This window comes from Bacillus cereus group sp. BfR-BA-01309 (assembly GCF_022664315.1).
In the GTDB taxonomy this organism is placed as follows: Bacteria; Bacillota; Bacilli; order Bacillales; family Bacillaceae_G; genus Bacillus_A; species Bacillus_A mobilis.
Genome location: NZ_JAKUHE010000017.1, coordinates 1 through 57,671 on the forward strand (window position 1 = coordinate 1; position 57,671 = coordinate 57,671).

A 57,671-nucleotide genomic window follows, 5' to 3' on the forward strand; every position below is an offset into this window, starting at 1 on the left:
TCAAACTCTCCAATAAAGTTAGTTTGTCTAGCATCTAAAAATAAAAATTGACGTTTCACGTTGTTTGTTTCGTTCAGTTTTCAAAGAACTAAAAGCGGGTGAAGAGAATCGAACTCTCGACCAGAGCTTGGAAGGCTCTTGTTTTACCACTAAACTACACCCGCGTGGTCGGGAAGACAGGATTTGAACCTGCGACCCCCTGGTCCCAAACCAGGTGCTCTACCAAGCTGAGCCACTTCCCGTTATGGCGCGCCCGAGAGGAGTCGAACCCCTAACCTCTTGATCCGTAGTCAAACGCTCTATCCAATTGAGCTACGGGCGCTTATTCATGATGTTTTTTCGTCGTTGTATTTTGGCGACTCAATTATCTTATCATACTACATTTTCAAATGCAAGTACTTTTTTAAAAAAGATTTTTGATGCGGCCGAGAGGACTTGAACCTCCACGGGGTTTCCCCCACTAGGCCCTCAACCTAGCGCGTCTGCCGTTCCGCCACGACCGCGCGGAAAAAACAAAAGTGAGCCATGAAGGATTCGAACCTTCGACCCTCTGATTAAAAGTCAGATGCTCTACCAACTGAGCTAATGGCTCGTAAATGGCTGGGCTAGCTGGATTCGAACCAGCGCATGACGGAGTCAAAGTCCGTTGCCTTACCGCTTGGCTATAGCCCATCGAAATGTTTATCTTCTTTTCAAAGACAAAAGTTATTGTAACATAATGTCCAATAAAAAACAACTGCCAAATAGCAGAAGTTAAAATGGCGGTCCCGACCGGGGTCGAACCGGCGATCTCCTGCGTGACAGGCAGGCATGTTAACCACTACACCACGGGACCATTTGGTTGCGGGGACAGGATTTGAACCTGCGACCTTCGGGTTATGAGCCCGACGAGCTACCGTGCTGCTCCACCCCGCGATAATACTACTTATATAATTTATATGGTGGAGGATGACGGGATCGAACCGCCGACCCCCTGCTTGTAAGGCAGGTGCTCTCCCAGCTGAGCTAATCCTCCGAAGTGGTGACCCGTACGGGATTCGAACCCGTGTTACCGCCGTGAAAGGGCGGTGTCTTAACCACTTGACCAACGGGCCAGTATATATGGCAGAGAAGAAGGGATTCGAACCCTCGCACCGCGTTAGCGATCTACTCCCTTAGCAGGGGAGCCCCTTGAGCCACTTGGGTACTTCTCTGTATGGCTCCGCAGGTAGGACTCGAACCTACGACCGATCGGTTAACAGCCGATAGCTCTACCACTGAGCTACTGCGGAATAATAAAGACAATTTGTATCTTATAAAATTTCTCATCGTAAGTCAAGATGTTTTTTCACAGCATCTTGTACACACGTGACATGTTTATAATATACTGGATTGCGTTTTCACTGTCAAGATGTTTTCTTTATCAGCTTCAGTTTCCCTTTACACTTTCCGCAGACATATCTTTTTGTATTTATTTGACGTCTTCTTACATATTGAAGCAAACAGCCCATACATTCATACGTATAAACCTTTTTTCCCTTCTCTTCATTAATTATTCGTTTACAGAAGCGTGGCGCACCAACTTCTTTTAACAATTCACGAAAATCTCTATCCCGGTGCTTATAGCCCCTTCCTGTAATATGTAAGTGATAATGACAAAGCTCATGTTTAATGATTCCGACTAACTCTTCTTTCCCATACATTTCGTAATATCGATAATTCAGTTCAATATTGTATGTATTCAATAGATAACGTCCACCAGTTGTACGCAACCTACTATTAAACATAGCTTTATGTGAAAATGGCATTCCGAAGTATTGTAGTGATACTTCTTCCACCAGACGCTGTATTTCTTGCTCATCCACTCTCATTCCTCCTAAACTAAAAAATATTTTTACACTTTTCTCCTCCCTTATACATATATTAAATAGTACATATACCCATCCTCATTCAAGAAGCGTGGTTTCTAAAAACATAGCATAAATAGAAATCCACTCACCAACCTCTCATCAATAGTACCTTAGATTTTTGAGAGTAGGATTAAACAAGGAGGGATTCCTATGCCTACGTGGCTAAAAAAACAAATGCAACGCGCATATTTCGAAAAAAACCGGTATCAAATTAAATTACTAAATGAATGCTGGTTTTATTATAGCAAAATACATCAAAGCTCATAATCCACTACACATTTTATCCCATAAAAAAAAGAGCAGTTTCATCTGCTCTCTTCTCTTACTATTCCATCGGCAACATAGATAGTGCAACGCGACCTTTTTTCGTATCAATATCATCTACCCATACTTTGACGATTTGTCCGACAGATACAATATCTAACGGATGCTTCACATACTGTTTGCTTAGTTTAGAAATATGTACTAAACCATCTTGTTTTACACCCACATCAACAAAAGCACCAAAATCAACAACGTTACGAACTGTTCCTTCCAGTTCCATACCACGCTTTAAATCTTCTAATTTCAAAATCCCTTTTTTCAGAAGCGGTTTAGGCAACTCATCCCTCATGTCTCGCTCTGGACTAATGAGTGCATCTATAATATCAACTAACGTCGGTTCTCCAACTCCCGTTTCTTCCGATAACTTAGAAATCTCCACTTCTTCTAAGCTCTTTTGCAACTGCGGCTGCCCTACATCATCTTTTGATAACCCTAAGCTCTTCAATAACAATTCAACATTTTTATATTGCTCTGGATGAATACCCGTTCGATCTAACGGATTTGCCCCTTCTAATATACGTAAGAAACCTATACATTGTTCATATGTCTTCGCACCTAGACGCGGTATTTTCTTTAAGTCTGTTCGTTTTGTAAATTTCCCTTCTTCTTCACGCTTTGCCACAATATTTTTCGCAACAGTTTTCGATAAACCCGAAACATATTGTAATAAAGCAACTGAAGCTGTATTTACATTCACACCGACTTGGTTAACTGCCGTCTCTACTACAAACGTTAACGATTCATTCAACCTCTTTTGCGATACATCATGTTGATATTGTCCAACCCCAACTGATTTAGGGTCAATCTTTACAAGTTCAGCAAGTGGATCTTGCAGACGTCTGCCGATAGAAACCGCACTTCTTTCTTCAACCTGTAAATCCGGGAATTCCTCACGTGCTAAATCAGAAGCCGAATACACACTCGCACCAGCCTCGTTCACAATAATATAGAAGACTTCTTGTTTCACATTTTGTAATACATCAACTATAAATTCTTCTGATTCTCTAGAAGCTGTACCATTCCCAATCGCAATCATTTCAACTTGATATTTATCTATAATAGAAAGAACTTTCGTTTTTGCATCTTCATATTTACGCACTGGTGGATGCGGATAAATAACATCAATATATAGAACTTTCCCCGTATCGTCTACAATAGCTAATTTACAACCCGTTCTATATGCAGGGTCTACAGCCAACACAACCTTCCCTTTCATTGGAGGTTGTAATAACAAATTACGTAAGTTCTCAGAGAAAATATGTATCGCTTGTTCCTCAGCTGTTTCTGTTAATTCTTTTCGAAGCTCTCTTTCAATAGAGGATTGAATTAATCGTTTATAACCATCCTCAATCGCCAACTTTACATAATGTGCACTTTTAGAATCGTTATCACGAATTACTTTCTTATATAAGAAAGTTACTATCTCATCTACTGGTGGAACAACAGAAACTCTCAATATATCTTCTTTCTCACCACGATTCATCGCTAATACACGATGCGGTACTACCTTCTGCAACGGTTCTTCATAACTGTAATACATTTCATATATATTCTTTTCATCTTTCTCTTCATCTTTTACGGACGAAGACATAACACCTTTTCTAAAAGTAACATTTCGAATCCAACTACGATACGCCGCTTCATCTGAAACGATTTCTGCAATAATGTCTTGGGCACCTTGCAATGCCTCTTCTGCAGACTGTACTTCTTTCTCTGCGTTAATAAACTCCACTGCCTTCTGATTTGGATCTTCTTTCTTATATAATAATAACCATTCAGCTAACGGCTCTAGTCCTTTTTCTTTCGCAATCGTTGCTTTCGTTCTTCTTTTCTCTTTATATGGACGATATAAATCTTCTACTTCTTGCAACTTTACAGCTTTAACAATTTGCTGACGTAACTCTTCTGTCAGTTTCCCCTTCTCATCAATAAGACGAAGAACCTCTTCTTTCCTATCTTCAAGCTGCATCATATATTGCCATCTCTCTAAAATTGCACGAATTTGCACTTCATCTAAAGAGCCTGTCCATTCTTTTCGGTAACGAGCAATAAATGGAACTGTGTTACCTTCTTCTGTTAATTGAATAACATGACGAACTTGCTTTTCGGTAAAGCCTAATTCTTTCACTAACATTTTCATTAACGCTTGTCGATTATCTACCATTTCCATATACAACCGTAACCTCCTCTATAATAAAAAAAAGTTGCCCTGTAAAGAGAGCAACTTAAACTGCCGATTTAAAAATCTATTAGTCCTAAACTAATTTGTAGCGCTTCATCTACACGAATCATCATCACTTCATCTAAGTGAGTGATTTTGTCCGTTAAGCGCTGCTTATCGATTGTTCGAATCTGCTCAAGTAAAATAACAGAATCTCTCTCAAAACCGTACTTTTTCGCATCAATTTCCACATGAGTGGGTAATTTAGCTTTTTGAATCTGTGCAGTAATAGCCGCTACAATCACCGTTGGACTAAAACGATTTCCGATGTCATTTTGAATGACAAGAACCGGACGAACGCCTCCTTGCTCAGAACCAACAACTGGGGAAAGGTCTGCAAAATACACGTCGCCGCGTTTTACAATCAAAATATTACCCCCCGCTAACTAAGCGTTCTACTGTATGAGCTGCTTCATACTCTGCTAAGAAAGCTTCAGATGCAATACCAAGATTAATTTTTCCCATTTCAATGTACCCACGTCGCATTGATTCATGTTGGTAGCGTTTCTTCGTCTTATGTTGACGCAATAACAGTTGTGTTGCCTGGCAAATTAGTTCATGGCGATTCTTATTCTCTTGTTTTCCAATTCCGTCCAATTCCGTTACCATTTGCTTTGGCAACCGAACCACGATTTCAGTAGTTACACTTGATTCGGACACAAAAATACACCTCCACCGTCAACTACACACCCAAATATATATATGACACCTATTGTAATAATACCATTGTATGGAGCCTGTTGCAAAGACTTCCTTATTCCTTGCTTATGTTTTCCAATTCACAAACAAAACATTCATATTCTTTTATTTTTTATCTCATTACAAACAAGAAGCGAAAGAGTTTCTCCGCAAAATTCACGTTAAATTATGTTAAAAGTAACTATAAGTACAAAGCTTCTCATCAAAAACGAGCTTATTCTTAACCAATGAACAGTCCTCTCAAATGACAAGAAGCAAAACATACTACCTTCTATATATTATTCAAATAATTAATTACCTCTACAACCTTACCGTGCCGTATAAATATTCTCGGCACACGGAAACTTATCGTTGCAATAACCTCATAATTAATGGTCCCGGAGTATTCAGCAACCTCAGCAGCACTAATATACTCATCACCTTGTCTTCCAATGAGTGTAACTTTCGTACCAAGCGGCACTTCACAAGGAAGATGTATCATGAATTGATCCATTGTTACTCGACCTACAATCGGTACCCTTTTACCATTTATAAGCACTTCAAATCCTTGTAACCTTCTAAGCCATCCATCCGCATATCCAATTGCAACGGTTGCAATCCATTCTTCCGTTTTCGTTCGATAAGTGACGTTATAACTAATTCCATCCCCTTTAATCACCTGTTTAATATGAGCAACTTTCGTATGCAATGATAGCGCTGGCTCTAATTTAAACGGTAAAAAAGGGCGTATTTCTACAGATGGGGATAACCCATACATCGCAATGCCAATTCGTACTGCATTAAATGTAATCCCTTGAAAACGTAGCGTTGCAGCACTATTAGCTGTATGGACAAACTTAGGATCTACTCCGAATTCTTTCAACCAACTTAACTGCTGCAAAAATGTGTTATATTGCTTATCAAAGTAAGAAGTCTCCACCTCATCCGCTGTTGCAAAATGCGTATAAACTCCTTCTAATTCTAAAAATGGTGCACCTTCTAAACTCTTTAAAAATCCTTTTAATTCTTTGCGTTCGCGTATTCCAATTCTCCCCATGCCACTATCGAAATTAATATGGTATTTCATTGTAGATGAACCATCCCAAAGTTTGATCGCTTCATCCACCCATTCTTTTTGAAAAACAGTTAACGCTACATCATTTTCAGCAGCTACATTGACATCACGAGGTGGGGAAGGACCTAACACTAAAATCGGCACAGTAATACCAGCCCTTCGAAGCACTAAAGCTTCATCTAAAAAGGCAACCGCTAACCTTGTCGCCCCTGCTTCTAATGCCGTTTTAGCTACCGGTACATAATCGTGTCCATATGCATTCGCTTTAACTACAGCAAAAATCTCTACATCACTTGGAATGAAATTTTTAATATGTGTAATATTGTTATAGATCGCATCTAAATCCACTTCCACCCAAGTGTCACGGTAAAATGGTGCTTCTTCCATAAATACACTTCCTTATACACGATATGCGAAGCTTATTCTTTTATATGCTTCTTTTATGAAATCCACCCTTCAAACTAAGAAAAGACGTGGTGCACATATATCACCACGTCTAAGAAGTTTACTTCACTTGCTTCTCTGTAACTGAACGAGCAACCATTAATAGCTCCTTCGGCTCTAAACCTTTAGACACGAGCATATATTCTACTCCGTTATGCGACCACGTTAAAGAATCTTTCGTCAATGCCCCAATTGTAAAGCCAAGATCAACCAATTCTCCGCTCACACTTATCGCTGACGAAGCCTCTGCAACTTTTGCCTTTTCTTGTATCAAAGTAAAGGATTTCTTACTTCCAGTGTATGTGAGTATCGCACGCTTGCCACTGTCTGTCTTCAACTCTTTTTCATCTTTCAAAACCATACCTTGCGGCGTATCACGCGGATACAAAATTGCAAATGGTTTGTCTTCTTTCGCTGTTGTTGGAACATCTACTTGCGCTCTAGACATATTTTGTTTCGTATCAAATGCACCTTTATCAAATTTCGCATCAAATTTCACTTTTGAGAAATCTACTTTCACAAGAACATTTTGATCATTATCCATTAACTTCACCGAAACTGGTGTTAAGTCACTTTTCTTCAATGTAATCTCTTGTTTCGGTAACATGTTTTGATGTTGATAGTTTGTTTTCGTTTTAAAAATATAATACTTATCTGTTTTTTCAAAAGTAAGGTTTTTCTTATCCTGCAAAATATCTCTCACAAGGGATTCATATAAATAAGCCTGGCTACTATTTTGCGGCCAATCACTTTGGAAACGGAAACTCTTATTAAGCGCTGGCGTTAATACAAATACCCCTTCTTCATTCCTTAAAATAATTTGGCTTTGATCTTTCTTCGCATTCTGCAAATTCACACGATAAAAAGAAGGTTCCTTATGCCATATTTCTACCTTATACTCCTGAGGCTCATTCCCTGTTTTAATAGATAGTTTTGCTTCAGCTTGATAACTTTTCATCCCTTTTACTTTCGCCTCTAAATCTCTCACAACATCATCTTGTTTCTTTTCCATACAACCCGCCAACACAAAAACGGTTAATAAACCGACAAGAACTAAAAACAGACGCCTTTTCATCACTTCAGCCCCTTTGCCCCTATAAATGAATGGAAGATGTGCCTTCCTTATCGCTACATCAAATATATGAGACAAAGATATAAAATATGCAGACTAGCGTGACGAGCTTTCTAAAACAACTTGAGCAACAGCAAATTCCCTACTATGACTAATTGATAAATGAACAATATGCTCTGTACTTGTAACGAGAATCGGCTTACCTCTAGCATCATTTCTTACTTCAATATCTAAAAAACTTACTTCTTTCCCAATACCAGTCCCTACCGCTTTTGAATACGCCTCTTTCGCTGCAAATCTTCCAGCTACAAACTCTGTAAGACGACTTCCCTTCAGTTCCTTAGCAACATTACGTTCACTTTCAGTTAAAATACGCTCCATAAATTTAAGTTTTCCATCTAGCATTTTTTCAATTCGATTCAATTCAATAATATCGATTCCAATCCCTACAATCATTTCAAAATCCCCTTCTTCTATTTAGCTTTCTTTTTTCATATTGTAAGAATAACAGAGAATCTTTCTGATGCAAAAGGAGTGATACTAACAACATGCTAATACCTTCTGCCCGCATTCCCTTACAACCAATCGTCATCGCTTTACTTCTCATACAATTAGTCATGATTATGTTAGGCGACTTTTTTCTCTTTCCCATGTCATCCTACAATGAATATATCGCTAAAGGAGAATGGTGGCGTCTCATAACTTCCTTACTTGTACATGTAGACTTACAACATTTCCTTTCTAATAGTATTTGTTTATTTGTACTCGGCTCTTCTATTGAAAAACAACTAGGGCACTTTTCTTTCATCATTATTTTTTTCCTTTCTGGCATTCTTGGAAATATTTCTTCTTATCTTATTATGCCCCTTGAATATATTCATGCCGGGGCATCTGGTGGTATTTTTGGATTGCTAGGAGCACAATTATTTCTATTGTATAGTCGATATCGTTCTTCCAATCCAAGAGACATTGCTATTTTTTCAATCATGATATGTATATTACTACTATTCACTTTCTTCAATCCCTCCGCTAACCCTATAAGTCATTTGACAGGATTGATCATTGGTGGTATTTGCACTCCTTTATTAGCAAAAAAATTCGATGGTGCAGAGCTTATTTAATATAAAAGCTCGCACCATCGACAATTTCTACCTCTGTTTGTTTACTTAAATCTCTCATTAATTGAAATAAAGACTCATCCTTCTTCTTCGCCTCAATCATACAATCAATTTGCGGAACACTTCCCTTTATCTTTTTTAAAAAAGATAAAAAACTATCTACGTCAATAAAGTCCGCATGCGCTCTCGGGTCTTTCCCTTCTCTAGGACTAGAAATGTGCATTTTCACTGGTAACAAAGACGACTCCCACGTATGTACAACACGCGCCCAATCTTCATGCCAATCTTCTCGATCATGATTCATCATATGGTGATGCAAATCAAACACGACTGGAATATCTAACTTTTCACCTAAATACAATGTTTCTTCTAAAGAAAAGGTCGTATCATCATTTTCTAATATGACCATCTCTTGGATACCTCTTGGAACACTTGACCAATTTTCTATAAAGCGTTCTAATGCGAGCTCCTTATCGTTATAACCTCCACCCACATGTAATACGCATCGTTGCTTATGTTCAATTCCCATACCTTTTAATAATTTTTTATGCATCTGCAATGTTTTTACAGATTGCTTAAAAATTTTCTCTTCAGGTGAATTCAGCACAACAAAATGATCTGGATGGAAATCAATACGCATATTCATTCGAATAGCGTAACCACCTAGCAGCTTTAAATTTTCTTTTAAGGGGCGAATATAGTTCCACTCTAACAACTCCTCATGATTCGCTAAAGGAACAAGCTTGGAACTAAGCCGAAAGAAAGATATATCATGCCCTTTATTATGCTTTAATAACCGTAAGCAATTTTCTAAATTCGAATTAGCAATTCTTTCGAGTTTACGAATTGCAGCCTCTCGGTCATCAATTCGTTGAAACTGCGCATATGTCATCGTTTGAGATGGAGATGCGTTCTTTACATGTACACTCATCGCAACATACCCAAGTCTTACAAGCATGTAGCACCTCTTTTCTACACAAGTTATTATGTAGTATGTACAATTACAGAAATAAAAAAAGAGAATGCCGGCAAAGGGCATTCTCTTTTGTATTAAGCTTGTGGACGGCTATGATGTTTTCTTTCGCCACGTCCATTTGAAGATCCAGGACGCCCTTGACCTTCACCTTTACGACCACGGCTACCGCCATCACGATTACGATCACGGTTACGGCCATCGCCACCACCGCGTCCATCACGATTGCGATCACGGTTACGACCATCGCCACCGCCGCGTCCGTCACGACTACGATTACGGTTACCATCACGGTATCCGCCTCCGTTACCGCCGCGTTTTTTAGAACCGCCACCTCTTGAAACAACTGGTGGTTCTGATGTTAAAGCGATTGGAGTTGTATCTGGTTCTTTTGTCATCATTTTTAAAGCAGCAGCTACTACTGTTACAGAGTCGTTCTCTTCTAACATTTCTTCTGCAATACGCTTGTAGTATGATAAATTCTCATTTTGAATTGTGCTTTGAAGTTTTTCAGCGATTAAACGTTGTTGACCTTCTAATGCCTCGTCAAGTGTCGGTGCTTCCATACGATCAACTTTACGTTTTGTTGTGCGCTCGATATTTTTTAATTGTCCTGATTCACGTGGTGTTACAAATAGCATTGCAATACCTTTTTTACCAGCACGGCCAGTACGACCGATACGGTGAACGTATGATTCTGGATCTTGTGGGATATCGAAGTTATATACGTGTGTTACGCCTGAAATATCAAGACCACGTGCAGCAACGTCTGTTGCAACAAGAACTTCAATAGCACCTTCTTTAAATTTACGTAATACAGACATACGCTTCGCTTGTGTTAAGTCACCGTGAATACCTTCTGCTGCATAACCACGTAAGTTTAACGCTTCTGATAATTCATCAACACGACGCTTTGTACGACCGAATACGATTGCAAGCTCTGGAGATTGAATATCTAGTAAGCGTGTTAACACGTCAAACTTTTTCTTTTCTTGCACTTCTAAATAGAACTGCTGAATGTTTGGCATTGTTACTTCTTTTGCTTTTACTTTAATGTGTTGAGGCTCAGTCATGAAACGCTCAGCAATACGACGGATTGGATCTGGCATTGTCGCTGAGAATAATAATGTTTGATGTGTTTCTGGCACATCTGTTAAAATCGCTTCAATATCTTCAATGAAGCCCATGTTTAACATTTCATCCGCTTCGTCAAGAACAACAGTCTCTACGTTTTGTAAGCGAAGTGTTTTACGGTTAATATGATCTAAAATACGACCCGGCGTACCAACAATAATGTGTGGGTGTTTTTTTAGAGCACGAATTTGGCGGTTAATATCTTGACCACCATAGATTGGTAAAATACGAACGCGTTTATGTTTACCAATTTTGTATAGCTCTTCTCCAACTTGAATTGCTAATTCACGCGTTGGCGCGATAACAATACCTTGAACTGCTTCTTTATTTGTATCCACTTTATCTAATAGTGGTAATCCGAATGCTGCTGTTTTCCCTGTACCTGTTTGTGCTTGCCCAATAATATCTTTACCTTGCAATGCATGTGGAATTGTTTCAGCTTGAATCGGCGTAGCCTCTTCAAAGCCCATGCTTTCAACAGATTGCAGTAAAGACTCACTTAATCCTAATTCTCGAAATGTTGTCAATGTTACTTCTCCTTTTCTATCCTATACTTATCATTTAAAAAAAGGCGTTTTCCGAATTTGCGGAAAAGCCCTTTTCCTGAATGCTCACGTATATAAACGGGCGTATATTCTTCGCGAAAATACTTCTAAACGTTATTACACTTTATCAATTATAAGTTTTGTATGTGTAAAAAGCAAACCCAACTGTTACCTTATTTTCATATTCAGAGTTTTTTTCTTCACTTTTATTTTTTTATATTTACTGTAAGCGCTTATTATAAGTTTCTTCTATTTTCGCAGCTATCATCCCTATTTATATACACCAATTATTTCAACATCGTAATTACTTCTTCCAATTTCATGCCACGAGATGCTTTTATTAATACAACATCTTTCGCATCAACTACTGCTTGCAACTCTTTTACTAACTCTTCTTTATTATCATACGCCTTTACACGTTCATTAGGGAAATTAATTTTCGCTCCTTCAGCAATTTGAGCCCCTAATTTACCATATGTGAACACATATGAGATTTTTGCTGGATCGATTAATTTACCTACTTCATAATGAAACTGTACTTCTTGATTTCCAAGCTCTAACATATCACCGAGTACAACAATCTTTTTAGCAAATCCATCTAAACCATTCATTAAGTGGAATGCTGCTTCCATAGCCGTTGGACTTGCATTATAAGCATCATTGATAATTGTTAAACCACTATTTGTTTTTACAATCTCCATACGCATGCCTGTCATTTGAAGTGTAACTAAACCTTCTTTCATCTCTTCCCACGTTACACCGAAATGTTTCGCAATTGCCATTGAAGCAAGCGTATTGTACACATTATGTTTTCCTAATACCGGTAGATAGAATGAAATATTTTCTTCTCTATTCATTTTAAAGTGCGTCCCAGTTGCCTGTAATGTTACAGTCGTTGGATAGTAATCATTTGCTCTAGCGTCACCAAACGTAACTGTTTCAGCCATTAAATTCATTTCAGGAACACGATTTGTTAATAATGGCTCATCTCCGTTATATACGAATACTCCACCTTCTTGTAATCCTGTCACAATTTCCAATTTCGCTTCAGCAATCGCCTCACGAGAGCCTAAGTCCATTAAATGTGCCTCACCAATGTTCGTAATGATAGCTGCATTTGGACGTGCTAACTTAGATAAGAATTCAATTTCCCCTCGGCTCGACATACCCATTTCTAATACAGCCACTTCTGTATTTTCTTCTAAGTTTAAAATGGTAAGAGGTAACCCAATATGGTTATTGAAGTTTCCTTCTGTTTTTTGAACTTTGAATTTAGTCGCAAGAAGACTTGTTACAATATCTTTTGTAGATGTTTTACCGTTACTACCTGTCACACCAATAACCTTAACATCCAATTGATCGCGATAATTTTTTGCTAATATTTGTAATGCCGATAGCGTGTCTTCTACAAAAATAACTGGAAGATTCTCAGGTGGATTTGCTACATCTTTCATCCATAATGTCGCCACAGCTCCATTTTCAACAGCTTTGTCCACAAAAGCATGTCCATCGAAACGTTCACCTTGAATTGGAACATATAAGTTTCCCTTTTCAATTTTTCTCGTATCAATAGACACTCCTTGTATAGTAATTCCCTCATATTGCTCTGCTAATCCCGTACCATTTACCATCTGTTCTACTTGTTTTAACGTTCGATTTATCATGAAAACACTCCTTACATAGAGGAAGCACTATTCCTACGAATAGTGCTTCCTCCTTTTTTGTTAGATTGTATATTTAATTTTTTGTTTTTCCTCGTGACGCGCAATTGCTAAATTGATTAGCTCTTCAATTAATTTCGGATACGGTAATCCAGTATGTTGCCATAATAGAGGGAACATACTAAACGGCGTAAATCCTGGCATCGTATTCACTTCGTTAATATATACTTCTCCATCTTTCGTTAAGAAGAAATCAGCTCTTGTTAAGCCAGCACCATCTAATGATTGGAATGCAATAATCGCATCTCGCTTAATAACGTTAGACTCTTCTTCTGTCATTTCAGCTGGAATAATTAACGCTGTATCACCATCGATGTATTTCGACTTATAATCATAGAAGTCTTTTTTCGGTACGATTTCACCTACAACTGAACATTTCGGCTCATCATTACCTAGTACACCAACTTCTACTTCACGTCCAACAATATTTTCTTCTACAATAATTTTGCGGTCAAATTGGAACGCCTCTTCAAATGCATTCTCAAGCTCTTCACGATTTTTACACTTATTAATACCAACACTTGAACCAAGGTTTGCTGGTTTTACGAAGCAAGGATATCCTAAAACTTCTTCTACTTTTTCATATGCTGTTTCACAATCTTTTTCCCATGTGCTACGAATGAATGATGCATATTTTGCTTGTTTTAATCCAGCTTCTGCAAAAATGTTTTTCATAACAATTTTATCCATACCAGCAGCAGATGCTAGAACACCATTTCCTACATAAGGAATGTTCATTAATTCTAATAATCCTTGAACTGTTCCATCTTCACCATTTGGTCCATGTAATAATGGGAAAATAACATCGATAGCATTTTCCTCAGAAGCTGCAGATGGAATAATTTCTGTGCTTAATGATAACGGAGAAATCGCATTTTCTGCACCGCTCATTTTTAGAACTTCAACATCTGTTACTTCACCTTCAATACGCTCACCGCGCACCCATTGACCTTGTTCTGTAATATAAATCGGATGAATCTCGAATTTATCTTGATTTAATGCTTTAATAGCAGCAAGAGCCGTTTGTAGCGAAACTTGATGCTCAGCTGATTTTCCACCATATAATAAACCTAATTTAATTTTTGTCACTGAAATCACCCTAACCAATTGTTTTCATTTTTCTATTTTAGCACTTTTTATAAAAATAGGTAGTTCCTATTTGAAATAAAATGTAACTTCCACAAATAAATAAATGACATCACTTATTGGTTTTCTATACTTTTTTCACTTAAATTTCTTCATACATATATAAAATTACAGCTCAATCTAGTTATGTACCTAGAATATGTAGAAATCCCCTTTTTGTGTATGTCATCTACTCATTAAGAAGATTGTTTAGTCAGTGTGCCTTTTTGCCTTTGTTCAACGAGACGATCTAAAGAAACATATACAATACCTGCAACTACACATCCTATCGCTAAAATTGTAAATAGCAAGTGGCCAAGTAATCGATCTAATAAAAAACCTCCCAAAAGCGGACCGAGTGCACCTCCTGTAATCCACTGCAAACTCGCAGCTCCCATATAAGTCCCTCTCAAATGCTCAGGAGCCAAATTCGCTACAAACGTCATCTGTACAGGCGACATAATCATCTCACCTAATGTATATATGGCATAAACAAACAGCAACGTTATTAAAATAATCGTAGCATTTGCATTAAATTCTCCAAACCACTTCGGTAACCACCCTATAAAGAACAAACCAATCCCGAACAAACATGCACCATATAACATCGTCTTCCCGACAGGTTTATCTGTGGCCCATTTTGAAATTGGAAACTGGAACAACACAACTAATAGTCCATTTAAAGCCATTAAATATGGGTATGGATTGTTAGTACCAAAGATACCCTTCATTTCGTTATCAAAGTGCAGTGGCAACATGCCTTCTGTTTGAGAAAACCCCATCGAAATAATGATACCTGCTAATAAATAAATCATTAGTGCCTTATCTCTCATTACTATTTTCCAAACCACCCCTGATTCCTTTTCTTTATTCTCCTCTTTATTCGCGTTCTTTGGCATTGTCTCTTGGATAAGAATGAATACAAGTAATGCATAAAATAACATCGTAGACGAGGCAATAATAAACACAAGATTCTTTGAAAACATAACTACTGAAGCGCCCATTATCGGGCCAATTGCAGCACCTATATTGTGCCCCATTCGCAATAATCCATATGCTTCTGTTCTTTTTTTTGGAATTGTTACATCCGCAACCATCGCTGATGCAGCTGGATGAAATAGCGAATTACTTAATCCTAAAAAAACAGATAAAATTGCGTAAGGAATAAATCCTTCTATAAATAAAAAACCGAGCATTAATACCGCATTACTCGTCATCGAAAATATCATAATTGGCTTTCTTCCATATATATCAGCAATTCTTCCCCCTATAATTGATCCAAAGCTTGCAGCAATTGGAGAAAGCGCCATAATAACTCCAACCTGCAATAATGAATCTACCTTATCTTTTAAATATAATGCAAAAAAAGGCATCAACATCATCATTGCAATTCCATTTAACGTCTCACCAATAAACCGTATCCATACGTTACGGTCCATCTCTCTTAACTCACGCCACGTATTTTTCATCATTCCACCCCTTTAGTTCGCCAACAATCATCTTATAATAATTTCAGAAGAATGTAAATTTTCAGAACAAAAAATCCACCCTAACTGAATTAGGATGGATTTTTCTACTTATAAATTTGCTGCATCATCTTCGTCTTTACTACTATTTAAAGCACTATGTTTTCGGCTATATAAGAAGTAAACCGCAATACCGATAACCATCCATACTCCAAAACTAATCCAAGCCGTTCCGGATAATTGAAGCATTAAGTATAAACAAAAAACCACTGTTAATGCTGGTAAAAATGGTACAAGCGGCGCCTTAAATGCTCTTGGTAATTCAGGATGCGTTCTTCTCATTACAATAACAGCAACAGCTACAAGTGCGAAGGCTGATAAAGTCCCCATATTTACAAGATGCGCTAACACATTTAAATCTATTAATCCTGAAATAAGCGCTGCAATAATTCCTGTTGTCCACGTATTTAAAAACGGTGTTTTAAATTTCGGGTGAACTTTAGCAAGACGCTTCGGTAATAATCCGTCTCTACTCATTGCATACGAAACACGTACTTGCCCATACATCATAACTAACATTACTGTTGTAATTCCTGTAATTGCTCCTACTGAAATTACTCCTGCTAAACTATCTTGTCCAATAAATTGAAGCGCAAAAGCAACTGGATCTGATATATTTAACTGTCCGTATGGAACAATTCCTGTCAAAATAAGTGAAACAACAATATAAAGAACCGTACAAATTAATAAAGATGCAATAATGCCAATTGGCAAATCACGTTGTGGACGTTTCACTTCTTCTGCTGCCGTTGAAACTGCATCAAACCCTATGAATGCGAAAAAGACTGTAGCAGCTCCAGCCATTACACCATCTAAGCCAAACGGCATAAAAGGTGTCCAATTTTCAGGTTTTACATAATTAAAACCAGCAAAGATAAATATGAGAACAACCGCCAATTTAATAAACACCATAATATTATTTATTCGTGCACTTTCACGAACACCTCTCGATAAAAGAACTGTCATCACTAAAATAATTAGAACCGCAGGCAAATCAATTATTCCACCCTTTCCTGTACCAGGGGCCGAGGAGAGAATGGTAGGAATATGGATTCCAAATCCCTTTAATAAAGATTGGAAATAAGCGGACCAACCGTTTGCTACAGCAGATGTAGCGAGTAAATACTCAAGCATTAAGTCCCATCCAATTAAAAATGCGAATACCTCTCCCATCGTCGCATATGTGTACGTATACACACTGCCTGAGACAGGAACTGAAGAAGCGAATTCAGCATAACAAAATGCAGCAAAGGCACAGGCTAACGCGGCTATCGCAAATGATAATATAATAGCTGGTCCAGAATGTTTTGCTGCCACCACGCCCGTTAGAACAAAAATACCTGTTCCAACAATTGCCCCGATTCCAAGCATAGTTAAATCCAATGCACCCAATGTTCTTGCTAACGTCTTTTGCTTACTCTCTTGCATTAGCTTTGCAATAGGCTTCTTTTGAAAAATTTGCTTCATAGCATGCTCCTCCAAGTTTTAAATTTTCTGAAAATTTTTAATTCGCTTTTTTATTTTACTCATAGCACTTTCCCCAGTCAATACTTTTGTCGAAATAAGTAGAAATTCTTCTGAATATGCCCTATTCTTATCCTTCTTTCTATATATCTTTCTATATATCTTTCTATAACTTTTTTTGGTATTATTATACATGTCGATTCCATAAAAGAGGCATGCTCACTAAGTGAGCATGCCTCTTTTTACTTATTTCACAGTATGTGAACCTTCTTCAATCCAGCTATACATATATTTTTCATCTTCCGTCTCATGTGCTTGTTTTACAATACGAAGCGGACGGAATGTATCTATCATAACAGCTAATTCAAGCGTTTCTTTCTTCCCTATACTCGCCTCTGTTTTCCCAGGGTGCGGCCCATGAGGAATTCCGCTCGGATGAAGTGTAATAGAACCTTCTTCCACACCTTTCCGGCTCATAAAGTTTCCTTCTACATAGTACAGTACTTCATCACTATTCACGTTACTATGATAATATGGTGCCGGAATAGATTCTGGATGATAGTCATATAAACGCGGTACGAAAGAGCAAATAACGAAATTGTGACCTTCGAACGTTTGATGTACTGGAGGTGGCTGATGAATACGACCTGTGATTGGTTCAAAGTCCTCTACATTAAAGACCCACGGATATAAATAGCCATCCCATCCAACAACATCTAACGGATGGTGCCCTAAAACATGTTTATGCATATACCCTCGCGACTTTGTCATTACGACAAACTCACCTTTTTCATCATGCGTCTCTAATTTTTCAGGACCACGAATATCCCTCTCACAAAACGGACTATGCTCTAACAATTGTCCGTATTCATTACGATAGCGACGCGGCGTTGTAATTTGACTATTTGCCTCTACAACAAGAAGCTTAGTCTCTCCTTCATTTGGAATAACACGATAGATTGTGCCAATTGGAATCGTTACATAATCACCTTTTCGATAGTGAATCGTTCCAAACATCGTTTCAATTTTCCCTGTTCCGTAATGAACAAATAACATTTCATCGCCATCACCATTACGATAGAAATAGTCCATTTTTTCTGTTGGAGTCACTACTCCAATTAATAAATCCTCATTCCCAAGCATAAAGTTTCTTCCACTTACTGCATCGCCAGTTTTTTTATTTTCTTTCGTGCGAAAATGACGATGAGCAAGAGCTACATCTTCTTCATACTGCAACTGACAGGAATGTGATACCGCTGAATGCGATACTTCTGTTGGCATATAATGATGATACAAAATAGACTGCGTACCAGAAAAACCTTTCGTTCCCATTACCTGTTCACGATAAAGCGATCCATCCTTTTTACGGAATTGTACATGTCGTTTATGAGGTAGCTCCCCCATGTGACGATAAAACATGCCCATCACCTGCTTCCATTTCTTTTTTGACCGTATTACGTAACGTACCTAAACCAGTAATCGTAAGTTCTACAACATCTCCATCTTGCAGCCACTCTTCCGTACCCAGTTCTAAAATACAACCTGTTCCTACTGTCCCAGAACCAATCACATCGCCTGGATATAACGTAACGTCTTCTGAAGCACGTTCAATCATTTCAGCAAATGTATAGTAAATATCTTGGAAGTTCCCCTTTGATAATAGTTTTCCATTTACATGAGCAGTCATTTCTAATTCATAACGGTCACCGTTACGATACACATCCAGTTCCTCTTTCGTAACAAGGTGCGCTCCTAATGCAGTTGCAAAATCTTTTCCTTTTGCTGGACCAAGTCCTACCTTCATTTCTGTTGCTTGTAAGTCCCTTGCACTCCAGTCATTCATAATACAATAACCAAAAATGTATTCTTCTGCTTGCTCACAAGAAATATTTCTTCCTTCTTTCCCAATTACGCAAGCAATCTCTAGCTCATAATCAAGTTTTCTAGATTTCTTCGGACCAATTACAAAATCACCCGGACCAATTACAGCACGATGGTTCGTAAAATAAAAAACCGGGATATCGTACCATTCAGGTACAACATCTAGCCCTCTTCGGCCACGGGCCGTTTTTACATGCTGTTCAAACGCGTAAAAATCCCGAATACTACTCGGATTAGGAATTGCCGCCGCTAATTGTACGTCCTTTAAGGAATATACACCCTTTTCCGGATTCTTAATCTTACGCAATACTTCTACATACTCATCCGCTTTCTCTAAAAAGGCAAACATAGAAGAAGGTAATTTTCCATCACTAGCAAGATTCATATCAATTACTTTGTCACCTTCAAGCCATCCAGCTCGCATTTCTTTCGAAGGAAGACGAAATGTAACAAATTTCATCATGATTCCTCCCTATGAAAATGAAATTTCCACCAACAAAAAGACTTTTGCTGGTGGATACAAATCTTATAAGTTTCCGCGACGTTCCTGTTCTCTTTCAATTGATTCGAATAATGCTTTAAAGTTCCCTTCTCCAAATCCGCGAGAACCTTTACGTTGAATGATTTCAATAAATAAAGTTGGACGATCTACAATTGGTTTCGTAAAGATTTGTAGTAAGTATCCTTCCTCATCACGATCTACTAAAATCTTTAATTCTTTTAATCTATCAATTTCCTCATCAATTTTTCCAACTCGTGCACTTAACTCATCATAATAAGTATCAGGTGTATCTAAAAACTCCACACCATTTGCACGCAGTGCTTCCACTGTTTTAACGATATCGCTTGTTAGTAAAGCAAGATGTTGTACCCCTGCTCCATTGTAGAACTCTAAATACTCTTGAATTTGCGACTTTCTCTTTCCATCTGCTGGCTCGTTAATAGGGAACTTAATACGACTTCCATTCGTCATTACTTTTGACATTAACGCCGAATACTCTGTACTAATATCGTCATCATCAAAATGAATCATTTGTTTAAAGCCCATAACGTTCTCGTAATAACTAACCCACTCTTCCATTTTTTCAACATTACCAACTACGTGGTCTACAGCAATTAAACCTGACTCTTCAAATGGAATATTAAACTCCACCTGTTGGAATCCCGGCATAAATGTTCCTTTATAATTTTTACGCTCTACAAGCGTGTGAATTGTATCACCATACGTACCAATAACTGCTTTTTTCAGTGTACCGTTCTCGTCTGTTAATTCCACAGGTGGAGCAATCGCGACGGCACCACGTTTCACTGCTTCCGAGTATGCCTTATCAACATCGTCAACAAGTAATGCAACATCTTTTACACCATCGCCATGTGTCTTTACAAATTCTGCGATACGATTGTCGCTACTTAAAGCTCCAGACACAACAAAACGCATATTTTTTTGCACAAGAACATAAGATACCTTTTCACGGTTACCAGTTTCTAATCCAGAGTAAGCCACAATTTTGAATCCAAATGCTCTCGCAAGGTAATAACTTGATTGCTTTGCATTTCCTACGTAAAATTCCAAATGATCTACATCACGTACCGGAAAAAAGTCCTCCATTTGTGCAGCTAGCGTATCCATAGATTTTTGTTTCATAAAATCCTCATCCCCCTGTAAATAGATTAAATGGTCCATACTTAAAACCAACCGAAAACGCTTCCAACGTAAGTTATTAGAAATTAGTTAGCAAGCTAACAAATTCTGACCTTTAAAATTTTCTATCTTTTCTGTCAAATTCCTCTTTTTTTCTTACATATAAAATTCGACTTTTTTCTCTTTACATGACGGAGGGAGTATTCATACTTGAAGGTATATATGAGAGGAAAACAAAAAAGACCCCAACATATTAACTACTTACTAATATGCTAGAGTCTTTATTTTTTTTGAATGATTGTATTTATATATCTCATACTAATATATTTGCAAGGAATAGAATAAATGATGTTAATACTACCGCTCCACCTAATGATCCTAATAAATCTGTTTTTGTTACTTGTAACACTTGTTCACTGTTCATATTCCTCATTCTCCTTTCATTTTGTATAATTTAAAACTTCTATTATACTAATACACTCGATAGAAATACGATTAATGCCGTTAATACTACTGCTCCACTTGCTGATCCTACGAAGTCACCTTTTGTTACTTGTAATACTTGCTCTTTCATTTTGCATTCTCCTCTCTTTTTCTTTATTACAAAGCTTCTATTATACTAATACGCTTGATAGAAATACGATTAATGCTGTTAATACTACTGCTCCACTTGCCGATCCTACGAAGTCACCTTTTGTTACTTGTAATACTTGCTCTTTCATTTTGTATTCTCCTCTCTTTTTCTTTTATTAAAAAGCTTCTATTATACTAATACGCTTGATAGAAATACGATTAATGCTGTTAATACTACTGCTCCACTTGCTGATCCTACGAAATCACCTTTTGTTACTTGTAATACTTGCTCTTTCATTTTGCATTCTCCTCTCTTTTTCTTTTATTACAAAACTTCTATTATACTAATACGCTTGATAGAAATACGATTAATGCTGTTAATACTACTGCTCCACTTGCTGATCCTACGAAATCACCTTTTGTTACTTGTAATACTTGCTCTTTCATTTTATGTATCCTCCTTTTTAATAAGTTATCTATATGTAATTTCTAAGAAATGTTTATTTCATAGTTTTTATGTTAGCGTTACATTAAAGTTAATAACGTAACGTTTGTAACATTAATGTAACATAACTATTGTTACGTTGCAATATAATTACGTAAATTTTATTACACTTTTTTTACGTTTTTTTATAAACACCCTTAAAAACCTTATTTTAATGCACTTTCTACTAAGTTGACGTTTGTAATGTTATTGTAATATTACAGTCATATAACGAAACATCCCCCTACTTACCTCTACTTTTGTTACAAATCAAAGTACATATTTAAATGAATACGTTGGAATCTATCAAGCTTTTACTAACTGTCCGTGCTAGATAAAGTGAAACTTTAATCAGTGGGGGTTTCTTTATCCCCCACTGATTATTAGTTGAACCAATCGGACTTTAATGGGCAGTTGATCCCACACCTAACTTCTTTGCTTTCGCTGAATTTTGAGGTGGGGGTCTTACTGCCCATTAAAGCGGGATAAAATACAATCTTTCCAAGATAAGTTTATATGTTTCCTCTATATAACTATGTATAATAAAAGCAAAGAGGTGGTCATTTTGAAATTAATCGCATTAGATATGGATGGTACACTACTATCATCTAATCTTGAGATCTCCAAAGAGAACTTACAGGCTATCCAAACTGCCAAAGAGGCCGGTCATATTGTCATGATTTGTTCTGGTCGTGCAAAAGAGGATGCTTTAAAATTATTGGAAGAATATAAACTATCTCTTCCAGTTGGAGCGAGCAATGGGGCAATTGTTTATGTGGATGGAAAGGTAATTAACTCGCGTTGTTTACAAAACGATAAAGTATACAAGCTTGCAAAATTACTAGAATCTGAAGGTTTTCCATATAAGCTATATACGAATAACGGAGTTTATTCTCCATATACATGGCAAGATCAAGTCATGCAAGCGTTTGAAGAGAACAAGCATGCACTAGATGTTACACTTGAAGAACTTGAAAGAATTACAGAAAAACAAAAGAAATCAAACTTAATTACTGATTTCCAAAAAATCGAAGATGTTGTAAATAATCCAGAATTAGAAATATCTAAATTCTTCATTTTGACATTTAATGCAGCTCATCGTGCACAGCTATTAAGCATGTTACAAGAAGACACTGATATTTCAGTTACGGCATCAGCTCCTACTAATGTAGAAATTATGGATAAGCATGGTCATAAAGGAAACGGTCTACAAGAAATGGCTGCTTATTTCAATATACCAATTGAAGATACTATTGCTGTCGGGGACAACTTTAATGATGTACCAATGTTGCAAGTAGCTGGCTTATCAGTTGCAATGGGAAATGCTGAAGAAGATGTAAAAAAACTATGTGATGTTGTAACATTAACAAACAATGAACATGGTGTTGCTCATGCAATCGAGCAATTTGTATTGAAACAAACTTCATCTAGTAAATAAAAGAAAAGGACTCTTTCTATTTGAAAGAGTCCTTTTTTTATACATGATGACAAGCAACAAAATGCTCCTCACCAACATTACGGAATTCTGGTACCGCTTGTTTACAAATATCTGTTGCAAACGGGCAACGTGTATGAAAGCGACAACCCGAAGGTGGATTTGCTGGACTTGGAATGTCACCCTCTAGTATGATTCTCTCTCGCTTCACTGTTGGATCTGGTATTGGCACAGCCGATAACAATGCTTTTGTATACGGATGAAGTGGGTTCGTAAATAACTCATCACGCGGCGCTGTTTCCACAATCGTTCCTAAATACATAATCCCGATTTTCGTACATAAATGTTCGACTACACTTAAATCATGTGAAATGAACAAATAAGATAGTCCCTTTTTCTCCTGTAACTCACTAAATAAGTTAATGATCTGTGCTTGAATAGATACATCTAGTGCTGCCACAGGTTCGTCGGCTACAATGAATTCTGGGTTTAATACCATAGCTCTTGCGATAACGATACGTTGACGTTGTCCACCAGAAAACTCATGAGGGTACCGGTCAATATGATAGGGGGCTAAGCCACATAACTCTAATACTTCTGTTACTTTTTCACGGACATTTTCTTTCGACGCTAGTCCGTGAGCCAACATCGGCTCGCCCAGTGCTTCTCCAATTCTCATTCGCGGATTTAATGAGCTAAATGGATCTTGAAACACAAGCTGCATATTAGGACGATGTTTTCTTAATTCCTCTTTTGATAAAGAATGAACATCGTGTCCTTTAAACTTCACTTCCCCCTCCGTTTTTTGGACGAGACGTAAAATGGTTTTTCCTATCGTCGTTTTTCCGCTTCCTGATTCACCAACAAGACCAAACACTTCGCCTTTATTAATAGTAAAACTTACTCCATCAACTGCTTTTACATGTCCAACCGTTCTACTAAATATGCCACCTTTAATCGGAAAATATGTTTTTAAGTTTTTTACTTCTAATAATGGTTCACTCATTGTTCCGCACGCTCCTCATATAACCAGCAAGCTACTTTATGATTCTCATCATGTACATTTAGATTCGGTGCTTCTTCTTTACATATTTCCATACAATGCTCACAACGACCGCTGAAGTAGCAGAATTCATCCAAACCAACTAAATTAGGAACTTGCCCTGGAATAGAATATAGTTTATCTATTCGTTTTCCCATCACTGGTTTTGATTTCAACAAGCCTTTCGTATACGGGTGTTTCGGATTTTGGAATATCTCTAGTACTGGTGCTTCTTCAATAACTTTCCCACCATACATAACGACAACGTAATCAGCCATTTCTGCTACAACGCCTAAATCATGTGTAATTAATAAAATGGATGTTTTAAATTCCTCTTTCACTTGTCTTAATAAGTCTAATATTTGAGCTTGAATCGTAACATCAAGAGCCGTTGTCGGTTCATCAGCAATTAATAACTTCGGATTACAACTAAGTGCAATAGCAATCATAATACGTTGTAACATCCCGCCACTTAGTTCGTGCGGATAAGAATGGACGATTTCATCCGCACGAGCTATACCAACTTTACGAATTAACTCAATTGCTTTCTTATACGCTTCGTTTTTACTAAGTAGTTCATGCTCCCTTAACGTCTCTACAATCTGTTCTCCTACAGTGAAGACCGGATTCAGCGATGTCATCGGTTCTTGGAAAATCATCGCAATATCATTACCTCTTAAACTACGAAGCTCCTTCTCTTTCATTCCTAAAAGACTTTTTCCTTCATATAAAATATCTCCACCTACTACACTGCCTGATTCAGCAATAAGTCCCATAATAGATAAAGCTGTTACACTTTTCCCGCAACCTGATTCGCCTACAACACAAACAGTTTCACCTTCTCGAACTGTAAAACTAACATGGTTTACAGCCTTTACTGTTCCTTCTTCTGTCTGAAAGTGTGTTTGTAAATCTTTCAGCTCTACTACCGCTCTACTCATATTCCCTCACCTACCGTCTCATCTTTGGATCTAACGCATCACGAAGTGCATCACCAAGTAAGTTAATTGATACAACTGTTATAAAGATTGCGAAACCAGGCGGAATCCATAACCACGGACGCTTTTGGAAATCAATTAATGAGTTAGCTGCGCTAATCATATTCCCCCATGATGGTGTAGGTGGAACAACTCCGAGACCTAAGTAACTTAGTGCGGATTCACTTAAAATAGATCCAGCCACACCCAAAGTTGCTACAACAATAAGCAACGGAAAGACGTTAGGAATTAAATGATGGATAATTTTCCGAGAATCCTTTAATCCTAATACATCTGCTGCTTGCATAAAGGCTTGCTCCCGCAATGTTAAAATTTGTCCCCTCACAAGACGAGCAAGTCCTGGCCATCCTACTAAACTTAAAATAATCATTACAACATATAAACGGTATTCCGATGGTAATTTCCATTCTGACAGAATTGCTCCCATTATAATAAGTAGCGGTAATCCCGGAATGGACATTAACACATCCGCAACACGCATAATTAAATGATCTACAACCCCTCGATAAAAACCAGCAATCGCTCCTAATAGAGCTCCTAGTATAACGGATAGTAGCATCGACGCTAAACCAATCGTTAGTGAGATACGTCCTGCTTGCATAAGTCTAGTTAAAATATCCCGTCCCAACTGATCGGTTCCAAGCCAATGTGATAGGCTGGGTGGCTTATTAATTTGTGTTACTTGTACTTTCCCATCAGCATATGGTGAAAAGATTGGACCGATAAAACTAAATAAAAACATGAATATTAAAACGTATAAGCCATACAATGCCATCTTATTTTTCTTGATTTTTTTATACGCTTGGCGCCATGGTGATGATTCATTTCTCTTTTTTCGTTCTTTCTTTTTCTCTATTATTGGTGTAATAGTCTCCATATCTTTCCCCCCTTACTTCAATCGAATTCTTGGATCAACAAACGCATATACAATATCAGCTAAGAAATTAGCCATAATGGTTAAACAAGAAAGAAACATCGTAAAGGCCATTAATACCGTATAATCACGGAAGTTTAATGCTTCTAATTGAATACTCCCAATCCCTGGCCAGTTAAAAATCTGTTCAATAATAATAGCTCCTGAAAATAAACCTGGTAATTCAAAAGCAAGTAATGTAATTGCTGGTAAAATTGCATTTTTCAATGCATGTTTATAAATAACAGTTCTTTCTTTTAAACCTTTTGCACGAGCAGTACGAATATAATCTTGCCTAACAACATCCAACATGCTGGTTCTAAAATATCGTGTTAACGATCCTACACCAAGAAGCGTTAAAATAAACACAGGTAGAATCATGTGACGTAATACTTCAAATATGTATGCTATCCCTGTTGAGTTACTCCCAATATCAATCATGCCACCAATAGGTAGTAACTTTAAATCAACTGCTAATAATTTAATTAAAAATAATCCGATAAAGAATGATGGAAATGACATTGCTGCAAAGACACCGATTGTTACTAATCTATCAAACCAAGAGTGCTGCTTTGTTGCAGAAATAACCCCAATAATAAGAGCAATAATCCAAGTGAAAAATAAAGCTGCAACAGCAACGATAAATGTATTCCAAATAAATTTATTAAGTAATGAAGTTACAGGTTCTTGATACTGTAAAGAAAATCCAAAATCACCATGTAAAGCATTTAATAACCAGTGAAAATATCTTTCAATAATTGGTTTGTTTAAGCCATACAATTCCCTTAACTCTTGAGCTCTCTCTGGTGTTAACTTTGGATTTGAATCAATATAATCCCCCGGCAAAAGTGCAAATAAGAAAAAAATAATAATAGATGTACCAAACAATGTAGGGATCATTTGAAGGAACCTACGAATGATATATGTTTTCACCTTTTGTCTCCCCAATCCTATTTACTTAAAAATAGAAGAACATTTTTTCAAAACAGCTACTATTCCATCGCTGTATGAAAAAACGCCTTCTATTATTTAGGTCACCCCTTATTGTTCAATAGATAACACCGGTAAGTTGGAACTAATGCTATCGTACTTTTCTGGATCAATTCCTTTTATACGTGCATTATGAGCATAAAGTAGTTTACGATAGTTTAATAAAATAACTGGTGGATCATCACTTAACTCTTTGTACAGTTCTTTATAAATTGCTTTACGTTTTTCAATATCTGTCGTCCCTATACCTTTTACAATCAAGTCATCTACTTTCGGGTTGTTATAACCCGTATCACTTTTTGGATTAGTTGATAAGTAATCACTTACAACTTCACTTGGATCACTAATTCCTGGTGTTGAAACTGCAGCTAAATCGTAGTCACCTTTTCCTACTTTTGAAAGCATCGTATTAAAGTCCATCAATTCTGGATTTAATTCAACACCGATTTCCTTGTAACTTTCTTTTGCAATTGGAATAAAGATATCATTTGTTTTACCTGTATTTGATGCGTAGTATGTTAATTTTAATTTTTGACCATCTTTTTCACGAACCCCGTCAGAACCTACCTTCCAACCAGCTTCATCCAATAATTTTTTAGCCTTTTCTACGTCGTGTGGATATTTATTAATACCTTCTTCTGTATATGCCCATGAAACTGGCGCAATTGGTACGTTAGCAACAGATCCATATCCTTGTAAAGCTGTATCCACATACTTCTTACGGTCTAATCCATAAGTAAGTGCTTGACGTACCTTCTTATCTTTCAAATACGATTTCTTATTATTTACATAGATATAAGCAATATCACTTGATGATTCAAGATTAATATTTGCAAACTCTAATCCTTTTAATTGGTCTATATTCTCAGGATTTGCTCTAAATCCACTATAGTCCAGTTCACCTGTTTGGAATAATTGGAATCCAGTATCACCTGATGTAATTTTGTAAATAAAGTTTTTGATTTTTGGTTTACCTGCATAATAATGTTCGTTAGCAACAAAGCGTACTTCTTGACCTGGAACATATTTTTCAAATTTATATGGACCCGCTGCAATTGGTTGCCCATATAATGCTTTTAAATAGTCTAAACTTGTATTTTGTTTATAATCTTTTCCATAGTAAGCTTTTGATAGCACTGGGCCACCTAAATTCGTTAGCGCCTGTGAATTAACTTTTTCAGTTGTAATTTTAATTGTCTGTGGATCAACAACTTGAATTCCTTCAATAGAAGTTGCTTTTCCTTCCTTATATTCTTTCCCGCCTTTAACAGCATACTGAGCAATATCCAATCCACCTTCATACGCTTTATCATGAAGTAGTGTTAGTGTAAATGCTACGTCATCCGCCGTTAAAGGCGACCCATCACTAAATTTTAAATTTTTACGTAAGTGGAATGTATATGTTAACTGGTCAGCAGAAATATCCCATTTTTCTGCAAGATCCGGAACAGGTTTACTTTGTTTGTCTGTTGTTACTAATGACGCAAAAATAACAGACGTTACATTTCCATCCCAACCATTCTCTTGGAAATACGGAAGGAAAACTCCCCCTGGCTTAGAAATGGCTGTAATAAAGGTATCTTTTCGTTGATTTGCTTTCTCTGGACTTTTCTTTTTATCTGTAGCTGGAATTGATTCAATCTTAGCGTCTTTTAAATCCTGCTTTTTTATCGTTTCTGTAGAAGCCGTATCCTCCTGTCCCCCACAAGCAGATAACACAAGCGAACTACTCAGTAATACCGAAAATACACCAGCCCATTTTTTTGTCTTTGTCTTCATTGTCCCCACCCTAACTGTTTAATAGTTATACCCTTTGAACTTATTAGCTTATGTATGCCTCCCACAGCACATTTATAGCCAATCGGAAAAGTCGGTTTTAATCGTAAAAAAATAGATGTTTTTGAGGGGTAACAATCCTATTCCGACCTTTCCGGTAGACTTTATGGTTATTAGCTTATATCGTCAGTTATATTTTGTCAATTCTTTCTGAATAAATATTTTGATAATTCTTCCTAAATTATTTTTCTATCTTCAATTTAGGTAAACTTAATAAAATACCGTTATAGTTATCTTCTTGCAATCCTTGAATGCGTGCATGATGTGCAGACACAACTTTGCTATTATTTAAGAAGATTACAGGCGGGTCTTCACTTAACTGTTGATATAACTTTTTATAAATTTCTTTTCGCTTTTCAATATCCAACGTTTCTAATGCTTGCTTAGCTAATTCATCTACTTTTGGATTATAATATCCATCATAATTTCGTTTACTTGTTGAAACAAACTCCTCAATCGTTCCACTCGGATCATCAATCATTGGCGTAGATACCATCGCCAAATCATAATCACCTTTTATCACTTTTGAAATCATCGTATTAAAGTCCATATATTCTGGGTTAAACTCTACACCAAGCTTTTTATAATCTTCTTTCATCACAGGAATCATTACATCATTTATTTTACTTGCTGATGAGGCAAAATAACTTACTTTCAGTTTTTGTCCGTCCTTTTCACGAATTCCATCCGAATCAGCTTTCCACCCAGCCTCATCCAGTAGTTTCTTCGCCTTCTCTAAATTATACTCATATTTATTAATACCCTCTTCTGTATACGCCCAAGAAACTGGCGTAATCGGTACATTAACGAGTGATGCATATCCTTGGAAATACGTATCAATAACCTTTTGACGCTCTAATCCATAAATAAATGCTTGGCGGACACGTTTATCTTTAAAGTATGGCTTCTTATAATTCATTTTAATGTAGCCGTAAGAGCTTCCTGTATATACATTAATATTAGCAAAACCTAAATCCTTTAACTGTTCAATCGTCTCCGCGTTTGTCGTAAAACCATCATAATCTACTTCCCCGGCTTGAAATTGTTGTAGCTTCGTATCACCTTTTGTAATTTTATAAATAAAATGCTCAATCTTCGGTTTTCCTTCAAAGTAATTTTCATTTGCTAAAAATCGAACTTCTTGACCAGGAATATATTTATCCAATTTATAAGCTCCTGCTCCCAGCGGCTTCCCATACAGTTCTTTTAAATACTCCAAGTGTCCTTGTTTATACTCTTTCCCGTAATAAGCTTTTGAAATCACTTCTCCGCCAATTAACGATAATGTTTGGGCATTTACCTTTTCAGTTGTAATTTTAATTGTTTTCGAATCTACGACCTGAATTCCCTCAATAGAATTCGCTTTTCCTTCTTTATATGCTTGCCCACCTTTTATTGCTGTTTGACTTATATCAGTCGCACCACTATAAGTTGGATCATGTAGTAACGTTAATGTAAATGCTACATCATCTGCAGTTAACGGGGATCCATCACTAAACTTTAAATCATCTTTCAAATGGAACGTATATGTAAGCTGATCCTCCGAAATATCCCACTTCTTCGCTAAAATTGGAATTGGTTTTCCTTCCTTATCGAGTCCAACAAGAGGGGCAAAGATAGCTTGCGTTATGTTACCATCCCATCCATTCTCCATAAAGTGCGGCAGGAATATCCCTCCAGGACTTGGCATTCCAACTACAAAAGTATCTTTTCTTTCTTTTACTTTAGTAGGACTTTTTGCTTTGTCGCTTGCTTTAATAAACTCATCTTTTACTTTTGGTACGTTCCCGGCTTCATTAGTACTTGCTTCCTCTTGACCACATCCAGCTAGTAATACCGATACACTAAGAAATGTAGCAAGTGCTCCTTTAAAAGCATTTTTCATTAGACGCTCACCTTTACCTTCCTAATTTTTAACGATGTAGGAACATAGCCCCCTTCCTGTAACTATCTTTATTTTTCCTATAAAAATAGTATGAATTAATTTCAAGATTATTCCTTTCCTTTCAGCATGTCAATTGTTCTCTTTTATTTCGTATTAAAAAATTAAAAATCCACTTCTATTCGTTCAGTATGGGACATAGAATACTAATAACCAATTACCAAAAAGGGGGCGAAAATATGGACAACCTATTCCAATACGTCCTGCACTACGTATTATTAACAATTATGATAGTCGGGGCGCTATTACTATTCCCATTCTTCCCAAAGTTCGTCCTCTTTTTAGCTTTTTTTATTATGCTCGGGATCGCCATTATCATTTCAACAAGCGAAGATACGACACAAAAAGAAAACAGAGTTCAGCGCGTAAAGCTGTAACTCTGTTTTTTTTGTTTTCAATCACGAATCGCCGTTCACATACTTATGTCTCGGGAAATAATTTATCGATCCAAAAAGCTTCTAATACCTTTTATGTTTCACACCCTATGCAAATTACGGAACAAAGATTTATCAAATTTACTGTTTCACGTGAAACACAACTTTTATTTATCTCTTAAAATAAAGTATCCATATAAAAAGCGAATTCCCTTCAGCAAAACTGAAAGGAATTCGCTTTTTACTTTTTACTCCATAATATTCTCTAACTCATTATATAACTCCGCTCGTAACAACTCTTTCTTCGTTTTCTCTTCATACAATTGTTCAAGTATTTCAACATCAATTACATGTTCCATCTTACACTCAAGCGTATATATATCTTCTTCTACACGCATTAACTCGGTTTCAATCTCCTCAACATTCCTAACTTCTTTCTTTTTTATAGGAGCTATTTCTATCCTTTTTCTTCCTTGGCGTTGCTGCTTTATTACTTGTGTCTCAAGTTTTTCTTCCCACTTTTGACGAGCCCATGCATAGTTCCCTGCAAACTCAAATAATTTATGCTCATCAATCCAATACGTCTTTTCAAATAACTTATTTAAAAAATAACGATCATGTGAAACAGCTAAAATCGTTCCATTATATCGTTCAAGAGCTTCCTCTAAAACTTCCCTTGATTCAATGTCGAGATGGTTTGTCGGCTCATCTAAAATTAAAAAATTGATATCTTGATACATAAGTTGCGCAAGCCTTAATCTCATTTTTTCTCCACCGCTCAGTTGCGTTACTTTCTTAAACACCGCTGGACCATAAAATAAAAACTTAGCTAATATATGTCTCGCTTCTCCCTCTGTTACAGCTACATATTCCCTGAAAGCTTCTAATACATTACTCTTCACATTTCCGTACGCATGCTGTGATAAATAACCGATTTTCACACTACTACCAATTCGAATTTCACCAGCGTCTGGTTCTATTTCTTCTAATAGTAATTTTAGTAGCGTTGTCTTCCCTGTACCATTACGACCGACGATTGCCGCACGCTCTTGAAAACGAACATGTAAACTCGCTTCATTAAATAAAGGATGGCCAGCAAACCCTTTACTCACTTCTTTCATTACAACAACATCTTTCCCACTTCTCTCTTGCCCTTCAAACTGAAGCCCCATTTGTTTTCGTTCTAAAATAGGTTTCTTTAGTTTCTCTATACGTTCCAGTGCGCGTTCCATACTTCTCGCTCTCTTATGCAATCCTTCATTCGGAGGATTCGCCTGATTTGCCCATTCACGTAGTCGCTTAATTGCTTCTTTCATTTTCTTTATTTTCTTTTGCTGTTCTTGATAAGCCTGGAACTCCTGCAGCAACCGTTCTTCCTTTTCCTCAACAAACTGAGAATAGTTTGTATGATACACGTGAATCTCTCCATCTTCTAAATCAAAAATCTTCGTTACAACTTCATCAAGGAAATAGCGATCATGTGAAATAACCATAACCGTTCCATTGTATTCTTTTAAAAATTGTTCTAGCCATTCTACGGCGAATAAATCTAAATGATTGGTTGGTTCATCTAATAGAAGTAGATCTGGTTTCCGCAATAGCATATATGCAAGACTTATCTTTGTTTGTTCCCCACCACTTAACTCCAGAAATGATCGAGGAAATAGTTCTGTCACCTGTAGACCATTTGCTACCTTCATCAAATTCGCTTCTATTTCATAGCCACCAAGGAACGCAAACTTTTCTTGAATTACTCCGTATCTCTCCATTAATTTTTGTAAAGCAGACGGTTCTCGTTCTTCCGCCATATCTTTTTCTAAAGTACGCATCTCTCTTTCTAATTCCTTTTCTGCTTTAAAAGCCGAACTCAGTACATCATATACAGTCATATCCTCATCAAATTTCGGAATTTGTGCCACATGACCAATACGTGTACCTTTCTTCATATGAATGGCTCCTGCATCTAAACTTTCCATTCCAGTTAGAAGCTGAAAGATTGTTGTCTTCCCACTACCGTTACGACCAACTAATCCAACACGTTCACCATTCTTTATTTCAAGCGATATATTTTCAAATATGATGTTTCCACCAAAAGATTTCGTTACATTATTTACACTACAAATTGTCATTTTCCGTACTCCTTTCAATATAAAAAACCATGGGAAAGAAACATTCCCCATGGTTTTCGACATAGAAAAAGGAAGCCAAATAGCTCCCTTTTCACACGTTTATTAAAAATGGGTGAAGAGATTTCTATCGTTCAATAGCTACTATGCAATTGTTAAAAAAGGACAGACGTATCCCGTTAACAACTACATCATGAAAAATCGCACGACAAAAATAGATATAATCTAAAAATTTGGCACGTGCAGCTAAAGAACGTTTCATCTCATTCACCTCTTTCGTACGGAATTTAATACTTACTTCTTTATTATACTTTCCCATTTCATGTTTGAATAGTCATTTTTCTGAAAATAATGAAGATAGACTAAACATTTCAATAAGTGACATCAAATCTTACAAAACTGTTATGTTCACGTAATGGAAAGCGATAGTACGAAAAGATGCCTCCCTATACAATAAAGATGTAAACAAGAGAGACAACAAAAGGAGGAAACAATCATGATGAAAGAAATCGTAAAAGCAATCTTTGAGGTATTAGTGAACGGACAAGCAGTTGTAAAAGAACTAAACGAACTATAAAAAGGAGTGAGAGAATATGATGAACATGGTAAAAATGATTTTACACGCTCTAGTTGATGCAAAAGCAGTTAGCCAAGAATTAAACCAACAATAAAAAAGGGGTAAACGAATATGAAGAAAGCCATTATTGTAATCGTGAGTACAGCAATTGCCTTATACACAATAAAAAATAGAAAAAGGAAACATAATAAAAACGATCTATATTATCCATACACATTATTAAAGAAAAAATAAAAGACAAGGTACCCTGTTGTAATGAGGATATCTTGTCTTTTATTTTTCCTATTCCCTTTAAAGGATTTCCTTCTCCTTTTCCCGAATGTATTAAGCGGGATTTTTACACATATTTTAAAGGGGCATATATATAAATGGATACACAACAACTATACTTTTTAAACGATATCGGCAAACAAAAACCAGAAAGCATCCGGAATAGAAGCGCTGCATGTCCTTTTTGTGACAGAGAAAATTTAACGGATATTTTAGCAATTGAGGGCTCATTTGTTTGGCTAAAAAACAAATTTCCTACATTAAAAGATACATTTCAAACGGTGCTAATCGAAACCGATAATTGTGAAGATCATATTGCGACATATACAGAAGAACATATGAGATCGCTAATTCGTTTTTCAATTAAACATTGGTTAGACTTACAGAAGAATGACGAATTCACATCTGTGATTTTATACAAAAATCACGGTCCATTCTCAGGCGGGAGTTTGCATCATGCACACATGCAGATTATAGGAATGAAATATGTAGACTATCTCGGTAACGTAGAACAGGACAACTTCCGAGGAGTAATTGTACAAAAAAACGAACGCATTGAACTCAATATTTCAGATCGTCCTATTATCGGTTTTACTGAATTTAATATCATCATTGAAGATATTGGATGCATAGATGAACTAGCAAATTATATTCAGCAAACTGTACGTTATATACTGACAGATTTCCATAAAGGATGTAGTAGTTATAACTTATTCTTCTATTACTTGAACGGAAAAATCATTTGTAAAGTTGTTCCTAGGTTTGTCGTTTCACCATTGTATGTAGGATATAAAATACCGCAAGTTTCTACAAAACTAGAAGACGTGAAAATACAACTAGCGCAGTATTTCATACAAGAAAAGGATGAAGTTATTCATAAAAAAACAGAGTAGGTATAAAAAACCTACTCTTTTATTACGCCTTTATTTCGATAGTACACATCTTCTAATCCGATGTTATATTTCATGTTATTATCCGTCCACTCGGGCCCTAAATTTCCTGGCCATCCAGATGTATTTGCTACATATTTTAGTAATGCAAAATTCGTCAAACCTTTCTGCACCCCGCGCTTATACCCTTTCATTAAATGCGGCATTGCAATTTGCGCATTTGTGCGCGGATCTTTCAACTCTTCATCAGTTAAATGATCTGGTGCAAGCCCGCCACCGCGATGCAATTGAAACAATCCGAATGAAGTTCCGTTATCTCCAATACTTCTTGGATTTAACCGGCTTTCATGTTCGGCAATTGTAAGAGGTATCCATTCTGGAAGATTGACTTTCTTTGCTTCCTCTATAATAATTTGTTTCATCTGTTTTGCTTCCTCTGAGTCAACATAGCTTGTCTCATTCACTAGCTTGTCCATTCCTTCAGACTTTCCTTGGAAATATAAGTACACCCCAAGAACAACTAAAAATCCTACAAAGAATTTCTTCACTACCTCTACCTCTTTCTCCGCTGAAATTTGTCCCCTTTCAGCCTTCTTCCCTTTACAATTGCCCACATTCTATCATTCTCTTACTCTTTTATCATAGCAAATAACTATGCATATTATCATCATGCTTTAGACCGATTTTGTGAAAAAACAGCTGGTAAATACGTGCAAAAATGTAACTTTCATAGACCGGAACGCATTTTTTGTATATAATTGTAAATTGAATTCTAAATATAAACTAGGAGAATAATAATATGAAAAAATGGTTGCTACTCTTATTTAGCTTACTACTATTAATTCCTGTCCCTATTTCCGCACAACAAAACGAAAATCCAAAGGTCCTTATTTTATACAGTTCAAACGATGATCAAATTACAAATGATACCCAAATACTTAATACACAAGTAGGACATTTTACTAATAACATAACAATAAAAAACATAAGACAGTTAGCTGAAATAACTGATAAATCTTCATATACACATGTTATTTACATAGGTGAAAAACAAGAAGAACTTTCTAATGAAACAAAAGAATTTCTAGAAAATTTCTCAGGGCCACTACTAGTTTTAGGTCAAAATATAGAACAATTATCCAATCGTTTTTCATTTATCACACTTAAAAATGAAGATATAAACTCTAATACAATTGAATATCCAACACGTAAACTAAAGAATACATTAGAGGACGAACGATCCATTAAAAAACTTGATACAAATGGAACAATTCTTGCCAATGCTTTAAAAGGAAATACTACTTATCCATTAATTGTGCAACAAAATAATTCTTATTATGTTGCAACTTCTAATCTCTTTGATTGGATATCTTATTATATTGGCGAAAGCCTATTTTCTTACTTTGGACAAAAGCCAGCGACAAATAAATTGGAAGCTTATTTACGTCTTGAGGACGTTCATCCAGCCGCAGATATAAATCAATTAAAAGAAATTGCTGAATTACTAAAAGAGAAGAAAATTCCATACATGATCACTGTTATTCCTGTATATACGGATCCAGATACAGGTAAAATACTACATTTAAAAGATAAACCCGAACTAGTCGATCTTTTGCGCTCTATGCAAGATGATGGTGCAGCAATTATTATGCATGGTTATACGCACCAATTTTATGATAGTGAAACTGGAGAAGGTTTTGAATTTTGGGACGTAAAAACAGATCAACCAATTCGTCAACCGAAGCATGAAAAACCAAAAACAAAAGATGATTTTCCTAATATGGAAGCATATAATGCATATGTAAAAAAAGGGGAAGAATTTGAAGAAAAATATACGACTGAGCATATTGAAAAAGGCATTCAAGAACTTGTAGATGCCAAGCTATATCCTGTCGCATTTGAAGCACCCCATTACACGATGTCTCAAAAAGGATATGAAATATTATCAAGATACTTTTCAACTTATGTAGGACAACTACAGTTAAGTGATACAACTTGGAAATCCATGCACTCTCCAGCATACAGAAGTACCCCATCATTTTTATACGGGATGAAATTAATGCCTGAAACAGTTGGTTTTATTGAAGAAGATAAGCCACATGCTATTGCAAAGATGAAGGAACGTGCTGTATCTGTTGCTAAATTATCCGATGGAGTTATTGGTGCATTCTATCATCCTTACTTAGGTGTGAAACCATTAAAAGAAGTATTAAAGGATCTAGAAAGCATTCCGAATATACAATGGATTGATTTACAAAAAGAAACAAATGAAGTGAAAATGCAAGATATTCATATTACTACTAATAAGGACGGCATTCACGTTGAAAAGCCAACAAGCGCAAGCGACGTAATGGACTATGTAAAACAATATGGATTCTTCCTTATACTCGGTTTCTTCATCATTGTCTTTCTATTGTTATTAAGGCGTGCGAAAAAATTAGAATCCTAAAATAAAACCACCAAGCAAAATGCTTGGTGGTTTTTTTAACTTAAACCAAAACGTGGCATGTTATTAATAACCCATTGATTATTTTCATAAATAAATTCAACTTCTACCTTTTCCGTTACATTATCATAATCATTATACGTTTCTACCTGCGCTTTTATTTTTCCATCCTTTAGCTCAGCAGAAATAATTTTCGTAAATTTAGTTGCTGCTTTTGATCCTGGATCTCCAATAGCATAGTGCATTTTTCCATTTAACTCTTTAATATACTTACTCTTCATGTACTCTGCTGTAAATGGTTGTGAGAAGTACGTAGATAGCGTAGTCCCTAAAGTATCCTTCGTATTATAAATAGGATTCACTAATTCCCCGTATGAAAAATCTCCTACCCGTTTTGGGTTTCCTGTTAGTGCAGCCATTTGAACATTAGTAAGTTCCTTCTGTGCATTCCATACTTTCTGTAACATAACATCATCTGCTAATTTCTTATCTTTTTCTTCATTTGATTTCTTTGTATCTAAATTTAAAATAGTTCCATTATCTGTATAAAGATACATATCTCCTGCTACAAAATATAAATAGGATTTAGTTGGTTCAACCGCTTTATTATAAATTACTTTTTCATTTCCACCATTCATTTTCTTCTTATATACTCCATCCTTTTTTAAATAATAAAAAGTATCCCCTTTCACATTCATCTGCAGGGCATCCTTTACCAATAACTTTTCGTTATTTTGTTGAATGTCTATTTCATATATGCCATGCTCAGCTTCATTTGTTTCAAAAGGTAACGAAAAGTCGACAACAGCATATAATTTTTCATTATTATAAGTAGCACTATATATTGTTGCATAATTTTCCTTTGACCAAGTTTTATTATCTTTTGTCACTTGTGTTCCACGATTTTTATTCCAATGTAGAATACTATCGTCTATCGTTTGAGACCAACCTGAGTTTTTAAATGCCGCTTCTTCTTCCTGCCCCGTTTTCAAATCCATTTTTACTATTCCTACAATATCAAAACCACCATGCTCAGAATATTTGTTCGGATAAAATAAAGTTTGATCTTTTATATAAACATAATTTGTATCTGCTCTTAACGTGTCTAGCTTTTTGTTAGATATATCATACTTCATTAAAGAAGATAATCCCGCATTCTTATCTTCATCCGTATGAATAAAATATAAAGCTTTGTCTTTTATATTTATGTACGAAGCATTTACACCTTCCACTACACGTTCCGAAGTCTGAAATTGATCTTTCGTACGATAAATGCCTCCTGTATTTTTATCACCATTTACCGCATAGTAAACCCATCCCTTACTCTCTACCATCTTCCCTTTATTAGAACTGTTTCCAACCGTATTCCCATTTTTCTCATTTTCTTTCATCTGTTTTTCAACTACTGAATCAATTGGTTCTTCCTTCTTTTCCTGTTTTGTGTTTGGATTTATAACCTTTTTTTCTGCCTCACACCCAAACGCTACAAGTGAAAGTACACCGACCATCATTGTAATAGCTATTTTTTTATATGTTCTCCCCATTTTCTTCCCCACTTCCCTCATCAAATTAAGCACATCATAAATTATAGAAAATATTAGAAAAAATATCCATAATAAAAAGAATAAGAGTAACTCTCCTATCCTTTCAAGTAAAATTGAATCGTATTTTCATATATCGTTTCCGCAACCCTATCAACAGATATGTTTTTTATAACACTAATTTCCTTCAATACCTCTCGAATCATTCTCGGATGCGTCATAACATTCTCTTGAAATTCCCACGGTCCGTCCGTTTCTACCATCATATATTCAAGTGGATAATACGAAACAATTTTTCTAATTTTCTCCTTATGTAAAACATCTGGCGTGATAGAAATATAATAACCGTTCCCGATCATCCGTTTCATTGTTGTTTCACTTCCTTTAAACCAATGGAAATGTGCTCGTGAAACTTTATATTTCTCCAATAAATCACATACAACATCAGCATCTTCATACACTGCATGCAATATAATTGGTAAATCATATTTACTAGCTAGTTCAACAAACCGTTGTAACACTGATATATATGAATTGACAGCAATGCGCTCATCTTCTTTTCTTAAGTAATACGGTAAGCCGACTTCACCAATCGCAACTATGTCCTCTACATGCTCTTCAATTAACTTATAAATTTGCTCACATTCTTCTTTATGAATCGGTTGCTCCGGATGAAAACCTATTGCTGGATGTACAAAAGGATATCGCTTTGCTAAAGATAAAGTTTCTTTACATGATTGATAATTCATAGATACCGCAATAAGTCCCTTTATCTCTTTACTATGTTCCACATCTTTAATTAATCTACTTTTTTCTTCATCCTTATATTGGTCGACATGTATATGGCTATCAATCCATTTCATATTTATTCCCCCATAAAAAAAACAAGAAGGGATCTCCCTTCTTGTTTTTTCATCTATATTATTTAACAATTAAGTTTGTTATGATATCAAATAATCCAATACATACTACGGCAACAGTAAAGTAGCTACAGAAATCTTTAATTGGAAACTTCACTACTTCTTCTTTACGCATCCCAGTTTTCTCCCTTCTTACAATATCCCTAATTATTTTATCTATTTGTATCTATTATGCAAAAAATATGACAAATTTACTATCGAATTAACTTACGTAAACCTTACAATGTTGTAAGGTTTATAAAAAGAACCTCATCTACATACAGATGAGGGCTATTAAAAAGTAGTTGGTTTTCATTCTTCATTCATATTACAAACAGAAAGTAATACAGTGAGACTTTCTAAGTACACTATATAAAATTCACTATCTTTTAACCATCGAATTACATTACAGAAGGCTTACATGTTTGTAAGCTATGTGTAATGTAATTCGATAGTTTACCTTCGCTACATCTCGTACAATAAAGTGAAACTTTAATCAGTGGGGGTTTTCTTCATCCCCCACTGATTATTAGTTGAACCAATCGGACTTTTATGGGCAGTTGATCCCCCACCTAACTTCTTTGCTTTCGCTGAATTTTGAGGTGGGGGGTCTTACTGCCCATTAAAGCGGGATAAAGTTAGAAAGTAAGCCAAATAAGAAGAACACTCACATAACCAAATTACATTGCTAGTAGCTACTCTTCTTATACCTTTCACTCATGCTACTACAATGTACCCCCTTTCCCTTTATATAATGAAGAAGGCCTTAGTCCATATGGACTAAGGCCTTCTTACACATCCAAAATACCCCTACCTAGTATTTTTATTTTCGACAAAAAATAGGTGGGGGTATAATCCGCTATCTCATCGCTAAAAGTTTACTCTTCGCATTAATAGGAATATTTACAGCTTCAATTTCTTCAATCGCCTCGCCATAGCGCCCTTTTGCATACACCTTCAATGCTTCATCTCTCTTTAACATATGCTTAACAGTCTTCTTTATTTTTTGTTCTTTTCCACGTTCATCAAATGCAATAAATTCATATTCATACCATTCATCACCAATAGGCTGACCAATTGTATTCACAACAGTATAGTATTCTTTCGTCTTATTAAGCGGATTATATTTATCGATAACCGGTCCAAGTTTCGTAGGCAGTAACATTATTACTATCACTACCATCGCTATTATAGTAGTGATCATTTTTTTCTTCATAATAAACATTCCTCCTCAGCAGGATATATATACATCCATTTTAAAAAGAAGGAATAAAATCTACTATTGAATCTCATTACATTACACTTACATTTTTGTAAGAATTAAAAAAGGTGAACGAATTTACTCGTTCACCTTTTAGCTCGCTTTAAAGCCACCGCCAAGTACATCACGTACATCATGAATAACAACGAAAGCATCTTCATCTACTCGGCCGATAACTTGCTTTAACTTAACAAGCTCTTGTTTATTAATAACAATATATAATACTTCTTTATTTTTACCAGTATATCCGCCGCGTCCTTCTAATACAGTGACACCGCGTGTCATGTTTTTCGTAATAGTTTCACGTATTAAGTCTGGTTGATTCGAAATAATTGTAACAGCCGTTTTTGTATCCATTCCTTCTACAATGAAATCAATCACTTTCGCTCCAATGAATACTGCAACAAGTGTGTACATTGCTTTTTCTTGTCCTATTATAAATACAGACCCAGCAATTACAACGATATCAATAATAAGTACGCCTTTACCTACGCTCCACCCTAAATATTGATTTGCTAACTGAGCTAAAATTGCCGATCCTCCTGATGTACCTCCAGCTTTGAACATACAGCCTAATCCAACACCGACAAATAAACCAGCGAATAGAGCAGCTAATAACGTATCACTATTTACATGATACTCAATATGTTCCGTAACATATAAAAACAAGGATGTTTCTACAATCCCTAAAATTGTATAAACCATCGTTTTCTTATCAAAAAATTTATAACCGATAGCTAGTAAAATTGCATTTATAGCAAAGTTCACAATCCCCGGCGACCAATCAAATAAATAGTACGTAACAACCGTTACACCAATAATTCCACCCTCTGATAAACGGTTTGGAATTGCAAAGTAATTAATACCAATTGCGAATAATAATGAACCAATTGTAATTAGTGTTATTTCCTTTATACGTTGATTAACCATAGTTCATACCTCCCCCCATTTGACATTGTATCACTATCTCCTAGAGGTTTAGAAGTTGTTTTTATTGCGCATTTTCACTCTTAAAGATCGAGATATTATGTTTAAACAAAGGGGTGATTAATTATTCATATTTGCTCTAACTGTACGGACAAATCGCTCCACATTCCCCTTCTGAATATACTTAGCTCGAATGGTTTCATGATTACAAGTACATTCGAAATACGGACGACAAACTATGCTATCTATATGCAAATACGAATAATCTTTAACTGTTGCAGGATAGTATGGAAATTTCCCGTAAAAGAGGAGACGTCTAGTAGTAGCCGCAAAAATCCCATGCTGATACGATAGCGCAAAATCATCCTTCTCAAATATCCCTACTACAAAGGCCAAAATCTTTTCATCATCTTCTATATACTTTTTCATACTCGATAAAAGTTCATTCATGCATATTCCTCCAAAAATACTATTCTTGAAAAGAATCCATGGATTATTACAGACCGGTTTAACTCCTTTATAAAGTATGAAACGCGTTTCCTGTCAAAGATATTTCAAAAAAATAATCCGTTATGCAATTTACACATAACGGATTAAAACTAAACAGTAGAGCGTTCCACAAGTTCGTATGGAATCTCCACCTTTTCTTGTTTAGAACTTTCATCACTTATTTGCCTGTAAAACATTTCAAAGGCCTTTTTACCTATTTCCTTTAAATTTTGATCAATGGTTGTAAGTTGTAACACTTGCGAAATAGGTTGATTATCAAATCCAATAATCGCTAAATCTTTAGGAACTTGAATACCTAATTTTTCAGCTTCTGTCATCACCCCAATCGCAACTTCATCTCCTGCTACTATTAATGCTTCAGGAAGATGCTGCATCTCCTTTAATTTATGAGCCACTCTCACACCATCTTCTAATGTAAAGCATTCTGTGAAAATCCATTCTTCATTCACTTCTTCATCTATAGATTGCAATTGCTGTTTATAAACATCAAAACGCTTTTGACTACTCGGTCCTAATTTCCTTCCCGTGCAATAACCAATTTTTTTATAACCTTTCTCGATTAAATACTCCATTCCTAATTGAAAAGCGGCCGAATGATTCGTATATACACTTGAGATATTCGAAATATCATTATCTTCACAAGCAACAATTGCCCCATAGGAAGCATACGGCTCTATCGTTTCCCAATCATTTGCACGAGAACAAATAATAAGACCATCTAATTGTTTTGTTTTTAACATATGTAAACTTTTCATTTCTTCTTTTTTATTATAATTCGTTTGGCAAAGTAGCACTCTGTAATTATGAGCTAACGCCACCTCCATCATCCCGCCCACCATCGCATCAAAGCATGGATGATTAATATACGGTAAAATCACACCAACAATATTCGTTTTCCCTTTTGATAAATGAACAGCATTTGCGTTTTGCGAGTAATTCAATTTCTCAACTATCTCTATAACCGCTTTCCTTTTTTCTTCACTTACATACGGATGATCATTCAATACTCTCGAAACAGTCGTAACTGAAACTCCCGCCATCTTTGCAATATCTTTAATATTAGCCATACACTCACCTCTACTTTTAAATTAATGAATTCCATGCACATATGTCAAATCTACTCATCATTACACCTGCATTCGTTTTTCTTACAAAAGTGTAATTTTCCTGTAAGCTAATTCGATAGTGACTCCCCGCAATATTTCATACAATTAAGTCAGAAGGAAACAACAACTATTCGAAAAGGAGCGGATTCATATGATGAACAAAATGAAATCAAACAATTTTTTAAATACAATGGGCATGGTATTTTCCGCTCTAATCGACGCAAAATCTGTTGCTTCTACATTAAACAAGTAAGGAGAATTCATTATGAACAATATCACTTTTAACAAATTAGACTTTTTAGGACTAGCTAGCGGATCAGTTCTTCTTACTGCTTTTATTTACGCCGCTACGCTTATATAAATTTCGTGTCCCCTTTCCCCTTTATTATAAATAGTAATAGAAAAGACGACCGTCTATGCCCGGTCGTCTTTTCTTATTTTTGATTTGATTGCAAAGTTTCCTTTAGCTCCTCAAACTTCTCATTTAATTGATCTGTCATCATTTTCATCGCTGTTTTTCGATCTATTTGTTCTTCAGCATCAATTTGAATTGGGTCTCCAAAAATCAATTGTGCCTTTTTCCCTTTTATTAATTCTTTTACACTTGATGGACCAACATAAGCTGCCGGTACTAACGGGACATTAGAACGTAGCGCAATCGTAACAGCCCCAGCTTTTAATGAAACGTCTTCTGTTGATCGTGTCCCACTCGGAAAAATCCCTACTACTTTGCCTTCCTTTAATAGGCGTGACGGAATTTTGAGTGTGCTCGGTCCTGGATTTGCACGATCTACAGGGAATGCATTCACATTTTTAAAGAACCAGTTTTTGAATTTCCCTTCAAATAATTCTTTTTTAGCCATGTAATGAATTTGGGTCGGATACATCCCTGTAGCTAACATTAATACATCCATAAAACTTGTATGTGTACACGCAACAACATACGGACCGCCTTCTGGTAACTTTTCTCTTCCTTGCACTTCTACTTTTCCAGCTGTTTTAAATATATATTTCAACAAAAATGTAATTGGTTTATACATTTGTTTCGTTCCTTTCTGAACATCCGAATTATAATCATTCTCTTACAACGATTATAACACTAAGTTTTAGGAGTTGGTAATAAAAATGAGTATTAATTGTTAAATTTCAATTCTTACAAAAGTGTAATTTTCTTGTAAGCTAATTCGATAGTTACTTCTTGCAATATTTCATACAATTAAGTCAGAAAGAAACAACAACTATTCGAAAAGGAGCGGATCAATATGATGAACAAGATGAAAACGAACAATTTTTTAAATACAATGGGCATGGTATTTTCCGCTCTGATCGATGCTAAAGCTGTTGCTTCTACATTAAACAAGTAAGGAGAATTCATTATGAACAATATCACTTTTAACAAATTAGATTTTTTAGGATTAGCTAGCGGCTCTCTTCTTCTTACTGCTTTTATTTACGCTGCTACCCTTGTATAACTTTGTGTCCCCTTTCCCCTTTATATAGAAAAAGACGACCGTCTATGCCCGGTCGTCTTTTTAAATGTTTCTTTCTTTTAACTCTTTTAAAAGCTGTATCATTTCAGCTTGTTGTTTTATCTTCTTACGACCATTTCGGTTAATCGCTGCAAGCTCACAAGCAACTCCGACAGCAAAGAAAAACAATACACTTTCTAACATGTGAAATCCTCCAATTGCCTACTAAACAGCTTGGCGTAATTGCTCTTCTTGTAAAACCTTCTTATTTATATGTTCTTCTTTCCTCTGACAAAGGTTATTGCGAATAAGTGCTGCAACAACAAATAAAGTCCCTATAATATCAAACATCGTTATTTTGTATCCTTGCATCATCATAATCATTAAAGTCGTAATCGGTACAAAGTTAATAAATAAAATCCCATTAATAGATGATAAAATCTTCACACCATAATTCCAAGCGAGTAACGCTACGATTCCCGGTAATGTCATCATAAACAATAAATCATATTTCACGATAGAAATCGTTCCCATACTCGGAACCGATACATATCCAAGCCATGTAATAATTACAGTTATAATCCCTGTGACAGTCGTACCGAATACACACGTCAACGTAGAATAACGTAATGTTGACCAGTCGCTACACGTTTGACCACCCATCGTATAAATAACCCAGCCTACAACTCCAACAAATATACATGCTAGTGAAAACATGTTATCTTTCAACGTTAAAAAGAAACTCATATCACCTTTTGTAATAACAAATATAGCTCCTACAAAAGCGATAATCATGCTCGTTATCATATACTTTTTCGGTTTTACCTGCTTATATCCCCATAGAATACAAATAGAAATCATCGGCATAAGTGCTTCCATAATGGAGGCTACCATCACGCCTGATTTTCCCATTAACATTTGACCTAAAAATATAAGTACATTATATACAGTAAACGCCATCGTCCCGAAAAAGACGAGTAACTTTCCTCTTCCCTCTAAACGAAATGCCTGCCTTCCTTCTTTCGCTAACAACAATACAATCAGTACGATTGCCACCGCTCCATAGCGAATAAGCGAAAAATAAAATGGATCTATGTATTCTAGCGCATGATCAGCAACCGGAAACATTGCTCCCCACGACATACTTGCAATTAAACATGCTAAAGCCCCTATTATCATTTGACCTTTTTTCACCACAATCCCCCACTTCTTTCTATTTGCACAAAGAGAATTGTAAAAGAAAAAATATATCACGTAAAATGATTCGAAATGATGTTAACTATCACTTATAATGATAGTTAACATCAAGGAGGAGCATAAAATGGAATTAAGAGACTTACAAATCTTCCAAAGCGTTGCCGACCAAGGCAGTGTAAGCGGCGCAGCAAAGGAATTAAACTACGTACAATCAAATGTAACTACACGTATTAAACAACTAGAAAACGAACTAAAAACACCGCTCTTTTATCGTCATAAACGAGGTATGACTTTAACAGCCGAAGGAAGAAAAATGCTCGTTTATGTTCATAAAATTTTGCAAGATGTTGACGAGCTAAAACAAGTATTTTTAGATAGTGAAACACCCTCCGGTATATTAAAAATTGGTACAGTCGAAACAGTAAGTACATTACCTACCATTTTATCTTCTTACTATAAACGCTATCCGAATGTCGACTTATCATTACAAGCAGGTCTAACAGAAGAATTGATTAGAGAAGTCCTTAATCATCAATTAGATGGTGCCTTTATATCAGGTCCAATTAAACATCCACTAATCGAACAATATGATGTTAGTACAGAGAAATTAATGCTTGTAACACAAAATAAAGCTTTTCATATTGAAGAATTTACAACCACGCCCCTACTCGTTTTTAACCAAGGATGTGGATACCGTTCCAAACTAGAACGATGGCTGAAAGATGAGGGTTTGCTACCAAAAAGAATTATGGAATTTAATATATTAGAGACAATATTAAACAGTGTTGCACTCGGCCTTGGAATTACACTCGTACCACAGTCCGCTGTCCATCATCTTTCTAAAGCTGGTAAGGTACATTGTCATGCAATCCCTGAAAAATATGGTAGTATTTCAACGGTTTTCATACGCCGTAAAGATAGCTATATGACGAATTCAATGCGTAGCTTTTTAAAAACAATTGAAGAGCATCATCATATCAATATGCTTTAAAAGACATTCTTACACGAATGTCTTTTTTTCTTACAAAAGTGTAAGCCTTCCGTAAGCTAATTCGATAGTTGTAGGCGATCATATTCCCTATAATTAAGATATAAAGCAGGGCAACAACAATTCGAAAAGGAGCGGATACGCATGATGAACAAAATGAAATCAAACAAATTTTTAAATACAATGGGCATGGTGCTATCCGCACTTGTCGATGCAAAAGCCGTTGCAACTACATTAAACAAATAAGGAGAGATCATAATGAACAACATCACATTTAACAAATCAGACTTCATCGGACTTGCAAGTGGAGCTACTCTTCTTACAGCTTTCATTTACACACTTGCTCAAGGTCTTGTTTAATACTTTGTTTCCCCAAACCCCTTTATATATAGAAAAAGCAGCTCGTCTTATGGACAAGCTGCTTTTTAGTTTATTTCATATATAATTTGACCTGTTTTCGTCATATCGTATCCGCCAATTGCTTTTAATTCATTATGAAATTCTTCCGATTGCAGAATATCTTTCACGACTTCAATCAGCTCTTCATTTTCTTTATTCTTCAAAATCACTAAATCATACTGTTCTTTCATGATTGGAATAAAATCTACATTTACAATTTGCGAAAATTTTTCTGATCCTACTCCCACATCAGCTTTTCCATTCGCGACTTGCGTGGCAACACCAAGATGATTCGATTCTTCCCATTCATATCCACTAATACGTTCTTTATTTAACTTTTGAATGCGCAATTGTTCATCGACTAACACCCTAATACCAGAACCTTTTTCTCGATTTACAAATCGTATAGATGATTGAGATAAATCAGCCCATGTTTTTATATTTTTAGGATTTCCCTTTTGCACATAAAACCCAACGTTCCTTGCTAATAAATTAATCATAGTACATGGTTGTCCAACTAAAATACGTTTTACGTAAGGAACATTATATGTACCCGTTTCTCCATCAAACAAATGAAGACTAACGATACTTCCTTCTCCTTGATACATTTTTATTAAACTCGTTAAACTACCTTGATATGCCCTTAATATATTTGAACTTGGCAGGCGATTTTCTATACGTTTTGCCAACATATCTAACGTTAGTTCTTGTCCGCTAATAATACATGTATCCAAGCCTCTACTATCTTCGCTCTTTACAGGAGTACCTTGTATTTTCCCTGTTTTCATTTGCTTTATATATTGTTCTAAATCTGTTGCATCAATACGCATCTGTCTACCGATTCTATAAGAAGGCAGTTCTCCTTTTTTAATTAGATCGTATACAGTTAATTTTGATACTTTTAATCGCTTCGCTACTTCTTCCGTTGTGTAGGAATGATGATCCATAGACGATTCCTCACTTTCTTCCTTCATTGTAACAAAGAAAAGAATATTTCTCCTATATTTTAAAAACAACTACATCGTTCAAATTATATTCAATTATAACTAGTTATATTTAGTTATATTTAGTTATAATTAAATATGTCAAAACGAAAGGGGATTTTTTTATGAACAAGTTTACATTACGATCCATCGGAGCACTTATACTTTCTTTTCTTCTTATATTTAGTGCTGCATGTACAAGCGGCGAAAAGAAAGAGAAATCAACTGCTAAAGAAGGAAAAACAGTAGAACTTACTATATCAGCTGCTGCAAGCTTACAAGATGCACTAAAAGAAATTGAAACAAAATATAAAGAAAAAGAACCTAATATTAAACTTTCTTTTAACTTCGGTGCTTCTGGTGCACTTCAACAACAAATTGAGCAAGGTGCACCTGCTGATTTATTCTTCTCAGCAGCCGAAGATAAATTCCAAACCCTTGTTAAAAAAGGGTTTATTAATGAAAAAGAAGGGAAAAATCTTCTTGGAAATGAACTCGTTCTAGTCGTCCCAAAAGATAGTTCTCTTACAAAAATTCAAGATTTAAAAGATGAAAAAATTAAGAAGATCGCACTTGGTACACCTGAATCAGTACCTGCTGGAAAATATGCAAAGGCTTCTCTCACACATGAAAATCTATGGAATGATATTCAAAATAAAATCGTATTTACAAAAGATGTTCGCCAAGTGTTAACATATGTAGAAACAGGTAATGTCGATGCTGGTATTGTATACAAAACAGATGCTCTTATTTCAAACAAAGTAAAAATTGGTGAGACAGCAGCAGCGACTTCTCATGAGCCAATTCACTATCCTTTAGGTGTTATAAAAGAATCTAAGCACAAGAAAGAGGCGACCTCATTTTATGAGTATTTGCAGTCAAAAGATGCACAATCTATCTTTAAGAAATATGGATTTACAGTCCTATCATAATTGCCATGAGCTTTGATGCTATTTTGTCACCAATCTTTCTATCTTTACGAGTAGCTGCATGCGCCACCCTTATCGTTACAATTTTAGGAACGATAATCGGACGAGCGCTAGCACGCTCTTCATGGAGATATAAAGTAATATTAGAAACCATTTTCTTATTACCCATGGTACTTCCGCCAACTGTAATCGGCTTTTTTCTCATTATCATTTTTGGAAATAATAGTCCCATTGGAACGTGGGTAGAATCAATATTTCAGCAGTCTATTATGTTCACATCTACTGCTGCTATCATCGCTTCTACAGTTGTTGCATTTCCGCTTATGTATCAATCAGCAAAAACAGGATTTTCTATCGCAAATGTACAAATTGAAGAAAGTGCTCGTGATCTTGGTGCAAGTGAATATCAAGTTTTTCTACACGTCACACTCCCGCTTGCATTTCCTGCCTTACTAAGCGGAATGATTTTGAGCTTTGTTCGTGCACTAGGGGAATTTGGTGCTACTCTCATGTTTGCCGGAAATATTCCTGGTAAAACACAGACTATCCCAACTGCAATTTATATGGCGATTGACGCAAGTAATATGCAACTTGCTTGGACACTAGTAGTTATCACTATTAGTATGTCACTCCTATTTCTGCTATGTATTCAGCTTATTAATAAAAGAATCACTAACTCTTAAAGCAGCTTCTGTCGAAGCTGCTTCTTTATTTCTTAGGAAATAAAATATACTAACGGGAAATAACTGAATTTTACCTTTTATTAAAATATACATTTTATTTGAATTCACTTTCTAAAATAGGCAATTTCCTGTTATTATATGGAGGTGTTTCAAAAAATGAAGAAATGAAAACGCATTTATATCGTGAATTATTCATCCTGTTTTAGCGATCGGTAATCTTCTACTCTATTAGTGGGGCATTACCGATCGTTAGAACGATATGTAATTATATTGGTATAGAAAACCGAAGGGAGTCTTGTAATGGACATTTTATTAGCGCTTCTTCCTGCAATTGCATGGGGAAACATCTTATTAGTAAGCGTAAAAATGGGCGGTGGTGCATATAGCCAAACGGTAGGTATGACAATCGGTGCTCTATTCTTCGCAACAATTATGTATGTATTTACTCAACCAGCTTTAACAATGACAGTCTTGATTGTTGGTTTTATTTCAGGTTTATTCTGGGCTTTAGGACAAGTAAACCAATTAAAAACAGTTGAAAAATTAGGTGTTTCAACTACTGTAACGATTTCTACTGGTATGCAACTCGTTGCAACTTCTATCTTTGGTGTTATCGCTTTCCGTGAGTGGACTACTACAACGACGATTGTTCTGGGAACGATTGCAATCCTATTAATCGTAGTTGGTGTTGTATTCACATCACTAGATGACAAAGAAAATGCACAGCCACCAGGACAATTGAAAAAAGGACTTCTTACTTTAATTGTTTCTACTTTCGGCTACCTTGTATATGTAATTATTATTCGTTGGTATAATATCGATGGTTGGTCTGCTATTTTACCACAAGCAGTTGGTATGTTTGTTGGTGCGGTTGTACTGACATCTAAACATAAGCCATTTAACAAATATGCAATCCGTAATGCTTTATCTGGTTTACTATGGGGAACTGGAAACTTATTCTTACTTCTTTCATTACCACGTGTCGGAGTAGCAACAAGCTTCCCATTATCTCAAACTGGAATCGTTATCTCAACATTCGGTGCGATTGTCTTCTTAGGTGAAAAGAAAACAAAACGTCAATTGATCTTTATTGCACTAGGTAGTGTTTTAATTATCGGCGGCGCTGTATTGTTAGGTATGACAAAAGCATAAACTTATAATCTATTAATCCCTGAAGCAATTATGCTTCAGGGATTTTTTATTACAACTATTTTTTAAATATAATAATCTTTATAGCCTTATTTGTATCACCTCTCCTCCCTCCCATTCCATTCTTTTCACGATAAGTCTTTTCTTTTTACAAAATTCTCTTAAAAATGGTATCGTTTTTTATAACATATCTCCACTAGAAAGGAATAAAGGATATGCTAACTAAACATCGAATTCTATTTATTGGTGCTGGTCGTATGGCAGAAGCTATATTTTCCGGATTATTTAAAACAAGCAAAGAATACATCGAAGAAATTATCGTTTCTAACCGAAGCAACGTAGAAAAGCTAGAACAATTACAAGCACGATATAATGTGTCTACTGCAACAGATTGGAAGCAGCATGTTACATCTGTTGATACGATTGTTTTAGCAATGCCACCTTCTGCACATGAAGAATTATTAGCAGAATTATCTCCGTTACTATCGAATCAACTTGTCGTAACGGTAGCCGCTGGCATTGGCCCATCTTATTTAGAAGAAAGACTTCCCGGGGGAACACCTGTTGCTTGGATTATGCCAAACACAGCTGCTGAAATTGGAAAGTCTATCTCCTTATATACAATGGGACGATCAGTAAACGAGATGCATCAAGAAACCCTGCAACTGCTTTTAAGAGGCATTGGTACTTCGCAACTTTGCACTGAAGAGGAAGTTCATCAGCTTACTGCAGTTACTGGAAGTGCACCAGCTTTCCTTTATTACTTTGCTGAAAGCTTAATTGAAGCAACAAAAAGTTATGGAGTCGATGAAGCAACTGCCAAACACCTTGTCATTCAAATGATTTCTGGCTCTGCTTCTATGCTTGAACAAACGCAAGATCCAGCTAACCTCCGCGAACAAGTAACAACACCAGGTGGTTCCACAGCTGAGGGTCTCAAAGCTTTATATGAATATAATTTTTCAGAGGCAATTCAAAAAGCAGTAGAAGCAACAAACAAAAAAGCTAGGGGGAAATAATATGAATTTAACAAGTTTAAAAGACTATACAACATTACATAACGGTGTAAAAATGCCTTGGTTCGGTTTAGGTGTTTTTAAAGTAGAAGATGGTTCAGAAGTAATTGAATCTGTAAAAGCAGCAATTAAAAATGGCTACCGCAGCATTGATACTGCAGCAATTTATCAAAACGAAGAAGGCGTTGGACAAGCGATCCGTGAATCAGGTGTTTCACGTGAAGAATTATTTATTACATCAAAAGTGTGGAATAGCGATCAAGGGTATGAAACAACACTTCAAGCATTTGAAACTACATTAGAGAAATTAGGCCTAGAATATTTAGATTTATATTTAGTACATTGGCCTGTAAAAGGGAAATATACTGAATCATGGAAAGCATTAGAAAAGCTTTATAAAGACGGCCGTGTTCGCGCTATCGGTGTGAGTAATTTCCATATTCACCACTTACAAGACGTATTTGAAATTGCTGAAATTAAGCCAATGGTCAACCAAGTGGAATATCACCCACGTTTAGCACAAGAAGAGCTGCATGCTTTCTGTAAAGAACATAACATCCAACTGGAAGCTTGGTCACCATTAATGCAAGGCCAACTGCTAGACAACCCAACATTACAAGACATTGCAACAAAATATAATAAATCAACTGCACAAGTTATTTTACGCTGGGATCTACAAAACGAAGTTGTAACAATCCCTAAATCTATTAAAGAACATCGCATTATTGAAAATGCAAATATATTCGATTTTGAATTAAGTGCTGATGACATGAAAGCAATTCAAGCTCTAAATGAAGATCGTCGCGTTGGTCCAGATCCAGATAACTTTAACTTCTAATAGAAAAACCACTGCTATATGCAGTGGTTTTTTCCGTCGAAGAAAACTGAAAATTTAAACTATATTTCATTCGGTTGACACTTCATTATCCAAGGTGTAAGATTTTGAATTATCAAAGAAACACAAAAATTAATAAAGTTTATTCGTTTACTCATTGTATCAAGAGAGGTGGAGGGACTGGCCCTTTGAAACCTCGGCAGCAGGTTCATTTTGAATACTGTGCCACTTCCTGCAAGCTTTATGCTTGAAAGATAGAATGAGGGACTTCGTTTATATACGGGTGCATAACTTGTACGTAAAAATCCCTCTTTCTCAATACGAAAAGAGGGATTTTTTATTTTTCATTTCCCTCATCATCATCCAAACTTAATTATTTAGGAGGAAAATCAAATGAAAAAGAAGTTTGTACCCGGTATTGCATCAGTTGTAGGAGTAAGTATTTTATTAACTGGTTGCGGTAGTTATAAAAACGAAGCAAGCGGAGCAAATGCAAAAGACGAGGCGCCTAGTAAACAGGTTTTAAACTTATCTTCACCTACTGAAATACGAACAATGGATACAGCTCGTGCTACAGATACTGATTCTGGTCAAGTAATGAGAAACGTATTTGAAGGTTTGTATAATCTTGGTGAAGGTAACAAACCTGTCCCTGGTGTTGCAAAATCTCATGAAGTAAGTGGCGATAAAACGAAATACACATTCCATTTACGAGATTCAAAATGGTCAAACGGCACTCCTGTTACAGCAAAAGACTTTGTCTTTGCTTGGCAAAGAGCTGTTGATCCAGCAACAGCCTCTGAATATGCATTTCTATTCTTTGATATTAAAAATGCAACAAAAATTAACAACAAAGAACTTCCAGCCGATCAACTTGGTGTAAAAGCAATTGATGACCATACGTTTGAGGTAGAATTAGAACGTCCTGTTCCGTACTTTATAAGCTTAACAGCGTTCCCAACATTTCTACCAATTAACGAGGAATTCTTTAAAGCACAAGGTGATAAATATGCTTTAGAAGACAATACAATTTTGTACAACGGAGCTTTTACACTAAGCGATTGGAAGCACGAGCAAAGCTTTAAATTCAAGAAAAATCCTACCTATTGGGATAAAGATACTGTCAAACTAGAAGAAATCAACTTTAACATCGTAAAAGAAAAGTCTACAGAAGTAAATTTATTCGAGTCAAAACAATTAGACCGTATCAAACTAACATCTGACTTCGTTGATAAATATAAAAAGGATGCTAACTTTAAAGAGCGTCCGAATGTAGGAGTACAGTTTTTACGTATGAATCAACAAAACAAAGTACTTCAAAACGTTTCTGCACGCCAAGCAATCGATCAAACAATTGATCGAAAATCCTTTGTAAATACGTTATTAAATGACGGCTCTACACCAACCTCTAGTCTCGTGCCGAAAAACTTTGCAAAGGGACCTGACGGAAAAGATTTCCGTGCTGCAAACGGCGATTTAACAAAGGTTGATACAAAATCTGCTCAAGAATTATGGAAAAAGGCAAAACAAGAACTTGGGTCTGAAAAAATAACGTTAGAGCTATTAACAAGTGACGGTGACCTTGAAAAGAAAACTGGTGAATTCTTAAAAGGACAACTAGAAAAGAATTTAGATGGCTTAACAGTAAATATAAAGCCGCAACCACGTAAACAACAAGTTTCACTTTTATTAAAAGGTGACTACGAGATTGGAATTGACGGCTGGAGCCCTGACTTTGCGGATCCAATTACATTCCTTGAGCTATTTACAACGAATAACCCTTACAACTTAGATCATTACTCTAATAAGGAGTTTGATGAAACAATAGCAAAAGTAAAAACAACTTTAGCCGGTGATGAAAAGGCTCGCTGGGAAGCATTACTAGCATCCGAGAAAATATTATTTAAAGACTCTGTTATCGCTCCTCTTTACCAAAAAGGCGAATCTTATTTAGAACGTTCTTATGTGAAAGGAATTGTGCAAGTAGACTTTGCAGGTCAATTAAACTTCAAATGGGCAAAAATTGAAAAATAAAGCGAAACTTTAATTAGTCGGGTTTTCTTCATCCCCACTAATTATTAACCCGCACCAATCGGGGTTTTATCGGTAGCCCGCAAATAGCGGAATAAAAGCCACTTTATTTGAAATTTCTCCCCCATACCAATTATTTTTTTAGCAAAACATATGAAAAGCAGATTCCCTAATCCGAGGAAATCTGCTTTTTTAATATATTATTCTAAGAAATTAACAATCTATTTTTATTATTGACATATAGTTCTTTCCAGTGTTAATATTCTAAATAATCAAAGAAACGAAATATTTCACCATCAAAATATAACGTCTACTACGTTGAAACATATAACGATAGATTATAGTTCAACATGTATATACATATAGAACACCTGATTACCTACATACACATATCTGTAATAGGTTTTCTCTTCTTCTATAGCTACACTTCAAAACGTGGACATTACGACGTTACGAACAACACATTTAGGGAGGAACGAACAATGAAGAAAAAAGTTGTACCTGTTGTTGCATCTGTTTTAGGGGCAAGTCTATTACTAACTGCTTGTGGGGGGAATAAAGATCATGCAAGCGGAGCGAAAGCAAATGATAAAGCACCTGATAAACAGGCAATTAACTTATCATTCGCTTCAGAAATTCCAACAATGGATGTTGCAAAAGCAACGGATGGGGAATCCATGAGCGTAATGCGAAATGTTTTTGAAGGTTTATATGCAATGGGAGAAGATAACAAACCGATTCCTGGCGTTGCTGAGTCGGTTGACGTTAGTCCCGACAAAACAAAATATACATTCCACCTGCGTGATTCAAAATGGTCAAACGGTACTCCTGTTACAGCAAAGGACTTCGTCTTCGCTTGGCAACGTGCCGTAAATCCTGATACAGCAGCTGAATATGCATTCTTATTCTTCGATATACAGAATGCAAAACAAATAAGCCAGAAACAATTGCCAATTGATCAACTAGGAGTCAAAGCTCTTGATGATAAAACGTTAGAAGTACAACTAGACCGTCCTGTTCCCTACTTCTTAAGCTTAACGACATTCTCAACATTCTTACCAATTAACGAAGAGTACTTAAAATCTCAAGGAGATAAATATGGTTTAGAAACAAATCATTTAATTTACAACGGTGCTTTCACATTAGATAACTGGAAACACGAGCAAAGCTTCCAATTGAAGAAAAACCCTAACTATTGGGATGCTAAAACTGTAAAATTAGAGGAAATCAACTTCAATGTCGTTAAAGATAAGTCTACAGAGGTTAACTTATATGATTCAGGACAAATTGATCGCGTTGCTTTAACTGCGGAGTTTGTTGATAAATATAAGGGCGATCCAAACTTCAAAGACCGTGCTGAAGTTGGCATTCAATTCTTACGACTCAATCAAAAAAATGAAACGTTAAAAAATCAACATGCACGCCTTGCTATTAACGGAGCAATGAATAAAAAAGCATACGTAGAAACAATTTTAAATAACGGTGCTGTTCCAGCTGAAGGAATGATTCCTGCGAAATTCGCAAAGAGTCCAGAAGGTAACGACTTCCGTAAAGAAAACGGAAACCTAGTCAAAGATGATGTGAAAACAGCGAAAGAAAACTGGAAAAAAGCGAAACAAGAACTTGGTACTGACAAAGTAACAATCGAACTATTAACAAGTGATAATGCTTTAGCTAAAAAGACTGGTGAATATTTAAAAGGTGAACTAGAAAAGAATCTAGATGGATTAACAGTGACATTAAAACCACAACCACGTAAACAACAGTTAAAACTACTATTAAGTGGTGACTATGAAATCGGTATTGATGGCTGGGGCCCTGACTTCGCGGATCCAATTACATTCTTAGATTTATTTACAACAGATAGTGCTTATAACTTCGATAAATACTCTAACAAAGAGTATGATGAGCTAATCCATAAAGTGAAAACAGATTTAGCTGGCGATGAAAAAGCTCGCTTTGAAGCAATGAAGCAAGCTGAAAAAATCCTATTACAAGACGGCGCTGTCGCTCCTTTATA

At 36.0% G+C, this 57,671-nt stretch carries 58 protein-coding genes, 12 tRNA genes and 1 riboswitch (1 of these 71 running past the window's edge); of the genes, 18 read left to right on the forward strand and 52 right to left on the reverse strand.

Annotation, left to right across the window (positions count from 1 at the left end):
• Positions 1 to 93: 93 nt before the first annotated feature.
• The 13 genes from MR115_RS24140 to MR115_RS24200 form a co-directional block, all read right to left on the reverse strand.
• Positions 94 to 164, reverse strand: a tRNA-Gly gene (locus MR115_RS24140).
• 1 nt (position 165) lies between these two features.
• Positions 166 to 242, reverse strand: a tRNA-Pro gene (locus MR115_RS24145).
• Positions 243 to 245: 3 nt separating this feature from the next.
• Positions 246 to 322 (reverse strand) — tRNA-Arg (locus MR115_RS24150).
• A gap of 98 nt (positions 323 to 420) precedes the next feature.
• A tRNA-Leu gene (locus MR115_RS24155) sits at positions 421 to 503 on the reverse strand.
• 16 nt (positions 504 to 519) lie between these two features.
• A tRNA-Lys gene (locus MR115_RS24160) sits at positions 520 to 592 on the reverse strand.
• Positions 593 to 597: 5 nt separating this feature from the next.
• Positions 598 to 672, reverse strand: a tRNA-Gln gene (locus MR115_RS24165).
• A gap of 87 nt (positions 673 to 759) precedes the next feature.
• A tRNA-Asp gene (locus tag MR115_RS24170) sits at positions 760 to 835 on the reverse strand.
• A 3-nt stretch (positions 836 to 838) separates the two neighbouring features.
• A tRNA-Met gene (locus tag MR115_RS24175) sits at positions 839 to 915 on the reverse strand.
• Between the two features lie 24 nt (positions 916 to 939).
• Positions 940 to 1,015 (reverse strand) — tRNA-Val (locus MR115_RS24180).
• Between the two features lie 4 nt (positions 1,016 to 1,019).
• Positions 1,020 to 1,094 (reverse strand) — tRNA-Glu (locus MR115_RS24185).
• A gap of 8 nt (positions 1,095 to 1,102) precedes the next feature.
• Positions 1,103 to 1,193, reverse strand: a tRNA-Ser gene (locus MR115_RS24190).
• Positions 1,194 to 1,196: 3 nt separating this feature from the next.
• Positions 1,197 to 1,271, reverse strand: a tRNA-Asn gene (locus MR115_RS24195).
• 114 nt (positions 1,272 to 1,385) lie between these two features.
• Positions 1,386 to 1,844 carry a SprT family protein gene (locus MR115_RS24200; RefSeq protein WP_242243029.1) on the reverse strand — a complete coding sequence of 153 codons (459 nt, stop codon included), beginning with the start codon at positions 1,842 to 1,844 and terminating at the stop codon, positions 1,386 to 1,388.
• Positions 1,845 to 2,039: 195 nt separating this feature from the next.
• On the opposite strand from MR115_RS24200, the gene cmpA reads away from it, so the two are divergent.
• The gene (cmpA, locus tag MR115_RS24205; protein WP_001143642.1) at positions 2,040 to 2,156 is read left to right on the forward strand and encodes a cortex morphogenetic protein CmpA; all 117 of its coding nucleotides are present in this window, start codon (positions 2,040 to 2,042) and stop codon (positions 2,154 to 2,156) included.
• 58 nt (positions 2,157 to 2,214) lie between these two features.
• On the opposite strand, the gene MR115_RS24210 is transcribed toward cmpA, so the two are convergent.
• From MR115_RS24210 to acpS, 6 genes are all read right to left on the reverse strand, one after another.
• On the reverse strand, positions 2,215 to 4,383 hold the full coding sequence (locus MR115_RS24210) for a Tex family protein (protein WP_242243030.1): 2,169 nt from the start codon (positions 4,381 to 4,383) through the stop codon (positions 2,215 to 2,217).
• Positions 4,384 to 4,451: 68 nt separating this feature from the next.
• Positions 4,452 to 4,802 (reverse strand): type II toxin-antitoxin system endoribonuclease NdoA, encoded by a 351-nt coding sequence (ndoA, locus tag MR115_RS24215; RefSeq protein ID WP_000635963.1) that lies wholly within the window; start codon positions 4,800 to 4,802, stop codon positions 4,452 to 4,454.
• A 4-nt stretch (positions 4,803 to 4,806) separates the two neighbouring features.
• A complete protein-coding gene (locus MR115_RS24220) occupies positions 4,807 to 5,094 on the reverse strand; it encodes an antitoxin EndoAI (protein ID WP_000004570.1) in 288 nt (95 codons plus the stop codon).
• A 310-nt stretch (positions 5,095 to 5,404) separates the two neighbouring features.
• Positions 5,405 to 6,574 (reverse strand): alanine racemase, encoded by a 1,170-nt coding sequence (alr, locus tag MR115_RS24225; RefSeq protein WP_061680004.1) that lies wholly within the window; start codon positions 6,572 to 6,574, stop codon positions 5,405 to 5,407.
• Positions 6,575 to 6,692: 118 nt separating this feature from the next.
• Positions 6,693 to 7,643, reverse strand: coding sequence for a LolA family protein (locus MR115_RS24230; protein ID WP_033656280.1), 951 nt, complete (start codon positions 7,641 to 7,643; stop codon positions 6,693 to 6,695).
• A 156-nt stretch (positions 7,644 to 7,799) separates the two neighbouring features.
• A complete protein-coding gene (gene acpS, locus MR115_RS24235; RefSeq protein WP_242243031.1) occupies positions 7,800 to 8,159 on the reverse strand; it encodes a holo-ACP synthase in 360 nt (119 codons plus the stop codon).
• Between the two features lie 92 nt (positions 8,160 to 8,251).
• Between acpS and MR115_RS24240 the strand changes: the two genes are divergently transcribed.
• Positions 8,252 to 8,824, forward strand: a complete 573-nt coding sequence (locus tag MR115_RS24240; RefSeq protein ID WP_063259413.1) for a rhomboid family intramembrane serine protease — start codon at positions 8,252 to 8,254, stop codon at positions 8,822 to 8,824.
• Here MR115_RS24240 and uvsE read toward each other — a convergent pair.
• The 14 genes from uvsE to MR115_RS24310 all read right to left on the reverse strand — a co-directional run bounded on the left by uvsE (position 8,817) and on the right by MR115_RS24310 (position 21,852).
• Positions 8,817 to 9,779 carry a UV DNA damage repair endonuclease UvsE gene (gene uvsE, locus MR115_RS24245; RefSeq protein WP_242243032.1) on the reverse strand — a complete coding sequence of 321 codons (963 nt, stop codon included), beginning with the start codon at positions 9,777 to 9,779 and terminating at the stop codon, positions 8,817 to 8,819. The genes MR115_RS24240 and uvsE overlap by 8 nt on opposite strands.
• A 92-nt stretch (positions 9,780 to 9,871) precedes the next feature.
• A complete protein-coding gene (gene cshA, locus MR115_RS24250) occupies positions 9,872 to 11,455 on the reverse strand; it encodes a degradosome RNA helicase CshA (protein ID WP_000206603.1) in 1,584 nt (527 codons plus the stop codon).
• A gap of 305 nt (positions 11,456 to 11,760) precedes the next feature.
• Positions 11,761 to 13,137 carry a UDP-N-acetylmuramoyl-tripeptide--D-alanyl-D-alanine ligase gene (gene murF / locus MR115_RS24255; RefSeq protein ID WP_242243033.1) on the reverse strand — a complete coding sequence of 459 codons (1,377 nt, stop codon included), beginning with the start codon at positions 13,135 to 13,137 and terminating at the stop codon, positions 11,761 to 11,763.
• Between the two features lie 60 nt (positions 13,138 to 13,197).
• On the reverse strand, positions 13,198 to 14,283 hold the full coding sequence (locus tag MR115_RS24260; protein WP_242243034.1) for a D-alanine--D-alanine ligase: 1,086 nt from the start codon (positions 14,281 to 14,283) through the stop codon (positions 13,198 to 13,200).
• A gap of 233 nt (positions 14,284 to 14,516) precedes the next feature.
• Complete coding sequence (locus tag MR115_RS24265; protein WP_242243035.1) at positions 14,517 to 15,788, reverse strand: MDR family MFS transporter; 1,272 nt, start codon at positions 15,786 to 15,788, stop codon at positions 14,517 to 14,519.
• A 108-nt stretch (positions 15,789 to 15,896) separates the two neighbouring features.
• Positions 15,897 to 17,312, reverse strand: coding sequence for a branched-chain amino acid transporter BcaP (locus MR115_RS24270; protein WP_242243036.1), 1,416 nt, complete (start codon positions 17,310 to 17,312; stop codon positions 15,897 to 15,899).
• A gap of 243 nt (positions 17,313 to 17,555) precedes the next feature.
• Positions 17,556 to 18,728, reverse strand: a complete 1,173-nt coding sequence (locus MR115_RS24275; protein ID WP_242243037.1) for a homogentisate 1,2-dioxygenase — start codon at positions 18,726 to 18,728, stop codon at positions 17,556 to 17,558.
• Positions 18,694 to 19,650, reverse strand: coding sequence for a fumarylacetoacetate hydrolase family protein (locus tag MR115_RS24280; protein ID WP_242243038.1), 957 nt, complete (start codon positions 19,648 to 19,650; stop codon positions 18,694 to 18,696). Before MR115_RS24280 ends, MR115_RS24275 begins: the two co-directional genes overlap by 35 nt.
• A gap of 66 nt (positions 19,651 to 19,716) precedes the next feature.
• Positions 19,717 to 20,835, reverse strand: a complete 1,119-nt coding sequence (gene hppD / locus MR115_RS24285) for a 4-hydroxyphenylpyruvate dioxygenase (RefSeq protein ID WP_061680014.1) — start codon at positions 20,833 to 20,835, stop codon at positions 19,717 to 19,719.
• A 310-nt stretch (positions 20,836 to 21,145) separates the two neighbouring features.
• A complete protein-coding gene (locus MR115_RS24290) occupies positions 21,146 to 21,256 on the reverse strand; it encodes a DUF3948 family protein (protein ID WP_001083699.1) in 111 nt (36 codons plus the stop codon).
• Between the two features lie 42 nt (positions 21,257 to 21,298).
• Entirely contained in the window at positions 21,299 to 21,406 is a 108-nt protein-coding gene (locus tag MR115_RS24295) for a DUF3948 family protein (protein ID WP_000664237.1), read from the reverse strand.
• A 40-nt stretch (positions 21,407 to 21,446) separates the two neighbouring features.
• Positions 21,447 to 21,554 carry a DUF3948 family protein gene (locus MR115_RS24300; protein ID WP_000664237.1) on the reverse strand — a complete coding sequence of 36 codons (108 nt, stop codon included), beginning with the start codon at positions 21,552 to 21,554 and terminating at the stop codon, positions 21,447 to 21,449.
• A gap of 41 nt (positions 21,555 to 21,595) precedes the next feature.
• Complete coding sequence (locus MR115_RS24305) at positions 21,596 to 21,703, reverse strand: DUF3948 family protein (protein ID WP_000664237.1); 108 nt, start codon at positions 21,701 to 21,703, stop codon at positions 21,596 to 21,598.
• Positions 21,704 to 21,744: 41 nt separating this feature from the next.
• Positions 21,745 to 21,852: a DUF3948 family protein gene (locus MR115_RS24310; protein WP_000664237.1), complete on the reverse strand. Its 108-nt coding sequence runs from the start codon at positions 21,850 to 21,852 to the stop codon at positions 21,745 to 21,747.
• Between the two features lie 602 nt (positions 21,853 to 22,454).
• Here MR115_RS24310 and MR115_RS24315 point away from each other — a divergent pair.
• Positions 22,455 to 23,327 (forward strand): Cof-type HAD-IIB family hydrolase, encoded by an 873-nt coding sequence (locus tag MR115_RS24315; protein ID WP_242243039.1) that lies wholly within the window; start codon positions 22,455 to 22,457, stop codon positions 23,325 to 23,327.
• Positions 23,328 to 23,364: 37 nt separating this feature from the next.
• Here the strand turns inward: MR115_RS24315 and MR115_RS24320 are convergent, their stop codons facing one another.
• From MR115_RS24320 to MR115_RS24345, 6 genes are all read right to left on the reverse strand, one after another.
• Entirely contained in the window at positions 23,365 to 24,330 is a 966-nt protein-coding gene (locus MR115_RS24320) for an ABC transporter ATP-binding protein (RefSeq protein WP_242243040.1), read from the reverse strand.
• Complete coding sequence (locus MR115_RS24325; protein ID WP_242243041.1) at positions 24,327 to 25,307, reverse strand: ABC transporter ATP-binding protein; 981 nt, start codon at positions 25,305 to 25,307, stop codon at positions 24,327 to 24,329. Before MR115_RS24325 ends, MR115_RS24320 begins: the two co-directional genes overlap by 4 nt.
• A gap of 10 nt (positions 25,308 to 25,317) precedes the next feature.
• Positions 25,318 to 26,241 carry an oligopeptide ABC transporter permease gene (gene opp4C / locus MR115_RS24330; RefSeq protein WP_000447962.1) on the reverse strand — a complete coding sequence of 308 codons (924 nt, stop codon included), beginning with the start codon at positions 26,239 to 26,241 and terminating at the stop codon, positions 25,318 to 25,320.
• Between the two features lie 12 nt (positions 26,242 to 26,253).
• Positions 26,254 to 27,210 carry an ABC transporter permease gene (locus MR115_RS24335; RefSeq protein WP_000860686.1) on the reverse strand — a complete coding sequence of 319 codons (957 nt, stop codon included), beginning with the start codon at positions 27,208 to 27,210 and terminating at the stop codon, positions 26,254 to 26,256.
• A gap of 108 nt (positions 27,211 to 27,318) precedes the next feature.
• Positions 27,319 to 29,046 carry an ABC transporter substrate-binding protein gene (locus tag MR115_RS24340; protein ID WP_242243042.1) on the reverse strand — a complete coding sequence of 576 codons (1,728 nt, stop codon included), beginning with the start codon at positions 29,044 to 29,046 and terminating at the stop codon, positions 27,319 to 27,321.
• A 238-nt stretch (positions 29,047 to 29,284) separates the two neighbouring features.
• On the reverse strand, positions 29,285 to 30,988 hold the full coding sequence (locus tag MR115_RS24345) for an ABC transporter substrate-binding protein (protein WP_242243043.1): 1,704 nt from the start codon (positions 30,986 to 30,988) through the stop codon (positions 29,285 to 29,287).
• Between the two features lie 236 nt (positions 30,989 to 31,224).
• Here MR115_RS24345 and MR115_RS24350 point away from each other — a divergent pair, with 236 nt between their 5' ends.
• On the forward strand, positions 31,225 to 31,422 hold the full coding sequence (locus MR115_RS24350) for a hypothetical protein (RefSeq protein ID WP_242243044.1): 198 nt from the start codon (positions 31,225 to 31,227) through the stop codon (positions 31,420 to 31,422).
• A 245-nt stretch (positions 31,423 to 31,667) separates the two neighbouring features.
• On the opposite strand, the gene abc-f is transcribed toward MR115_RS24350, so the two are convergent.
• Together abc-f and MR115_RS24360 are read right to left on the reverse strand one after the other, a co-directional pair.
• Positions 31,668 to 33,548, reverse strand: a complete 1,881-nt coding sequence (gene abc-f, locus MR115_RS24355; RefSeq protein WP_242243045.1) for a ribosomal protection-like ABC-F family protein — start codon at positions 33,546 to 33,548, stop codon at positions 31,668 to 31,670.
• A gap of 124 nt (positions 33,549 to 33,672) precedes the next feature.
• A complete protein-coding gene (locus MR115_RS24360) occupies positions 33,673 to 33,807 on the reverse strand; it encodes an RAxF-45 family protein (RefSeq protein WP_046956655.1) in 135 nt (44 codons plus the stop codon).
• Positions 33,808 to 34,233: 426 nt separating this feature from the next.
• Between MR115_RS24360 and MR115_RS24365 the strand changes: the two genes are divergently transcribed.
• Together MR115_RS24365 and MR115_RS24370 are read left to right on the forward strand one after the other, a co-directional pair.
• A complete protein-coding gene (locus MR115_RS24365) occupies positions 34,234 to 34,356 on the forward strand; it encodes a spore coat protein B (protein WP_242243046.1) in 123 nt (40 codons plus the stop codon).
• Between the two features lie 134 nt (positions 34,357 to 34,490).
• Positions 34,491 to 35,285, forward strand: a complete 795-nt coding sequence (locus MR115_RS24370) for a DUF4931 domain-containing protein (RefSeq protein WP_242243047.1) — start codon at positions 34,491 to 34,493, stop codon at positions 35,283 to 35,285.
• 11 nt (positions 35,286 to 35,296) lie between these two features.
• Here the strand turns inward: MR115_RS24370 and MR115_RS24375 are convergent, their stop codons facing one another.
• Positions 35,297 to 35,830 (reverse strand): transglycosylase SLT domain-containing protein, encoded by a 534-nt coding sequence (locus MR115_RS24375; protein ID WP_242243048.1) that lies wholly within the window; start codon positions 35,828 to 35,830, stop codon positions 35,297 to 35,299.
• Positions 35,831 to 36,081: 251 nt separating this feature from the next.
• Between MR115_RS24375 and MR115_RS24380 the strand changes: the two genes are divergently transcribed.
• Positions 36,082 to 37,731, forward strand: coding sequence for a DUF2334 domain-containing protein (locus MR115_RS24380; protein ID WP_242243049.1), 1,650 nt, complete (start codon positions 36,082 to 36,084; stop codon positions 37,729 to 37,731).
• Positions 37,732 to 37,766: 35 nt separating this feature from the next.
• Here the strand turns inward: MR115_RS24380 and MR115_RS24385 are convergent, their stop codons facing one another.
• From MR115_RS24385 to MR115_RS24410, 6 genes are all read right to left on the reverse strand, one after another.
• Positions 37,767 to 39,272, reverse strand: a complete 1,506-nt coding sequence (locus tag MR115_RS24385) for a DL-endopeptidase inhibitor IseA family protein (RefSeq protein ID WP_242243050.1) — start codon at positions 39,270 to 39,272, stop codon at positions 37,767 to 37,769.
• 95 nt (positions 39,273 to 39,367) lie between these two features.
• Entirely contained in the window at positions 39,368 to 40,132 is a 765-nt protein-coding gene (locus tag MR115_RS24390; RefSeq protein ID WP_144535980.1) for a TatD family hydrolase, read from the reverse strand.
• Between the two features lie 895 nt (positions 40,133 to 41,027).
• Positions 41,028 to 41,384: a YxeA family protein gene (locus tag MR115_RS24395; protein ID WP_242243051.1), complete on the reverse strand. Its 357-nt coding sequence runs from the start codon at positions 41,382 to 41,384 to the stop codon at positions 41,028 to 41,030.
• A 138-nt stretch (positions 41,385 to 41,522) separates the two neighbouring features.
• The gene (locus MR115_RS24400; protein ID WP_000248055.1) at positions 41,523 to 42,359 is read right to left on the reverse strand and encodes a YitT family protein; all 837 of its coding nucleotides are present in this window, start codon (positions 42,357 to 42,359) and stop codon (positions 41,523 to 41,525) included.
• A gap of 117 nt (positions 42,360 to 42,476) precedes the next feature.
• Positions 42,477 to 42,806: a PH domain-containing protein gene (locus MR115_RS24405; protein ID WP_242243052.1), complete on the reverse strand. Its 330-nt coding sequence runs from the start codon at positions 42,804 to 42,806 to the stop codon at positions 42,477 to 42,479.
• Positions 42,807 to 42,955: 149 nt separating this feature from the next.
• On the reverse strand, positions 42,956 to 43,933 hold the full coding sequence (locus MR115_RS24410; RefSeq protein ID WP_242243053.1) for a LacI family DNA-binding transcriptional regulator: 978 nt from the start codon (positions 43,931 to 43,933) through the stop codon (positions 42,956 to 42,958).
• 304 nt (positions 43,934 to 44,237) lie between these two features.
• On the opposite strand from MR115_RS24410, the gene MR115_RS24415 reads away from it, so the two are divergent.
• Positions 44,238 to 44,333, forward strand: coding sequence for a DUF3948 family protein (locus tag MR115_RS24415; protein ID WP_070127837.1), 96 nt, complete (start codon positions 44,238 to 44,240; stop codon positions 44,331 to 44,333).
• 73 nt (positions 44,334 to 44,406) lie between these two features.
• On the opposite strand, the gene MR115_RS24420 is transcribed toward MR115_RS24415, so the two are convergent.
• A complete protein-coding gene (locus MR115_RS24420) occupies positions 44,407 to 45,012 on the reverse strand; it encodes a lysophospholipid acyltransferase family protein (protein WP_000277789.1) in 606 nt (201 codons plus the stop codon).
• Between the two features lie 336 nt (positions 45,013 to 45,348).
• On the opposite strand from MR115_RS24420, the gene MR115_RS24425 reads away from it, so the two are divergent.
• Entirely contained in the window at positions 45,349 to 45,444 is a 96-nt protein-coding gene (locus MR115_RS24425; protein WP_001060007.1) for a DUF3948 family protein, read from the forward strand.
• 60 nt (positions 45,445 to 45,504) lie between these two features.
• Here the strand turns inward: MR115_RS24425 and MR115_RS24430 are convergent, their stop codons facing one another.
• Together MR115_RS24430 and MR115_RS24435 are read right to left on the reverse strand one after the other, a co-directional pair.
• Complete coding sequence (locus MR115_RS24430; RefSeq protein WP_061677922.1) at positions 45,505 to 45,645, reverse strand: YrzO family protein; 141 nt, start codon at positions 45,643 to 45,645, stop codon at positions 45,505 to 45,507.
• Between the two features lie 21 nt (positions 45,646 to 45,666).
• On the reverse strand, positions 45,667 to 46,635 hold the full coding sequence (locus MR115_RS24435) for a DMT family transporter (RefSeq protein WP_242243054.1): 969 nt from the start codon (positions 46,633 to 46,635) through the stop codon (positions 45,667 to 45,669).
• Between the two features lie 127 nt (positions 46,636 to 46,762).
• Between MR115_RS24435 and MR115_RS24440 the strand changes: the two genes are divergently transcribed.
• Complete coding sequence (locus MR115_RS24440; protein WP_242243055.1) at positions 46,763 to 47,629, forward strand: LysR family transcriptional regulator; 867 nt, start codon at positions 46,763 to 46,765, stop codon at positions 47,627 to 47,629.
• A 255-nt stretch (positions 47,630 to 47,884) separates the two neighbouring features.
• Positions 47,885 to 47,986, forward strand: coding sequence for a DUF3948 family protein (locus MR115_RS24445; protein WP_001060018.1), 102 nt, complete (start codon positions 47,885 to 47,887; stop codon positions 47,984 to 47,986).
• 65 nt (positions 47,987 to 48,051) lie between these two features.
• On the opposite strand, the gene MR115_RS24450 is transcribed toward MR115_RS24445, so the two are convergent.
• Positions 48,052 to 48,999 carry a helix-turn-helix transcriptional regulator gene (locus MR115_RS24450; RefSeq protein WP_242243077.1) on the reverse strand — a complete coding sequence of 316 codons (948 nt, stop codon included), beginning with the start codon at positions 48,997 to 48,999 and terminating at the stop codon, positions 48,052 to 48,054.
• Positions 49,000 to 49,133: 134 nt separating this feature from the next.
• Between MR115_RS24450 and modA the strand changes: the two genes are divergently transcribed.
• From modA to MR115_RS24485, 7 genes are all read left to right on the forward strand, one after another.
• Complete coding sequence (gene modA, locus MR115_RS24455) at positions 49,134 to 49,940, forward strand: molybdate ABC transporter substrate-binding protein (protein WP_076542571.1); 807 nt, start codon at positions 49,134 to 49,136, stop codon at positions 49,938 to 49,940.
• A gap of 5 nt (positions 49,941 to 49,945) precedes the next feature.
• Positions 49,946 to 50,620 carry a molybdate ABC transporter permease subunit gene (gene modB / locus MR115_RS24460; protein ID WP_063259877.1) on the forward strand — a complete coding sequence of 225 codons (675 nt, stop codon included), beginning with the start codon at positions 49,946 to 49,948 and terminating at the stop codon, positions 50,618 to 50,620.
• Between the two features lie 300 nt (positions 50,621 to 50,920).
• The gene (locus MR115_RS24465; RefSeq protein WP_000353549.1) at positions 50,921 to 51,772 is read left to right on the forward strand and encodes a GRP family sugar transporter; all 852 of its coding nucleotides are present in this window, start codon (positions 50,921 to 50,923) and stop codon (positions 51,770 to 51,772) included.
• A 212-nt stretch (positions 51,773 to 51,984) separates the two neighbouring features.
• On the forward strand, positions 51,985 to 52,788 hold the full coding sequence (gene proC / locus MR115_RS24470; RefSeq protein ID WP_242243056.1) for a pyrroline-5-carboxylate reductase: 804 nt from the start codon (positions 51,985 to 51,987) through the stop codon (positions 52,786 to 52,788).
• A gap of 1 nt (position 52,789) precedes the next feature.
• A complete protein-coding gene (locus tag MR115_RS24475; protein ID WP_063259875.1) occupies positions 52,790 to 53,623 on the forward strand; it encodes an aldo/keto reductase in 834 nt (277 codons plus the stop codon).
• Positions 53,624 to 53,776: 153 nt separating this feature from the next.
• Positions 53,777 to 53,881: riboswitch (SAM riboswitch) on the forward strand.
• 132 nt (positions 53,882 to 54,013) lie between these two features.
• Complete coding sequence (locus MR115_RS24480) at positions 54,014 to 55,654, forward strand: peptide ABC transporter substrate-binding protein (RefSeq protein WP_242243057.1); 1,641 nt, start codon at positions 54,014 to 54,016, stop codon at positions 55,652 to 55,654.
• 479 nt (positions 55,655 to 56,133) lie between these two features.
• Positions 56,134 to 57,671 carry the 5' portion of a peptide ABC transporter substrate-binding protein gene (locus tag MR115_RS24485; protein WP_097819855.1) on the forward strand. Its footprint extends 103 nt past the window's final position, so the window shows 1,538 of its 1,641 coding nt (coding positions 1–1,538); the start codon lies at positions 56,134 to 56,136; the stop codon falls past the right edge of the window.

Excerpts from the sequence above, each read along its gene's own strand:
- cmpA (WP_001143642.1), top strand. The coding sequence starts at position 2,040 with ATGCCTACGTGGCTAAAAAAACAAATGCAACGCGCATATTTCGAAAAA.
- MR115_RS24210 (WP_242243030.1), bottom strand. The coding sequence starts at position 4,383 with ATGGAAATGGTAGATAATCGACAAGCGTTAATGAAAATGTTAGTGAAA.
- alr (WP_061680004.1), bottom strand. The coding sequence starts at position 6,574 with ATGGAAGAAGCACCATTTTACCGTGACACTTGGGTGGAAGTGGATTTA.
- MR115_RS24230 (WP_033656280.1), bottom strand. The coding sequence starts at position 7,643 with ATGGAAAAGAAACAAGATGATGTTGTGAGAGATTTAGAGGCGAAAGTA.
- acpS (WP_242243031.1), bottom strand. The coding sequence starts at position 8,159 with ATGATTGTAGGGATTGGAATCGATATTATTGAATTGAATCGAATTGAA.
- MR115_RS24240 (WP_063259413.1), top strand. The coding sequence starts at position 8,252 with ATGCTAATACCTTCTGCCCGCATTCCCTTACAACCAATCGTCATCGCT.
- uvsE (WP_242243032.1), bottom strand. The coding sequence starts at position 9,779 with ATGCTTGTAAGACTTGGGTATGTTGCGATGAGTGTACATGTAAAGAAC.
- murF (WP_242243033.1), bottom strand. The coding sequence starts at position 13,137 with ATGATAAATCGAACGTTAAAACAAGTAGAACAGATGGTAAATGGTACG.
- MR115_RS24265 (WP_242243035.1), bottom strand. The coding sequence starts at position 15,788 with ATGAAAAATACGTGGCGTGAGTTAAGAGAGATGGACCGTAACGTATGG.
- MR115_RS24270 (WP_242243036.1), bottom strand. The coding sequence starts at position 17,312 with ATGAAGCAAATTTTTCAAAAGAAGCCTATTGCAAAGCTAATGCAAGAG.
- MR115_RS24275 (WP_242243037.1), bottom strand. The coding sequence starts at position 18,728 with ATGTTTTATCGTCACATGGGGGAGCTACCTCATAAACGACATGTACAA.
- MR115_RS24280 (WP_242243038.1), bottom strand. The coding sequence starts at position 19,650 with ATGAAATTTGTTACATTTCGTCTTCCTTCGAAAGAAATGCGAGCTGGA.
- hppD (WP_061680014.1), bottom strand. The coding sequence starts at position 20,835 with ATGAAACAAAAATCTATGGATACGCTAGCTGCACAAATGGAGGACTTT.
- MR115_RS24290 (WP_001083699.1), bottom strand. The coding sequence starts at position 21,256 with ATGAACAGTGAACAAGTGTTACAAGTAACAAAAACAGATTTATTAGGA.
- MR115_RS24295 (WP_000664237.1), bottom strand. The coding sequence starts at position 21,406 with ATGAAAGAGCAAGTATTACAAGTAACAAAAGGTGACTTCGTAGGATCA.
- MR115_RS24300 (WP_000664237.1), bottom strand. The coding sequence starts at position 21,554 with ATGAAAGAGCAAGTATTACAAGTAACAAAAGGTGACTTCGTAGGATCG.
- MR115_RS24305 (WP_000664237.1), bottom strand. The coding sequence starts at position 21,703 with ATGAAAGAGCAAGTATTACAAGTAACAAAAGGTGATTTCGTAGGATCA.
- MR115_RS24310 (WP_000664237.1), bottom strand. The coding sequence starts at position 21,852 with ATGAAAGAGCAAGTATTACAAGTAACAAAAGGTGATTTCGTAGGATCA.
- MR115_RS24320 (WP_242243040.1), bottom strand. The coding sequence starts at position 24,330 with ATGAGTGAACCATTATTAGAAGTAAAAAACTTAAAAACATATTTTCCG.
- MR115_RS24325 (WP_242243041.1), bottom strand. The coding sequence starts at position 25,307 with ATGAGTAGAGCGGTAGTAGAGCTGAAAGATTTACAAACACACTTTCAG.
- opp4C (WP_000447962.1), bottom strand. The coding sequence starts at position 26,241 with ATGGAGACTATTACACCAATAATAGAGAAAAAGAAAGAACGAAAAAAG.
- MR115_RS24340 (WP_242243042.1), bottom strand. The coding sequence starts at position 29,046 with ATGAAGACAAAGACAAAAAAATGGGCTGGTGTATTTTCGGTATTACTG.
- MR115_RS24345 (WP_242243043.1), bottom strand. The coding sequence starts at position 30,988 with ATGAAAAATGCTTTTAAAGGAGCACTTGCTACATTTCTTAGTGTATCG.
- MR115_RS24350 (WP_242243044.1), top strand. The coding sequence starts at position 31,225 with ATGGACAACCTATTCCAATACGTCCTGCACTACGTATTATTAACAATT.
- abc-f (WP_242243045.1), bottom strand. The coding sequence starts at position 33,548 with ATGACAATTTGTAGTGTAAATAATGTAACGAAATCTTTTGGTGGAAAC.
- MR115_RS24360 (WP_046956655.1), bottom strand. The coding sequence starts at position 33,807 with ATGAAACGTTCTTTAGCTGCACGTGCCAAATTTTTAGATTATATCTAT.
- MR115_RS24365 (WP_242243046.1), top strand. The coding sequence starts at position 34,234 with ATGAAGAAAGCCATTATTGTAATCGTGAGTACAGCAATTGCCTTATAC.
- MR115_RS24370 (WP_242243047.1), top strand. The coding sequence starts at position 34,491 with ATGGATACACAACAACTATACTTTTTAAACGATATCGGCAAACAAAAA.
- MR115_RS24380 (WP_242243049.1), top strand. The coding sequence starts at position 36,082 with ATGAAAAAATGGTTGCTACTCTTATTTAGCTTACTACTATTAATTCCT.
- MR115_RS24385 (WP_242243050.1), bottom strand. The coding sequence starts at position 39,272 with ATGGGGAGAACATATAAAAAAATAGCTATTACAATGATGGTCGGTGTA.
- MR115_RS24390 (WP_144535980.1), bottom strand. The coding sequence starts at position 40,132 with ATGAAATGGATTGATAGCCATATACATGTCGACCAATATAAGGATGAA.
- MR115_RS24395 (WP_242243051.1), bottom strand. The coding sequence starts at position 41,384 with ATGAAGAAAAAAATGATCACTACTATAATAGCGATGGTAGTGATAGTA.
- MR115_RS24400 (WP_000248055.1), bottom strand. The coding sequence starts at position 42,359 with ATGGTTAATCAACGTATAAAGGAAATAACACTAATTACAATTGGTTCA.
- MR115_RS24405 (WP_242243052.1), bottom strand. The coding sequence starts at position 42,806 with ATGAATGAACTTTTATCGAGTATGAAAAAGTATATAGAAGATGATGAA.
- MR115_RS24410 (WP_242243053.1), bottom strand. The coding sequence starts at position 43,933 with ATGGCTAATATTAAAGATATTGCAAAGATGGCGGGAGTTTCAGTTACG.
- MR115_RS24415 (WP_070127837.1), top strand. The coding sequence starts at position 44,238 with ATGAACAATATCACTTTTAACAAATTAGACTTTTTAGGACTAGCTAGC.
- MR115_RS24420 (WP_000277789.1), bottom strand. The coding sequence starts at position 45,012 with ATGTATAAACCAATTACATTTTTGTTGAAATATATATTTAAAACAGCT.
- MR115_RS24425 (WP_001060007.1), top strand. The coding sequence starts at position 45,349 with ATGAACAATATCACTTTTAACAAATTAGATTTTTTAGGATTAGCTAGC.
- MR115_RS24430 (WP_061677922.1), bottom strand. The coding sequence starts at position 45,645 with ATGTTAGAAAGTGTATTGTTTTTCTTTGCTGTCGGAGTTGCTTGTGAG.
- MR115_RS24440 (WP_242243055.1), top strand. The coding sequence starts at position 46,763 with ATGGAATTAAGAGACTTACAAATCTTCCAAAGCGTTGCCGACCAAGGC.
- MR115_RS24445 (WP_001060018.1), top strand. The coding sequence starts at position 47,885 with ATGAACAACATCACATTTAACAAATCAGACTTCATCGGACTTGCAAGT.
- MR115_RS24450 (WP_242243077.1), bottom strand. The coding sequence starts at position 48,999 with ATGAAGGAAGAAAGTGAGGAATCGTCTATGGATCATCATTCCTACACA.
- modA (WP_076542571.1), top strand. The coding sequence starts at position 49,134 with ATGAACAAGTTTACATTACGATCCATCGGAGCACTTATACTTTCTTTT.
- modB (WP_063259877.1), top strand. The coding sequence starts at position 49,946 with ATGAGCTTTGATGCTATTTTGTCACCAATCTTTCTATCTTTACGAGTA.
- MR115_RS24465 (WP_000353549.1), top strand. The coding sequence starts at position 50,921 with ATGGACATTTTATTAGCGCTTCTTCCTGCAATTGCATGGGGAAACATC.
- proC (WP_242243056.1), top strand. The coding sequence starts at position 51,985 with ATGCTAACTAAACATCGAATTCTATTTATTGGTGCTGGTCGTATGGCA.
- MR115_RS24475 (WP_063259875.1), top strand. The coding sequence starts at position 52,790 with ATGAATTTAACAAGTTTAAAAGACTATACAACATTACATAACGGTGTA.
- MR115_RS24480 (WP_242243057.1), top strand. The coding sequence starts at position 54,014 with ATGAAAAAGAAGTTTGTACCCGGTATTGCATCAGTTGTAGGAGTAAGT.